The 57,017-nt window shown below is 66.1% G+C and carries 47 protein-coding genes, 1 tRNA gene and 1 other annotated feature; of the genes, 20 read left to right on the top strand and 28 right to left on the bottom strand.

Annotation, left to right across the window (positions count from 1 at the left end):
• Positions 1-155: 155 nt before the first annotated feature.
• Positions 156-464 (top strand): hypothetical protein, encoded by a 309-nt coding sequence (locus QFZ42_RS02085; protein ID WP_307699357.1) that lies wholly within the window; start codon positions 156-158, stop codon positions 462-464.
• A 36-nt stretch (positions 465-500) separates the two neighbouring features.
• Here QFZ42_RS02085 and QFZ42_RS02080 read toward each other — a convergent pair whose 3' ends face one another.
• The 3 genes from QFZ42_RS02080 to QFZ42_RS02070 form a co-directional block, all read right to left on the bottom strand.
• A complete protein-coding gene (locus tag QFZ42_RS02080) occupies positions 501-1,208 on the bottom strand; it encodes a hypothetical protein (RefSeq protein WP_307699356.1) in 708 nt (235 codons plus the stop codon).
• A gap of 103 nt (positions 1,209-1,311) precedes the next feature.
• Positions 1,312-2,316, bottom strand: a complete 1,005-nt coding sequence (locus tag QFZ42_RS02075) for a response regulator transcription factor (protein ID WP_307699355.1) — start codon at positions 2,314-2,316, stop codon at positions 1,312-1,314.
• Positions 2,317-2,329: 13 nt separating this feature from the next.
• Positions 2,330-5,965 (bottom strand): hybrid sensor histidine kinase/response regulator, encoded by a 3,636-nt coding sequence (locus tag QFZ42_RS02070; RefSeq protein WP_307699354.1) that lies wholly within the window; start codon positions 5,963-5,965, stop codon positions 2,330-2,332.
• Between the two features lie 105 nt (positions 5,966-6,070).
• Here QFZ42_RS02070 and QFZ42_RS02065 point away from each other — a divergent pair, with 105 nt between their 5' ends.
• The 4 genes from QFZ42_RS02065 to ureC are packed head-to-tail and all read left to right on the top strand — an operon-like array spanning position 6,071 to position 9,073.
• On the top strand, positions 6,071-6,373 hold the full coding sequence (locus QFZ42_RS02065; protein WP_015867014.1) for an urease subunit gamma: 303 nt from the start codon (positions 6,071-6,073) through the stop codon (positions 6,371-6,373).
• Positions 6,374-6,401: 28 nt separating this feature from the next.
• A complete protein-coding gene (locus QFZ42_RS02060) occupies positions 6,402-7,004 on the top strand; it encodes a HupE/UreJ family protein (protein WP_307699353.1) in 603 nt (200 codons plus the stop codon).
• 17 nt (positions 7,005-7,021) lie between these two features.
• On the top strand, positions 7,022-7,327 hold the full coding sequence (locus tag QFZ42_RS02055; RefSeq protein WP_126746995.1) for an urease subunit beta: 306 nt from the start codon (positions 7,022-7,024) through the stop codon (positions 7,325-7,327).
• 3 nt (positions 7,328-7,330) lie between these two features.
• Positions 7,331-9,073 carry an urease subunit alpha gene (gene ureC / locus QFZ42_RS02050; protein ID WP_307699352.1) on the top strand — a complete coding sequence of 581 codons (1,743 nt, stop codon included), beginning with the start codon at positions 7,331-7,333 and terminating at the stop codon, positions 9,071-9,073.
• A 3-nt stretch (positions 9,074-9,076) separates the two neighbouring features.
• Here the strand turns inward: ureC and QFZ42_RS02045 are convergent, their stop codons facing one another.
• Both QFZ42_RS02045 and QFZ42_RS02040 read right to left on the bottom strand, forming a co-directional pair.
• Positions 9,077-9,481: a type II toxin-antitoxin system death-on-curing family toxin gene (locus QFZ42_RS02045; protein ID WP_307699351.1), complete on the bottom strand. Its 405-nt coding sequence runs from the start codon at positions 9,479-9,481 to the stop codon at positions 9,077-9,079.
• Positions 9,478-9,705: an AbrB/MazE/SpoVT family DNA-binding domain-containing protein gene (locus QFZ42_RS02040; protein ID WP_307699350.1), complete on the bottom strand. Its 228-nt coding sequence runs from the start codon at positions 9,703-9,705 to the stop codon at positions 9,478-9,480. Before QFZ42_RS02040 ends, QFZ42_RS02045 begins: the two co-directional genes overlap by 4 nt.
• Before the next feature lie 69 nt (positions 9,706-9,774).
• On the opposite strand from QFZ42_RS02040, the gene ureE reads away from it, so the two are divergent.
• The 3 genes from ureE to ureG all read left to right on the top strand — a co-directional run bounded on the left by ureE (position 9,775) and on the right by ureG (position 12,008).
• A complete protein-coding gene (ureE, locus tag QFZ42_RS02035) occupies positions 9,775-10,341 on the top strand; it encodes an urease accessory protein UreE (RefSeq protein ID WP_307699349.1) in 567 nt (188 codons plus the stop codon).
• 326 nt (positions 10,342-10,667) lie between these two features.
• On the top strand, positions 10,668-11,339 hold the full coding sequence (locus tag QFZ42_RS02030) for an urease accessory protein UreF (RefSeq protein ID WP_307699348.1): 672 nt from the start codon (positions 10,668-10,670) through the stop codon (positions 11,337-11,339).
• 18 nt (positions 11,340-11,357) lie between these two features.
• Positions 11,358-12,008: an urease accessory protein UreG gene (gene ureG, locus QFZ42_RS02025; protein WP_307699347.1), complete on the top strand. Its 651-nt coding sequence runs from the start codon at positions 11,358-11,360 to the stop codon at positions 12,006-12,008.
• Between the two features lie 43 nt (positions 12,009-12,051).
• Here ureG and QFZ42_RS02020 read toward each other — a convergent pair whose 3' ends face one another.
• Together QFZ42_RS02020 and QFZ42_RS02015 are read right to left on the bottom strand one after the other, a co-directional pair.
• Positions 12,052-12,675 (bottom strand): ATP-binding protein, encoded by a 624-nt coding sequence (locus QFZ42_RS02020; protein WP_307699346.1) that lies wholly within the window; start codon positions 12,673-12,675, stop codon positions 12,052-12,054.
• Positions 12,676-13,065: 390 nt separating this feature from the next.
• Positions 13,066-14,223: a porin gene (locus QFZ42_RS02015; RefSeq protein WP_307699345.1), complete on the bottom strand. Its 1,158-nt coding sequence runs from the start codon at positions 14,221-14,223 to the stop codon at positions 13,066-13,068.
• A 202-nt stretch (positions 14,224-14,425) separates the two neighbouring features.
• Between QFZ42_RS02015 and QFZ42_RS02010 the strand changes: the two genes are divergently transcribed.
• The 3 genes from QFZ42_RS02010 (at position 14,426) to QFZ42_RS02000 (ending at position 18,299) form a co-directional block, all read left to right on the top strand.
• Positions 14,426-15,103 carry a nuclease-related domain-containing protein gene (locus tag QFZ42_RS02010; protein ID WP_307699344.1) on the top strand — a complete coding sequence of 226 codons (678 nt, stop codon included), beginning with the start codon at positions 14,426-14,428 and terminating at the stop codon, positions 15,101-15,103.
• Between the two features lie 78 nt (positions 15,104-15,181).
• Positions 15,182-17,596 carry an outer membrane protein assembly factor BamA gene (bamA, locus tag QFZ42_RS02005; RefSeq protein WP_307699343.1) on the top strand — a complete coding sequence of 805 codons (2,415 nt, stop codon included), beginning with the start codon at positions 15,182-15,184 and terminating at the stop codon, positions 17,594-17,596.
• 16 nt (positions 17,597-17,612) lie between these two features.
• Entirely contained in the window at positions 17,613-18,299 is a 687-nt protein-coding gene (locus tag QFZ42_RS02000; protein ID WP_307699342.1) for a response regulator, read from the top strand.
• Here QFZ42_RS02000 and QFZ42_RS01995 read toward each other — a convergent pair.
• Positions 18,260-18,541 (bottom strand): hypothetical protein, encoded by a 282-nt coding sequence (locus QFZ42_RS01995; RefSeq protein ID WP_307699341.1) that lies wholly within the window; start codon positions 18,539-18,541, stop codon positions 18,260-18,262. The two genes, QFZ42_RS02000 and QFZ42_RS01995, sit on opposite strands and share 40 nt — an antisense overlap.
• A gap of 228 nt (positions 18,542-18,769) precedes the next feature.
• Between QFZ42_RS01995 and QFZ42_RS01990 the strand changes: the two genes are divergently transcribed.
• The 5 genes from QFZ42_RS01990 to QFZ42_RS01970 all read left to right on the top strand — a co-directional run bounded on the left by QFZ42_RS01990 (position 18,770) and on the right by QFZ42_RS01970 (position 24,157).
• On the top strand, positions 18,770-20,341 hold the full coding sequence (locus tag QFZ42_RS01990) for an ATP-binding protein (RefSeq protein ID WP_307699340.1): 1,572 nt from the start codon (positions 18,770-18,772) through the stop codon (positions 20,339-20,341).
• Entirely contained in the window at positions 20,338-21,030 is a 693-nt protein-coding gene (locus tag QFZ42_RS01985; protein ID WP_307699339.1) for a response regulator, read from the top strand. The genes QFZ42_RS01990 and QFZ42_RS01985 overlap by 4 nt, the downstream gene beginning before the upstream one ends.
• 139 nt (positions 21,031-21,169) lie before the next feature.
• Complete coding sequence (locus QFZ42_RS01980) at positions 21,170-21,616, top strand: universal stress protein (RefSeq protein WP_307699338.1); 447 nt, start codon at positions 21,170-21,172, stop codon at positions 21,614-21,616.
• A gap of 184 nt (positions 21,617-21,800) precedes the next feature.
• The gene (locus QFZ42_RS01975) at positions 21,801-22,046 is read left to right on the top strand and encodes a GlsB/YeaQ/YmgE family stress response membrane protein (RefSeq protein ID WP_307699337.1); all 246 of its coding nucleotides are present in this window, start codon (positions 21,801-21,803) and stop codon (positions 22,044-22,046) included.
• A 113-nt stretch (positions 22,047-22,159) separates the two neighbouring features.
• On the top strand, positions 22,160-24,157 hold the full coding sequence (locus QFZ42_RS01970; protein ID WP_307699336.1) for an AsmA family protein: 1,998 nt from the start codon (positions 22,160-22,162) through the stop codon (positions 24,155-24,157).
• Positions 24,158-24,207: 50 nt separating this feature from the next.
• Here QFZ42_RS01970 and QFZ42_RS01965 read toward each other — a convergent pair whose 3' ends face one another.
• Complete coding sequence (locus QFZ42_RS01965; RefSeq protein ID WP_307699335.1) at positions 24,208-24,411, bottom strand: hypothetical protein; 204 nt, start codon at positions 24,409-24,411, stop codon at positions 24,208-24,210.
• A gap of 124 nt (positions 24,412-24,535) precedes the next feature.
• Positions 24,536-24,688 (bottom strand): hypothetical protein, encoded by a 153-nt coding sequence (locus tag QFZ42_RS01960; protein WP_307699334.1) that lies wholly within the window; start codon positions 24,686-24,688, stop codon positions 24,536-24,538.
• 290 nt (positions 24,689-24,978) lie between these two features.
• Here QFZ42_RS01960 and QFZ42_RS01955 point away from each other — a divergent pair, with 290 nt between their 5' ends.
• A complete protein-coding gene (locus QFZ42_RS01955) occupies positions 24,979-25,260 on the top strand; it encodes an HU family DNA-binding protein (RefSeq protein ID WP_307699333.1) in 282 nt (93 codons plus the stop codon).
• 107 nt (positions 25,261-25,367) lie between these two features.
• On the opposite strand, the gene QFZ42_RS01950 is transcribed toward QFZ42_RS01955, so the two are convergent.
• The 6 genes from QFZ42_RS01950 to QFZ42_RS01925 all read right to left on the bottom strand — a co-directional run bounded on the left by QFZ42_RS01950 (position 25,368) and on the right by QFZ42_RS01925 (position 33,246).
• Positions 25,368-26,006 carry a L,D-transpeptidase gene (locus QFZ42_RS01950; protein ID WP_307699332.1) on the bottom strand — a complete coding sequence of 213 codons (639 nt, stop codon included), beginning with the start codon at positions 26,004-26,006 and terminating at the stop codon, positions 25,368-25,370.
• A gap of 91 nt (positions 26,007-26,097) precedes the next feature.
• Positions 26,098-26,466, bottom strand: coding sequence for a hypothetical protein (locus tag QFZ42_RS01945; protein WP_307699331.1), 369 nt, complete (start codon positions 26,464-26,466; stop codon positions 26,098-26,100).
• Positions 26,467-26,682: 216 nt separating this feature from the next.
• A complete protein-coding gene (locus QFZ42_RS01940) occupies positions 26,683-30,081 on the bottom strand; it encodes an efflux transporter outer membrane subunit (RefSeq protein WP_307699330.1) in 3,399 nt (1,132 codons plus the stop codon).
• Complete coding sequence (locus QFZ42_RS01935; RefSeq protein WP_307699329.1) at positions 30,069-31,391, bottom strand: hypothetical protein; 1,323 nt, start codon at positions 31,389-31,391, stop codon at positions 30,069-30,071. Before QFZ42_RS01935 ends, QFZ42_RS01940 begins: the two co-directional genes overlap by 13 nt.
• A gap of 41 nt (positions 31,392-31,432) precedes the next feature.
• Positions 31,433-32,704, bottom strand: coding sequence for an HlyD family efflux transporter periplasmic adaptor subunit (locus tag QFZ42_RS01930; RefSeq protein WP_307699328.1), 1,272 nt, complete (start codon positions 32,702-32,704; stop codon positions 31,433-31,435).
• Between the two features lie 296 nt (positions 32,705-33,000).
• On the bottom strand, positions 33,001-33,246 hold the full coding sequence (locus QFZ42_RS01925) for a hypothetical protein (RefSeq protein ID WP_307699327.1): 246 nt from the start codon (positions 33,244-33,246) through the stop codon (positions 33,001-33,003).
• Between the two features lie 433 nt (positions 33,247-33,679).
• Here QFZ42_RS01925 and QFZ42_RS01920 point away from each other — a divergent pair, with 433 nt between their 5' ends.
• On the top strand, positions 33,680-34,075 hold the full coding sequence (locus tag QFZ42_RS01920) for a hypothetical protein (RefSeq protein ID WP_307699326.1): 396 nt from the start codon (positions 33,680-33,682) through the stop codon (positions 34,073-34,075).
• A 77-nt stretch (positions 34,076-34,152) separates the two neighbouring features.
• On the opposite strand, the gene QFZ42_RS01915 is transcribed toward QFZ42_RS01920, so the two are convergent.
• From QFZ42_RS01915 to QFZ42_RS01905, 3 genes are read right to left on the bottom strand one after another with little or no spacing between them, the layout of a single operon-like run.
• Complete coding sequence (locus tag QFZ42_RS01915; protein ID WP_307699325.1) at positions 34,153-35,490, bottom strand: HlyD family type I secretion periplasmic adaptor subunit; 1,338 nt, start codon at positions 35,488-35,490, stop codon at positions 34,153-34,155.
• Positions 35,487-37,199, bottom strand: a complete 1,713-nt coding sequence (locus QFZ42_RS01910) for a type I secretion system permease/ATPase (protein WP_307699324.1) — start codon at positions 37,197-37,199, stop codon at positions 35,487-35,489. The genes QFZ42_RS01915 and QFZ42_RS01910 overlap by 4 nt, the downstream gene beginning before the upstream one ends.
• Before the next feature lie 52 nt (positions 37,200-37,251).
• Positions 37,252-45,909, bottom strand: coding sequence for a VCBS domain-containing protein (locus tag QFZ42_RS01905; RefSeq protein WP_307699323.1), 8,658 nt, complete (start codon positions 45,907-45,909; stop codon positions 37,252-37,254).
• A gap of 340 nt (positions 45,910-46,249) precedes the next feature.
• On the opposite strand from QFZ42_RS01905, the gene QFZ42_RS01900 reads away from it, so the two are divergent.
• Complete coding sequence (locus tag QFZ42_RS01900; protein ID WP_307699322.1) at positions 46,250-48,037, top strand: alkaline phosphatase D family protein; 1,788 nt, start codon at positions 46,250-46,252, stop codon at positions 48,035-48,037.
• Between the two features lie 184 nt (positions 48,038-48,221).
• Here QFZ42_RS01900 and QFZ42_RS01895 read toward each other — a convergent pair whose 3' ends face one another.
• From QFZ42_RS01895 to QFZ42_RS01875, 5 genes are all read right to left on the bottom strand, one after another.
• On the bottom strand, positions 48,222-48,980 hold the full coding sequence (locus tag QFZ42_RS01895) for an enoyl-CoA hydratase (RefSeq protein ID WP_307699321.1): 759 nt from the start codon (positions 48,978-48,980) through the stop codon (positions 48,222-48,224).
• Positions 48,977-50,158, bottom strand: coding sequence for a CaiB/BaiF CoA transferase family protein (locus QFZ42_RS01890; RefSeq protein ID WP_307699320.1), 1,182 nt, complete (start codon positions 50,156-50,158; stop codon positions 48,977-48,979). Before QFZ42_RS01890 ends, QFZ42_RS01895 begins: the two co-directional genes overlap by 4 nt.
• A 4-nt stretch (positions 50,159-50,162) precedes the next feature.
• Positions 50,163-51,137: a Bug family tripartite tricarboxylate transporter substrate binding protein gene (locus QFZ42_RS01885; protein WP_307704147.1), complete on the bottom strand. Its 975-nt coding sequence runs from the start codon at positions 51,135-51,137 to the stop codon at positions 50,163-50,165.
• Positions 51,138-51,272: 135 nt separating this feature from the next.
• Positions 51,273-52,166 (bottom strand): LysR family transcriptional regulator, encoded by an 894-nt coding sequence (locus QFZ42_RS01880; protein WP_307699319.1) that lies wholly within the window; start codon positions 52,164-52,166, stop codon positions 51,273-51,275.
• Positions 52,167-52,311: 145 nt separating this feature from the next.
• Entirely contained in the window at positions 52,312-52,659 is a 348-nt protein-coding gene (locus QFZ42_RS01875; protein ID WP_307699318.1) for a DUF2958 domain-containing protein, read from the bottom strand.
• A 79-nt stretch (positions 52,660-52,738) separates the two neighbouring features.
• Here QFZ42_RS01875 and QFZ42_RS01870 point away from each other — a divergent pair, with 79 nt between their 5' ends.
• Positions 52,739-53,167, top strand: coding sequence for a helix-turn-helix domain-containing protein (locus QFZ42_RS01870; RefSeq protein ID WP_307699317.1), 429 nt, complete (start codon positions 52,739-52,741; stop codon positions 53,165-53,167).
• A 110-nt stretch (positions 53,168-53,277) separates the two neighbouring features.
• Here the strand turns inward: QFZ42_RS01870 and QFZ42_RS01865 are convergent.
• From QFZ42_RS01865 to QFZ42_RS01850, 4 genes are all read right to left on the bottom strand, one after another.
• Positions 53,278-54,509, bottom strand: a protein-coding gene (locus QFZ42_RS01865; protein WP_307699316.1) for an IS3 family transposase whose coding sequence is annotated in 2 segments (ribosomal slippage) — positions 53,278-54,221 and positions 54,221-54,509 — 1,233 coding nt in all. Because the reading frame shifts where the segments join, the coding sequence is not laid out codon by codon here.
• Positions 54,115-54,231: a sequence feature (AL1L pseudoknot), on the bottom strand. It overlaps the preceding gene by 117 nt.
• Before the next feature lie 492 nt (positions 54,510-55,001).
• A tRNA-Ser gene (locus QFZ42_RS01860) sits at positions 55,002-55,089 on the bottom strand.
• A 32-nt stretch (positions 55,090-55,121) separates the two neighbouring features.
• On the bottom strand, positions 55,122-56,381 hold the full coding sequence (gene hemW / locus QFZ42_RS01855; RefSeq protein WP_307699315.1) for a radical SAM family heme chaperone HemW: 1,260 nt from the start codon (positions 56,379-56,381) through the stop codon (positions 55,122-55,124).
• Between the two features lie 14 nt (positions 56,382-56,395).
• Positions 56,396-56,995, bottom strand: a complete 600-nt coding sequence (locus QFZ42_RS01850; RefSeq protein ID WP_307699314.1) for a non-canonical purine NTP pyrophosphatase — start codon at positions 56,993-56,995, stop codon at positions 56,396-56,398.
• Positions 56,996-57,017: the final 22 nt, after the last annotated feature.

Genomic DNA, 57,017 nt, shown 5'->3' with positions numbered 1-57,017 from the left:
CTGCGACCGGATTCCCTAAGATATGGTGAAAGCAGTTGGGCGCGCCTTCTTCGAATGCAAGCCTCGAAAGCAAAGCGGCTCAGACCGGATCTGCCGGCGCAAGCGTCGGCAAACCGGGCATTTTAGCTGCCCTTGTTCCACCCTCCGGATTACCCATGAATCGCCGCTCCGTCCCGCCCTTCACGTTGCAGCAGGCCGCCGAGGGCTCGCCCACCCTGGCGAGCCTGATTGCCCGTGCGCGCGACGCGGGCGAACGGCTGCGGGCAGTCGAAGGATTGATTCCGCCGGCCATGCGTCCCGCCGTCCAGGCCGGACCGGCCGAGGGGGATGTGTGGTGCCTGCTGGTCAACGGCAGCGCCGCGGCCGCCAAGTTGCGCCAGCTGTCGCCGATGCTGGTCACCCGGCTGCAGAACAGGGGCTGGGATGTGAAGACGATCCGGATCAAGGTGCAATCGGGACGCTGACCGGGGCCGGCGAGCCCTCGCCCGTCCTGCCGTCAGTCACCTCCGCCCGAACTCGTGGTTCAAGCCCACGACGAAGCCGCGCACGCCCTGCGGCCCCGTCCTGGAGGCGCTGACATCGACGCTGAGGAGCGGCGTCAGGCTGAAACGCCCGCCGATGCGCGAGGTCCAGACCCCCGATGCACGGTGGCGCTCTGCGATCAGCGAGACCTTGTCATCGAGCGCCCACTCCGCCGCCAGGCCGCCCCGCGACGTGCGCGCGCCGGTTCCGGTGGCCCAGTCGGCGCCCAGGTTGGCGTGGATCTGCAGGCTGCCGTTCGGACGCCAGGTCACAGGCAGCACGAACTGGCCGCCCGCATGGCCGCCGCGCGTCAGGTCGAACATGGCGCCGGCCGAAAGCGCCGCGCTCAGCGGCGCGTCGGCCGCCGGTCCGAAGAAGTTCCATTTGAGCTGCGGGCCCGCGACGACCGTATGCACGCCCTGCGCCGAAAACCGATCCAGGTTCAGCCCCAACTCGACCGGCCCCACGCGGCAGGACGGACCGATGTGCAATCCGGTCACCGGCTCGGGACCCGCACGGCCCCACCAGGCTTCGTACTGGCACTGGCCCACATCGAGCATGCCGGCGTCGTCGACGTCGAAATGCCCGGCCGCCCGCGCGCCCGAACTCGCCAGAAGGCAGGCACCCGCGAGCAGCCACAGGGGTTCCGGCCGTCGAATTGTTGTTTTGCGTCTGTTTTTCTTCATCGCCAGCCTCACCGAGGACCCGCGCATTCTAGGGATGACGAAAGTCGCCGCCATGACCCGGCGGCGCTGCCCGCACGCGCTTGGCCCTCGCTGCGCCCAGCCTTCAGATCTCGAACTGCGGCTGCAGCTCGCGGATGCGCTTGATGGCCACGCCTGCTGCCGCGGTGCGGGTTTCGACGCCGAGCTTCACGTACACCCGCTCCAGGTGCTTCTTGGCCGTGGCGGGGCTGCTGCCGAGAATTTCGCCGATGTCCTTGTTGGTCTTGCCTTTGACCACCCAGTAGAGCACCTCGGCCTCGCGCGCCGTGAGCTTGAGGCTCAGGCTCATGGCCTCGATCACCGCCGTGTCCGAGACCTCGCGCATGACGATCATCCATTCGTCGCCATCGTCGTCCTGGCCTGTTTGCCGATGCAGGCGCAAACTCAGGCTGCTTGCGCCTTGCACGATGGAAAGCGCCGGCGGTTCGACACCGCTCTGCCTGGCATCGGGCGCATGGCGCCGCAGCCATTCGAGCACCGCGGGCGGCGTTTCGGGCGCACGGGTATCGCAGTAGCGCGCCAGCAGGTCGCGCGCGAGCGCCGTCTGCCAGATCAGCTTGCCTTCGGGGAGGCGCACGGTGATGCTGGCATAGCCGAAGGCATCGAGCGCGTTGCGCGCCTGGCCGGCTTGGCGCGCGTCCTGCCGGGCGCGGCGGGCGCCCTGCAGGTGCACGTTCATACGGGCCAGCACTTCCTTGGGCTTGATCGGCTTGGTGACGTAGTCGACGCCGCCCGCTTCCAGCGCCGCCACCAGGTGCTCGGTCTCGGTGAGGCCGGTCATGAACACGATGGGAATGTGCGCGGTCGCGGCATCGGCCTTGAGCCGGCGCGCCACTTCGAAGCCGTCGATGCCCGGCATCATCGCGTCGAGCAGCACGATGTCGGGGCGCGCCTGCGCGGCGCGCTGCAGCGCCTGCTCGCCGTTGGTGGCAATGAGCACGGTATAGCCCGACTCGTCGAGCGCGTCGTGCAGCACCGCGAGGTTGTCGGGCACGTCGTCGACGATCAGCACCAGGTCGCTGTTGGCGCCTTGTTCGCGCAACGTTTTCGCAAGCGATGTGGTTTCCATGGGGACTTGTTCTTCAGGCCGCGCTCACCGCGGCGGCAAGCGCCCGGCTCATGGCTTCGAACTGGAACTGGCGTGCGAGCACGCGCTGCGTTTCGGTCCATGCCGTGCATTCGGGCTGTTCGGCGTCGATTTCGTCGAGCTGGTTCATGATGCCGCGAAAGTAGCCCAGGCTCACGGCTTCGTCGAGTGCGCGCAGCCTCGAAAGCGAAGGCGCCTGCACGGCCCGCGGCGTGGCCGGCGGCGGCACCGGCCTGGCGGGGGCGTCGGTCCACTGCAGTCCGAGCCGGCGCTCGAGCCAGTCGAGCAGCTCCGTGTGCCGCACCGGCTTGACGAAAAAATCTTCGGGCGCAATGCCCACGTCGTTGTCGAGCCCCTTGTCGAAGGCATTGGCCGAGACGATGGCCACCTGCGCGTCGACCAGTCCCAGCTTGCGCGCACGGCGAATCGTCTCCCACCCGTCGATGCCGGGCATGGCCAGGTCGACGAACATCGCGTCGGGCCGCAGGCCGGCCGCGATGAGGTCGAGCGCGTCGTGTCCGCTGGCGGCGGTGCGCAGGTCGAACCCGAGCGGCGCCAGCACGTGGCCGAGCAGATCGCGGTCGGCTTCTTCGTTGTCGACCACCAGGAGCCGCCGGCGCGGGCCTTCGTAGCCGCGCCGTGCGCGCTGCTCCACCGGAGCCGGCCGGCCCGAGGCGCCCACCGCCTCATGCACCCGCGGCAGGAAAAGCCGCACGCGGAAAAGCGAGCCTTCCCCGGGCGTGCTGCGCACCTTCATCTCCCCGCCCATCAGGTCGGTCAGCATCTTGGCGATGGTGAGGCCCAGCCCGGCGCCGGGGGTCGAAGAGGCGGCCGCATCGCCGCGCGCGAAGGGCTCGAAGATGCGTTCGATGTCTTCGGCCGTCATGCCCGGCCCGGTGTCTTCGATTTCGACCGAGGCGAATTCGCGCGCATAAGAAAGCCGCAGCGTGACTTCGCCCGCGGCCGTGAACTTGATGGCGTTGCCCAGCAGGTTGATGAGGATCTGGCACACCCGCTTCTCGTCGGCCCGCACCACCTCGGGCAAGGTGCCTGCGGTCTCGAAGCGGAACCGCAGCCCCTTCTCGGCCGCCTGCAGCTCGAACATGTCGGCCAGTTCGCGCACCGTGTCGGCAAAGCGCATCGGCCTGGCGTGCAGCGTGAGCTTGCCGGCCTCGATGTGCGCAATGGCCAGCGTGCCCTCGATGAGCGACAGCAGATGCTCGCCGCCGCGCTTGATCACCGCCACCGCCTGTTGGCGGTGCGGCGGCACGGACTGGTCTTCGCCCATCAGCTGCGCGTAGCCCAGGATGCTGTTGAGCGGCGTGCGCAGCTCGTGGCTGATGGCGCTGATGTAGCGGCTCTTGGCCTGGTTGGCCTGGTCGGCGGCGCGCCGCGCCTGCTCGGCCGCGAGCTTGGCCTGCTCGGCCACCTCGCGCGCTTCTTCCGCCGTCTGCTTGGCCGACTGCAATGCGCGGTCGGTCGCACGGTGCAGCTCGATCTCGCGCATCAGCAGATGGGTCTGGCGGTTCGATTCTTCCTGCGCAACCTTGCGGCTCTGGTGCGCCAGTACCAGCCACCAGGCCACGACGCCCGCAATCACCAGCAGCGCCATGTACGCCTTGAGAAAGCCCGAGCGCAGCGACGTCCGCTGCACGCCCGCCAGCGCTTCGGCCAGCTCCGAGCGCGACGCGAGCTGCAGCGCGCTTTCGCCGAGCGCACGCAGCTCCTGCTGGTAGAGCACCCCGAACACCACGGCCAGCACCGGCACGATGATCAGCATCAGCAGCAGGAAGTGCCCGAGCCCCGTGTCCAGATAACGCCAGCTGAGGCGCGGCAGCAGCCAGCGCAGCGCCGACGACCACTGCGCCGAGAGGCTCGCATGCGGCTTGCACAGGTCGCCGCAGCGCGCATCGAGCGTGCAGCACAGCGAACAGATCGCGCCCTGGTAGGCCGGGCAATGGGCCATGTCGGGCCCTTCGTATTCACGCTCGCAGATCACGCAGTGCTGCACCTTGAGGCGCTGGTAGCTGCCATCGGCGCCGCGCTCGTCCACGTCGTTCTCGACGCGCGCCCACCGGACGGCACGCGGACCCTCGGCCGGCGCGAAAGCCACCGCGCCCTGGGCCACCGAACCCCGCGCCAGGTAGTACTTGCCGCCGGTGGCCCAGGCAATCAGCGGCGAAACCACCAGCGCCGTGCCGAGCGCGATGAGCGCCGAAAACGCCTGCGCCAGCGGCCCGAAAACGCCGAGGTGGGCGGTAATGGAAAGCAGCGAAGCCAGCGCCATCGCGCCGACCCCCACCGGGTTGATATCCCACAGATGGGCCCGCTTGAACTCGATGCCCGGCGGCGAAAGGCCCAGCGGCTTGTTGATGACGAGGTCGGCCACCACCGCCATCATCCAGGCGATGGCGATGTTGGCGAACAGGCCGAGCACATCGCCCAGCGCCTCGAACACGTTCATCTCCATCAGCATGAAGGCGATGAGCGCGTTGAACACCACCCAGACCACGCGCCCCGGGTGGCTGTGCGCCACGCGCGAGAAGAAGTTGCTCCAGGCCAGCGAGCCGGCGTAGGCGTTCGTGACGTTGATCTTGAGTTGCGAAATCACCACGAACAGCGCGGTCGCGGCCACGGCCCAGCCGTAGTTCGGAAACACGTACTCATAGGCCGCCAGGTACATCTGGTTGGGATCGACCGCGCGCTCGACCGGCACCATGTGCGTGATGGCCAGGTACGCGAGCAGCGCTCCGCCCAACATCTTGAGCACGCCCAACACCACCCATCCCGGCCCGCCGGCCAGCACACCCGCCCACCAGCGCCGGGCGCTCACGGCCGTGCGCGCGGGCATGAAGCGCAGGTAATCGGCCTGCTCCCCCATTTGGGTGATCAACGCGATGCCGACCGTCAATGCCGCGCCAAACAGGTGCAGATCGAAACCTTTGGCACCCGTCTTGACACCGTTGTAATGCACGATGCCGGCAAACGCACCAGGATCGCGCACCAGCACGAAGACGAAAGGCACCACCAGCATCACGAGCCAGAGCGGCTGTGTCCACAGCTGCAGCCGGCTGATGGCCGACACGCCATGGGTCACCAGCGGAATCACCACCATCGCGCACACCAAGTAGCCCCAGACCGGCGGCACGCCGAGCGCGAGTTCGAGCGCGTAGGCCATCACCGCCGCCTCGAGCGCGAAGAAGATGAAGGTGAACGACGCGTAGATGAGCGAGGTGAGCGTCGAGCCGATGTAGCCGAAGCCCGCGCCGCGCGTGAGCAGGTCCATGTCGACGCCGTAGCGGGCGGCATACACGCTGATCGGCAGGCCCGCCAGAAAGATGATGAGCCCCGTGGCCACGATGGCCCAGAACGCATTGGCGAAGCCGTACTGCACCAGCAGCGTGGCGCCCACCGCCTCCAATATAAGGAACGACGCCGCGCCGAATGCCGTGTTGGCCACCCGCCATTCGGACCATTTTCGAAAGCGCTGCGGCGTATAGCGCAGCGCGTAATCCTCGAGCGTTTCGCTCGCCACCCAGCTGTTGTAGTCGCGCCGCACCTTGACGATGCGCTGCGGCGCGTCGTCGGGGGTGGTGGAAGTCTCGGCAGGGTTCACACCGTTTCGGTGCATCTTTCGTGCCATCCATACGTCTTTTGGCGAACAGCGGCATGACTGTTGCAAAGCCGAAGCCTGCCCAATAATGGCCGACCTCCACGCACCCGACGCCGCCCTCCCATGGAACTGACCCCGCGCGAAAAAGACAAGCTGCTGATTTTCACCGCAGCGCTGCTGGCCGAACGCCGCAAGGCGCGGGGGCTGAAGCTCAACTACCCCGAAGCCGTCGCGCTGATCTCCGCCGCCGTCATGGAAGGTGCTCGCGACGGAAAGAGCGTTGCGGCGCTCATGAGCGAAGGCCGCACCGTGCTCACGCGCGCCGACGTGATGGACGGCATCGCCGAGATGATTCCGGACATCCAGGTGGAAGCCACTTTCCCGGACGGCACCAAGCTGGTCACCGTCCACCAACCCATCGTCTGACTCTTCTCCAGAACAAGAAAGCCCTGTCATGCGCCACAACGCTTCCAAGACTCTTGCCCTCCTTGCCATGCTGCTGCTGCCGCTCGCGGCCAGCGCCCACACCGGCGCCGACGGCGGCGTGCACCACGGCTTCACCACCGGCTTTTTGCACCCGCTCACGGGTGCGGACCACCTCGCTGCGATGGTCGCAGTCGGCCTCTGGAGCGCGCTGGCCGCGCGCCGCGCCTGGCCCGATCTGCTGTGGGCGCCATTGGCGTTCGCGGCCATGCTGCTCGCGGGCGCGCTGATGGGGCTGGCGGGCGTGCAACTGCTGGCGGTCGAACCGATGATCGCGGCCTCGCTGCTGGTGCTGGGCCTGCTGGTCGCCACGCGCATCCACCTGCCGGCCGCGGCAGCCATGGCGGTGGTCGGCGTGTTCGCCGTCTTTCACGGCGTGGCGCACGGCCACGAGCTTGCGGGCGAACAGGGCGCGGCGTTGACGCTGGCCGGCATGGTCGGCGCCACGGTGCTGCTGCACCTCGCGGGCATCGGCCTCGGATGGGCGCTGCGCCATGCCAATGCCTGGCTGCCGCGCGTGGCGGGCGCCGCTGTGGTGGCGCTGGGTGCGACGCTGCTCTCGCAGGCCGTCTGAAAAGGCGCCGCGACACCATGATTCCCGGCGAACTTTTTACCGACGACGGCGAGCACACGCTCAACCCCGGCCGCCGCACGCTCACGCTGGTGGTGCAGAACACCGCCGACCGGCCGATCCAGGTCGGTTCGCACTATCACTTCGCCGAGACCAACGGCGCGCTCGGCTTCGACCGCGAGGCCGCGCGCGGCATGCGGCTGAACATCGCCTCGGGCGCCGCGGTGCGCTTCGAACCGGGCCAGCAGCGCACGGTCGAGCTGGTCGATTTTTCGGGCGACCGCGTCGTCTACGGCTTTCGCGGCCTGGTTCAAGGAAAGCTCTAAAACATGGCCACCATCGGGCGACGCGCCTATGCAGAAATCTTCGGCCCCACGGTGGGCGACCGCGTGCGGCTGGCAGACACCGATCTGCTGATCGAGGTCGAGGCCGACTACACGCTGCGCGCGGGCGGCTACGGCGAAGAAGTGAAATTCGGCGGCGGCAAGACCATTCGCGACGGCATGGCGCAGTCGCAGCGCACACGCGACGGCAAGGGCAGCGGCCCCACGGCCGGCGGCGCTGTCGACACCGTGCTGACCAATGCGCTGATCCTCGACCACTGGGGCATCGTGAAAGCCGACATCGGCCTGAAGGGCGGCCGAATCGCCGCCATCGGCAAGGCCGGCAACCCCGACGTGCAGCCGGGCGTGGACATCGTCATCGGCCCGGGCACCGAGATCATCAGCTGCGAAGGCCACATCGTCACGGCCGGCGGCATCGACAGCCACATCCACTTCATCTGCCCGCAGCAGATCGAGGAAGCGCTCGCTGCCGGCGTCACCACCATGCTCGGCGGCGGCACCGGACCGGCCACCGGCACCTTCGCGACCACCGCCACGCCAGGGCCGTGGCACATCGAACGCATGCTGCAGGCGGCCGACGCGTTCCCGATGAACCTGGGCTTCCTGGGCAAGGGCAACGCCAGCCTGCCCGATGCGCTGCACGAGCAGATCGAGGCCGGCGTCATGGGCCTCAAGCTGCACGAAGACTGGGGCACCACTCCCTCGGCCATCAGCAACTGCCTGGACGTGGCCGACGCCACCGACACGCAGGTGGCGATCCACAGCGACACGCTCAATGAGTCGGGCTTTGTCGAGAACACCATTGCCGCCGTGGGCGGCCGCTCGATCTGCGCGTTTCACACCGAAGGCGCGGGCGGCGGCCACGCGCCCGACATCCTGCGCGTGGTGGGTGAGGAGAACTTTCTCCCCTCTTCCACCAACCCCACCATGCCCTACACCGTGAACACGCTCGACGAACATGTCGACATGCTCATGGTGTGCCATCACCTCGACGCCGGCATCGCCGAGGACCTGGCCTTTGCCGAGTCGCGCATCCGCAAGGAAACCATCGCGGCGGAAGACGTGCTGCACGACCTCGGCGCGATCAGCATGTTCAGCTCCGACAGCCAGGCCATGGGCCGCGTCGGCGAAGTGGTGCTGCGCTGCTGGCAGACCGCGCACAAGATGAAGCTGCAGCGCGGCAAGCTGCCCGAAGACAACGAGCGCAACGACAACTTCCGCGCCAAGCGCTATGTGGCCAAGTACACGATCAACCCCGCCATTGCGCACGGCATTGCCCATGAGGTCGGTTCGCTCGAGGTGGGCAAGTGGGCCGACATCGTGATCTGGAAACCTGCCTTCTTCGGCGTGAAGCCCTTCACCCTCATCAAGGGCGGCACCATCGCCATGGCCGCCATGGGCGATCCCAACGCGTCGATCCCGACGCCGCAGCCGGTGCACTACCGGCCGATGTTCGGCAGCTACGGCGGCTCGCTCGCCAAAAGCTCGCTGACCTTCGTGTCGCAGGCCGGTCTGGCCGCGGGCATCAAGGAGCGCTACGGCCTGGCCAAGCACCTCAGCGCGGTGAAGGACATCCGCAACGTGCGCAAGAAAGACCTGATCCACAACGGCTACACGCCCAAGATGGAGATCGATGCGCAGACCTATGCGGTGCGCGCGGACGGGCACCTGCTGACCTGCGATCCGGCGGTGCAGTTGCCGCTGACGCAGCGGTATTTCCTCTTTTGAATGTCAGACGCCGCGCTGCGCCATGTGATCGCGAATCCATTGGGCGAGCGCCTCTTCGTCGAGTTGGCCTTCGGCCAGCTTGAGCATGGTGAACACGCAATCCTCGTCAGACGCACGAAGCTCGAAACCATTGAGGTCGAGGAACACTTCCATGGCAACGAAGGCTGTTCTCTTGTTGCCATCAGTGAAAGGGTGATTCCGAGCGATGCCGAATGCGTAGCCAGCAGCCAGCGCCGCCGCATCGGGCGACTCGTAAAGCGCCCTGTTCTGAGGCCGCCCCATCGCCGAAGCAAGCAGGCTCTGATCGCGCACCCCGGCGGGTCCGCCGTGCTCCGCCAGCTGCTCCTCGTGGATGGCGTGGATCAGCTGGATGCCGAGCCAGACCCAAGACTCGTTTGCGGCGCTCATTTGGCAAGCTCACGCAGCACGTTGCGCCGCTTTTTCATGATGCGGCGAGCGGCTTCCATCTGGCGCTCGAATTCGTCGTTGTATGGCGTCAGAGTAAATCCACCTCCAGCGGCTTGGGTCAGGTACACCGTGTCGCCTTTGCCAACGTTCATGCTCGCCAGCACTTCCTTGGGCAGGATGACACCCACCGAGTTGCCGATCTGAGTCAATTTGAGGGCGGACATGGGACGCTCCGTTCGATTAAGTTATAACAAGCGTTATATTATTCGCTCTCTTCCGGAGTCGCAAGCACCATGCTCACCGCCAACAAACTCATGCCCCAGGGCCGCGGGCTTGCGCCCGTGCTGCTCAAGCGCGCCGCCACCATCGAACTCGACTGGGACGTGCGCCAGAAAAGCCGCTTCGACGTCACCGATTCGCAAGGCCGGCAGATCGGCATCTTCCTGCCGCGCGGTACCGCCGTGCGCGGCGGCGACGTGCTGGTGGCCGAAGACGGCTCGCTGGTCCGCGTCATCGCGGCGCCGCAGCCGGTGCTGCGCATCACGCATTGCACGACGCATGGCACGCCGTTCGATCTGGCGCGCGCGGCTTATCACCTGGGCAACCGGCATGTGCCGATCGAACTCAAGCCCGACCACCTGAAGATCGAGCCCGACCATGTGCTGGCCGACATGCTGCGCTCGATGCACCTGATCGTCGTCGCGGTCGAGGAAGCCTTCGAACCCGAGGGCGGCGCCTATGGGTCGCACGAGCATTCGCACGGCGGCGGCCACCGCCATGACCATTCGCATGGCGATAGCAAGGGGCCGAAGCCGCTTGTGCTTGCGCCGGAACTGCTCGACGACCATGATCATGCGTAGGTCAGGGCGCGCTCGCGCCGACGGGGTACCTTGCTCCGCGAATGTCCCCCGCCCTTCGGGCTCCTCCTTGATTTCGCTGCGCAAGGCACCCCATCGACGGGAGCGTTGTACAAAGCGGCCGTTGATCGCACCGAACAAGCGCGGCGCCCGGTGTGCACAGGGCATCGGATGCTCCCCGCAGCGAAATCAAGGAGGAGGCGAAGCCGGGGGACATTCGCGGAGGGGAGTACCCGGTGGCCTGTGCACGCGCCCTGGACAACAGCGCCCTGAACAAGAGCGCCTCAAACACAAGCTCCCCGCAACACAAGACGCGGTGCAAAGCTGACATGCCCGACGCCCAAAGCCTCCTGCAACTCATCTGGCTCGCCTCCCCGGCCTTGCCGGTGGGGGGGTTTTCCTATTCGGAAGGCGTCGAAGCGGCAGTCGAATGGGCCGGCGTCGATTCGGAAGCCAAGGCCATCGAGTGGCTCTCGGACCAGCTGTACCTGAGCTTCGCGCGTGGCGACCTCGCGCTCATGGCGCAAGCCATTCCGGCCTGGCGCGCCGGCGACGCCCCGCGTATCCGCGAACTCAACCGCTGGGTCATGACCACGCGCGAATCGGCCGAATTCTTCCTGCAGACCGAGCAGATGGGCCGCTCCTTCGTCGAGTGGCTCAAGCTGCACCACGCAGACACCGCCGAGGTCTTCGCGGACCTGCCCGCGAGCTACCCCATCGCCTTTGCCTTTGCCGCGAGCCGCACCGGCGCCTCTGTGCGCGACGGCTGCCTGGCCTTTGCCTTCGGCTGGGCCGAGAACATGGTGGCCGCTGCCGTCAAGGCCGTGCCGCTGGGCCAGAGCGCGGGGCAACGCATCCTCGCCCGGCTGGCGAACGAAATTCCCACCGCCGTCGAGCGTGCGATGCACCTCGGAGACGACGAGCGCCAAGCCTTCGCGCCCCTGCTGGCCGTGTTGTCGGCACGCCATGAAACACAATACTCACGCCTCTTCAGAAGCTGACCGAAACGGACAACGCCCATGACCTCCGCCCTGCACCACATTCCCCATCGCACCAAGAAGCTGCCGCCCCTGCGCGTGGGCATCGGCGGTCCTGTCGGCTCGGGCAAGACCACGCTGCTCGAAATGCTCTGCAAGGCGATGCGCGACAAGTACGACCTGATCGCGATCACCAACGACATCTACACCAAGGAAGACCAGCGCCTGCTTACCGTGTCCGGCGCCCTGCCTGCCGAACGCATCATGGGCGTGGAGACCGGTGGATGCCCGCACACCGCCATCCGGGAAGACGCCTCGATCAACCTCGAGGCCATCGACCGCATGCTCGAGGACTTCCCCGATGCCGACGTGGTGTTCGTCGAATCGGGCGGCGACAACCTCGCGGCCACCTTCAGCCCCGAGCTGTCGGACCTGACGATCTACGTGATCGACGTGGCGGCCGGCGAAAAGATTCCGCGCAAGGGCGGTCCCGGCATCACCAAAAGCGACTTGTTCATCATCAACAAGACCGACCTCGCGCCCTACGTCGGCGCGAACCTCGATGTGATGGAACAGGACACGCAGCGCATGCGCAAACAGCGGCCCTATGTCATGACGAACCTCAAGACTCTCACCGGCGTCGCCGATGTGGTGGCTTTCATCGAGAAGCGCGGGATGCTCGCCGCCGCCTGATCCTGCCGCGTACGCGCGCAACTCGCGAGCCGCACCCGAGCGCTCAGGCCGCGGCCGGCTTTCCTTGCCCGAGCAGCGGCAGCCGCAGCGTCAGGCCCAAGGCGCCACCCGCGTGCGGCGCCGCATAGAGTCGCCCGCCGTGACGGCTCGCAATGCGCTCACACATCCGCGCGCTGGCATGCACGGCCGCTTGCGTCGCGTCGAGAAAACGTGCCAGCGGCGGACTCGCATCGGCCGCATCGAGGTCCCGCCAATGAACGACCGCCTGGCCGCTCTCCACGCGCGCCGAGACCTGCAGCGTGGCGCCCGGCGACATTACTTGGGCCGCATACCGAGCGACCTTGGAGAGCAGCTCTTCCAACTCGGCCTCGATGCCGAACACAGGCACCACGTCTTCGGGAACCCGGATGTCGAAGCGAATGCACCGATCGGAAAAGCCGTCGGCATCCTTGAAATTCTGCGATGAAGCGACAAGCGGCCGCAAGTCCTGCACGCGGCTCTCGCGCATTTTCTGCTGCGCTTCGCGCTTTGCCAGCACCGCCATTTCACGCGCTCGCGCGCCGGCCTTCAGGTTGGAAATCACCAGGGTGGCGATGAAGCCGAGGACTGCCATCAGCCCCAGTGCGACAGCACTCGCGATGACCAGGCCGAGATTGCTGGAATACATGGGATCGTGCGCCTTCAACGACCCGGGGAAGGCAGGAACTCCAGCCCCCCGCCGGCGCCTCGTTCGCAAGTGCCCGACAAGGCATCCGCATGCCGGCCAGGAACGACCGGGCGCGCACCTTCGGATTGCCCTTCACACATATTCCATGCGGCCATGGGCGAGCCGTACGGCGCTTCTCCGCGAAAGCCCGCGTGCGGACCCCTGCCCGGCGGCGGCCCATCGTAGGGCGGAGGCGGCGGAAGCATGATGCAGCCCGAGAGGCCGGCAACGGCGAGCACGCCCGCCAAGTGATGGATTCTGATCATTTGAAACTCATGAACGGATCGTTGAAACGCGTGCGGCGGGGCTGCACACTGCAGTCCCGCCGCACACGGCTTTGAGGCCTTCGCGTCAGAAGGCGTGGCGGATGCCGAAGTCGTAGCCGGTCGACGAGCGCGGCAGGCCCGTGTAGCTGACGCCGGCACTGCCGTAACCCGTGGTGCTCGCGGAACTCAGGCTTCCGGTATAGGCCGCGTCGTTGCGGTTGTTCACGCGCGCAACGGTCGCGTACAGGGCCGTGCGCTTCGAGAGGTTGTGCACATAGCCGATGGCCAGCTTCTGCGCGCGCGGATCTTCGCCGGTGATGCCGGCAGCGCCTTCGTCGTAGCGCACCATGGAGTAAGACGCGCGGATGACGCCCGCGCCCACCGGCATGCTCGCGCCGATCAGGTAGCCGTTGTAGCTGTCGCGGCTGCTGCTGGCCGCGAGCTCGAACTTGTTCTTCACGTTCGAGAGTTCGCCGAACAGCTTGACGGGGCCGAAGTCGTACGACGCACCGAGGTTGATGGTCTGCACCTTGCGGGTCAGCGCGGTGGTGTCGGAGGCGATGTTCTGGCCCACTGCAAGCGCCACGTCCAGCGGACCGTTGGCGTAGCCGAAACGGCCTCCCACGTAGCGGCCTGCGCTGCTGCTGGATGCGGCGGTGAGGTCGGTGGCGCTGGTCTTGGTGTTCTCGTTCAGGCTGTACTGCACCTGCCCATAGAAACCGCCAAGATTCGGCGGCAGGAAATAGCCCACCATGTTGCTCGCGCGCACGTAGTTGGCGTTGTTCAGGCCGGTGCTGCCGCTCACGGTGTTGATCACGCTGGAGCCCGAACCGTTGGTGCCGAACGGATCGAAGACCGTGTCGTTCCAGAAGGTGGCCGTGTAGTCGCGGCCCAGCCGCACTTCACCGAAACCGCCGGAGAGGCTCACGGTGGAACGGCGGTTGAAGGTGGAAACGCCGGTGGCGCCGTCGTCGTTGGTGATCGGCGCTTCGAGCCAGAAGCTCGCAGCCAGGCCGCCGCCCAGGTCTTCGGTGCCGCGGAAGCCGAGGCGGCTGGAGTTGTAGCCGGAGTTGGCGAGACTCCACTTGCTCTGCTTGGAGGCAAGGCCCGTGGTCGCGTCGCGCGAGGTGACCGACTGGTAGGTCACGCCGGCATCGACGACGCCGAACAACGTGACGGACGATTGGGCAGAGGCCAGGCCGGCAACGGCCAGCGCGGCGACTGCCGTGAGGGTTTTCTTCATTCAGGTTTCTCCGGTTTTCAGCAGCTCTTCATCGAGCGGCTGGACGGATGGTCCCGTTCAAATTTGGAGGAATCTGGTCGATGCGGTGTGCCCGGCACCCGACTGTTGTTTGTGCGCACGCCCAAGCCCTTTCCATGGGCAAGGCCTCGTACCAGAAATCTCCCAAATGGCACGCGATGCTCGGCACCCGAAGGAGCCCGACATGACCATTGCATTGCAGAACACCATCGCAGCCTCGCTGGGTGTGCAGCAGCTCGCCAGCGCATTCAGCCCGGCCTTTTCCCACCTGCGCATTCTTCGCAACCTGATCATTCCCATGCCCGAGGGAAGCGTGGTTCGCACCGCGAAGATCGACGCGGTGCTGGTGTGCGAAACCGGCGTCTACCTGTTCGAGATCAAGGCCTGGCGCAATGCCTTTGTCTACCGCAAGAAATCGGATGAAGCGCCGCCGCGATGGTTTCTGCGCCTTCAGGGCTGCACCCGCGCGCGGGAAGTGAAAGACCCCGCATGGCAGGGCGGCCGCAAGACCACGCAGCTGCGAAGCCTCTTGAGCGACGACCTGCGGCTGCAGTACTTCGTGCTGCTGCCCTGCGAAGGCGTCGAGCTCGAAGGCGTGATGCCGGCCGCCGTGATCACGCAGCAAGACCTGCCCTACATCGCGCGCCTCGTGCGCAACAACGGCCGTACCGCGCGCACCTACCCCCTGCTGGACGCGGGCGCCATCGACCGCACCGCGCAGCGGCTGCTCGACATCCAGGGCAGCCTCTCGATCGAAGACCACATGCAGAACTGCCGCGAGAGAAGCGAGCAGATTTCCATGCGCTGGAGCGCGGGCCACTCCCCCACCGCGATCCTCCCGGGCGGCATCGGGCTGCAGTAGCGCCGCGCAGCGCGGCCACGCCCCTGCGAGCCGGAGGGCGTCCCAGATTTCTCCGACTTTGGCGAAGACCATGCGGCGATGAATCCATTCAAGTCCGTCGCGGCCCCCGCTGCGCTGTTCACCGCACTGTTCACCTCGATGGCATGCGCCCCGGCCTGGGCCGCCGATCCGTTCACCGTCAAGGACATCCGGCTCGAAGGCTTGCAGCGCGTCGAGCCCGGAACGATTTTTTCAACCCTCGGCATCCGGGCCGGCGACACCTACAGCGACGACCGCGGCAGCGCGGCCATCCGCTCGCTGTTCGAACTCGGCCTTTTCAAGGACGTGCGCATCGACGTGAACGGCAACGTGCTGGTGGTGATCGTCGAAGAACGCCCCTCCATTGCCGACGTGGACTTCGTCGGTACCAAGGAGTTCGAGAAGGCCGCACTCCAGAAGGCGCTGCGCGAGGTCGGCCTGGCCGAAGGGCGGCCCTACGACAAGGCGCTGGCCGACCGCGCGGAGCAGGAGCTCAAGCGGCAGTACATCAGCCGCAGCCTCTACAGCGCGCAGGTCATCACCACCGTGACGCCGCTCGAGGGCAACCGCGTCAACCTGACTTTCACGGTGACGGAGGGCGAGGCCGCGCGCATCAAGGAAGTGCACGTGGTCGGCAACCAGGCCTTCAGCGAAAGCACTCTGCTCGACCTGTTCGACCAGGACAACGGCGGCTGGTTGAGCTGGTACACCAAGTCGAACCAGTATTCGCGCAGCAAGCTCAACGGCGACCTGGAAACGCTGCGCGCCTACTACATCACGCGCGGCTATCTCGAGTTTCGCATCGACTCCACGCAGGTCGCCATTTCACCGGACCGCGAAGTGCTCACGCTCACGGTCAACATCACCGAAGGCCAGAAGTTCGCGGTCGCCGGCGTCAAGCTCGAAGGCAACTACCTGGGCCGCCAAGACGAGTTCAAGTCGCTGGTGACGATTCGCCCGGGCCGGCCCTACAACGGCGAAGACGTGGCCGCGACCACCAAGGCCTTCACCGACTACTTCGGCACCTTCGGCTATGCCTTCGCGCGCGTGAAGGCGGAACCGGAGATCGACCGCGACAGCAACCGCGTCGTGATGGTGCTTCGCGCCGAGCCTTCGCGGCGCGCCTATGTACGGCGCCTGAACATCGGGGGCAATGCGAGAACGCGCGATGAAGTCATCCGGCGCGAGTTCCGGCAGTACGAAGGCGCCTGGTATGACGGCAACAAGATCAAGCTCTCGCGCGACCGCGTGGACCGCCTCGGCTTTTTTACCGAAGTGAATGTCGAAACCACCGAGGTGCCGGGCTCGCCCGACCTGGTTGATCTGGACGTGAACGTGACCGAGAAACCGACCGGTTCGCTGCAGCTGGGCGCGGGCTATTCGTCGACCGACAAGGTGTCGCTGAGCTTCGGCATCACGCAGGAGAACGTGTTCGGCTCGGGCAACTACCTGGGCCTGCAGGTCAACACGAGCTCGTACAACCGCACCATTTCCCTGACCGCCACCGACCCCTACTTCACGGCGAGCGGTATCTCGCGCACCTTCAATGTGTTTCACAACACCACCCGCCCTTACTACCAAGCGGACGGCAACTACAAGCTCGCGAGCGATGGCGGCTCGGTGCGCTTCGGGCTGCCGCTCGGGGAACTGGACACGGTGTACCTCGGCATCGGCGTGGAGCGCTACAGCTTCACGCCGGGCTCCAACGGCTCTTACACGCTGGTCGACGGCTCCTACGTCTACACCGGCACACCGCAGGCCTACCTCGACTACTTTCAATGCACAGGCACCGCGCCGAGCGTGGTGTGCGCGTCGAAGAACATGGTGGGCATTCCGGCGACCATCGGCTGGGCGCGCGACGACCGCGACAGTGCACTGGTTCCGTCGAAGGGCCGCCTGCAAAGCGCCAACCTCGAGGTGGGCGTGGGCAGCGAGTTGCGCTACCTCAAGAGCACCTACCAGTACCAGCAGTATTTCCCGCTCTCGAAGCAGTACACGCTCGCCATCAACGGCCAGCTCGGCTATGCCAAGGCGCTGGGCGGCACCGCCTATCCCATCTTCAAGAACTTCTATGCGGGCGGGCTCGGCTCGATCCGCGGCTTCGAGCAGAACTCGCTGGGCCCGACCGATGCGGTCACGGGTGGCGCGCTCGGCGGCACGCGCAAGGCCATCTTCAACATGGAGTTCAGCACGCCCTTTCCAGGCGCGGGCAACGACAAGTCGCTGCGGCTCTATACCTTCCTGGATGCCGGCAACGTGTTCGCGGAACGCACGGCGAGCATGACCGACGCGCAGTGGAAGGCCCAGAATCGCCTTCGTGCCTCGGCCGGCCTGGGCATCAGCTGGATATCTCCGCTCGGCCCGCTGCGCCTCGCCTATGCGGTGCCGCTCAAGTACCAGAAGCTCGACGAAGCCAATGGCATTGCCGCGGACCGGACCCAGCGCTTTCAATTCCAGATCGGCACCTCCTTCTGAAGCGGAGCGCCACTTCATGAGCCGAATCCTGCTGGTGGAAAAAGGCCGCGACATGGCGGCGATGCTGCTCGAAGGCCTGCATCGCGCCGGCCATCAGGTCGAACACATCGACGACGGTGCCGCGGCGGTAGACCGCATCCTCACCTCGCCGCCCGCGCTCACGCTGCTCGACACCGCACTGCCGCGGCTGGACGGACTGCGGGTGCTCGAAAAGGTGCGATCGCACAGCGACCATCCGATCATCGTGCTCACAGCCCTCACGCGCGAAGCCGACCGGCTGCGCGGCCTCGACCTGGGCGCCGACGACTATGTCTGCAAGCCCTTTTCGCCGCGGGAAGTGGTGGCGCGCGTGAACACGGTCCTGCGCCGGCATGCGCAGCGCCAGCGCCAGCGCATTGCGATGCCGTCGCCTTCGGTGGCGTTCGGGGACACGTCCGGCGGCGTGAAGATCGAGGGCCGGCCGCTGGCGCTCACCGGCCGCGAACGGCGCCTGTTGCGGGCGCTCTCCCGCGAGCCCGGTCGCGTGTTCACGCGTTCGGAGCTGCTCGAGGCCGCGTTCCCGGAGGCGCTCGACGTGAACGAACGCGCGGTCGACGGACACATCAAGAATCTACGGAAGAAGCTCGCCGCCGTGCCGCCCTCGCACGACTGGATCCGCTCGATCTACGGCGTCGGCTTTGCCTTCGAGGAGCGGCCGGCCTGAGAGGCGGCGCACTTCGGGCGTGGCGGCCGGGCGGTGCGGCTGTCGGTGGCCATGATCGGTGCGAGGGTGGAATGACCGGAATTTCCGGCGCCCTCGTCGACCGCCGCGCATCCGCCGCTCGCCGCCAGCAATGCGCCGGCCATCAGGCCGAAGAAGAGCAGAAAGCCCATGAGCCGTTGCGCCAACAGCATGAGCATGTCGTTTTCCGGTGCTTCGGCGGGAGCGTGCCAGACGGCGCTCATATGCGCCGGGGCACGGTGGCCCGAGGCTTCTCATCATGTTTCATGGTTTCTCCTTCTTGTCCCGGCGTCGCTTCAAGGCATGCATCGTGCGTTTCGATTCGGGAGAAATGTGGGAGAGGCGCTTCTCCCAATTTCCTCCTCGATTCGCGGCCACGATCAACGGCTTGCCTATGCCACCCCTTGCTTCCGAACGCATGCCGGAGAATGCGCCATGCACCCCATGAGCCCATGCCGCGCTTGACACTCTCCAGAAAGATCTTCCTGGCGCTGGCTGCGTTGCTGATCGTGCTGCTGCTCAGCTTTGCAGGTCTTTCCATCGTCGCGCTGCAGCGCGGCCTGGGCTCCTACGTCGCCGAGATCGAGATACGGCGGATGGATTGGCTCGCGCAGCTGCTGCTGAAGCACTACGCGGCCAACGGCGACTGGAAGAAGCTGCGCGACAACGACGATGCCTGGCATCGCCTGCAGATGGGCCGGCTCGCCGCCGTGCTCGACGGTGCCAACAACGCCGAGGAAAGAAAGCTCCCGCCCTGGTACGAAAACCGCGAACCGGGTGGGAACGGGCCCGAGAACGGATCTCGCCCGCCGCCTTCGCTACCCTCGGCCCAGCTCGACCTGCTGCCCAGGCGATTCGGACCGCCACCGCCGCCGTGGTTCTTTCCCGACTCGCGCGAAGCCGCCGACTCGATCTACCAGCGCCTGGGAGTGATCGACGCGCAAGGTGCGCATGTGGTGGGCGCGCAGGTCGACGACGAAGACGCCGCCCGCCTGCCGCTGCGGCACGGAAGATCGGTGGTCGGCTACCTCGTGCTCGCACCGGTGCAGGGCCTCGAGAGCGAGGCCGATCGCGCCTTTCTCGCGCGCCAGTCCGGCGTGATCGCCCTCACCGGACTGTGCGGGCTGGTGTTCGCCTTGCTGCTGTCGTGGCTGCTCGCGCGCCGCTGGTTCCGGCCCATCGACGAGCTCACGCAGGCGGCAGAAGACGTGGCGCGCGGTCGGCTCTCCACGCGCGTGGCCGTGCAGGGCTCGGACGAGCTCGCGCTGCTCGGCAAGACCTTCAACGACATGGCGCAACGCCTCGACACCGTGGAGGCTTCGCGCCGCGCCTGGCTGGCCGATGCGGCGCACGAACTGCGCACGCCGCTGGCCGCGATGCGCGCGGAGATCGAGGCGCTGCAGGACGGCGTGCGCACCTTCGACGAGCGCACTGCGCTGCGGCTTCATCGGCAGGTGATCCGGCTCGGCCAGCTGGTGGACGACCTGCGCAGCAGCATGCGCGAGCCGCAGAGCGACCTGCTCTCCACAACCCTGTTCCCGCTCTCGCTGCTCAAGGAAGCGCTCGACCACACGCGCGACCGGTTCGCCACGCGCGGAATCACCGTCGACCGCAGCGCGATCGACCTGGTTTCGGCGGGAGCCCAGCCGATGATCGACGGCGACGCGCACCGGCTGCACCAGGTCTTCATGAATCTGCTGGAGAACACGCTCGCCTACACCGACCCCGGTGGCCAGTTGCGCATCGGCGTCATCATCGATGGCGCCTGGTCGGGCAATTCCCTCACGCTGCATTTCGACGACAGCGCGCCGGGCGTTCCCGAAACGGAGATGCCGCGCTTGTTCGACCGCCTGTTCCGCGGAGAATCGTCGCGCAGCCGCGAACTCGGCGGCTCCGGGCTCGGCCTGTCGATCTGCCGCGCAACGATCGAGGCCCACGGCGGCAGCATCGACGCCGAGGCTTCCGAACTGGGGGGGCTGCGCCTGACCATCAAGCTGCCGCTGTCGAAAGGGATGTCGCCATGACCCGCATCGTCATCGTCGAGGACGAGCTCGACATCGCATCGGTCGTTCAGGACTACCTTCGCCATGCGGGCTACGAGACCCTGCACTTCGCCGATGGGCACAGCGCGCTCGAGCACATCGTTGCGTCGCCGCCCGGCCTGACGCTGCTTGACATCATGCTGCCGCGGCTCGACGGCATCGAGGTGCTGCGCCGCGCGCGTGAGCGCACCAGCCATCCGATCATCATGCTTACCGCGCGCATCGAAGAGGTCGACCGCCTGCTGGGCCTGGAGCTTGGCGCCGACGACTACGTGTGCAAGCCCTTCTCGCCGCGCGAGCTGGTCGCGCGCGTGCGCGCCGTGCTACGGCGCACCGCACCGCCCGACGAGCGCAACCAGGCCCGCCAAGGCGCGCCCGGCCTGGTGCTCGACGACGTGCACTGGCGCGCCTCGCTCGAAGGAACGCCGCTCAATCTCACGCGGCGCGAGTTCGGGCTGCTTCAGGTGCTGTCGCGGCATCCGGGCCGCATCTTCTCGCGCGCGCGCCTGCTCGAACTGGCCTACGACGACACCATGGACGTGACGGAGCGCGCCATCGACAGCCATGTGAAGAACCTGCGCCGCAAGCTTGGCGCCGCGACGCCGTCGCACGACTGGATCCGCTCGGTCTATGGCGTCGGGTTTGCGTGGGAGGCGCCGGCGCAGGGCTGAGCCGACGGCCCGGCGCCACGCAGTTTCCCGAGCTCGCGATTAGGCGCCGCAGCCCAGCTTCTTTGCTTGTATGGGCCATCCCCGAGAACTAGACTGAACTGCGAAGGCACCCGCAGTGCCGGGGGCCAAGGAGTCGGTCATGTACAAGCGCATCCTCGTTGCCACCGATGGCTCTTCGCTCTCCGAAAAAGCGGTTGCCACCGCCATCGACCTGGCCCTCCTGACGCGCGCCGAGCTGGTCAGCGTCACTGTCGCGCATCTCCTTTCGCACGGCTACTTCGAGGGCTCGATGGTGCTGAATCAGCGCGAGATCGAACTCTCGCAAGAGCAGGCAGACACGGCGGCCCAGCGCCTGGTCGATGCGGTCAGGACCACCGCGGCGGCCAAGGGCGTACGCAGCGCGCAGGCCATCGTGATGAAGTCGAACCAGGTGGCCGAGGCCATCATCGCCACGGCCAAGAACCAGCAATGCGATCTGATCGTGATGGCCTCGCACGGCCGGCGCAGTTTGGCGCGCCTGCTGATGGGTAGTGAAACGCTGCATGTGCTGACTCACTCGCACATTCCGGTGCTGGTGCTGCGCTAAGGATTGCGGGGCGCAAGTCCCCTCTCCCCTTGAGCCGTTGGCCGGAACGGCGGGAAGGCGCTGGCGATTTCCTCGCAAGAAAGCACAAGTTCACAGTTCGTGTTGATCCTTTCCTGTTCGTTGTCTGCACCGCTGATACTCTTGCCGCTCCAAGGCCATCCTGGCCTGTCAAGGGAGTAGGTTCATGAGTTTTCTGTGGTTCCTCGTTGTGGGTCTTGTGGCTGGCTGGTTGGCCGGCATTCTTGTCAAGGGTGGCGGCTTCGGCCTCATCGGCGATCTCATCGTCGGCGTGATCGGCGCCTTCCTCGGCGGCTTCCTGTTCCGCACGGTCGGCGTGTCCATGGGCGGTGGCCTGGTGGGCAGCCTTGTGGTCGCCACCGTGGGCGCCGTGGTGCTGCTGTTCATCGTTCGCCTGGTCAAGCGCGCGTAGCGGTTCGATACGTTGAAGGCGCGAAGTGCGGCGCGAATCCAGGCCACACTTCGTGCACCGCTCTCTCGGGCGCACACTGCACGCGCCATCTCAAGGGAGTCAGAATGAAATCGATGTTGCCCCGCCTCGCCGGCTGGACCCTGCTTCTCCTGTCGAGCCTGGTCGCCATCGGGCTTGCGGCGGTCCTGAGCTTCGACTGGAACCGCGCAAGGCCATGGATCAATGAGCGTGTCAGCGAAGCGACGGGACGCCCGTTCGCCATTCGGGGCGATCTGGTCCTTCAATGGAACAACCCCGAGACCGAAACAGGCTGGCGCCGCTGGGTGCCCTGGCCGAGACTGAGTGCGCAGGACATCACCCTGGGCAATGCCGATTGGAGCAAGACCGGCCCGCACCTGGCAGAAATCAAGCAGCTGACTTTCTCGCTGAACCCGTTGTCCCTGCTGAATCACACGATCGAGATTCCGACACTGGAACTCGTCGGCCCCGTGCTGTCGCTCGAGCGCACCGCGGACGGCAAGAACAACTGGACGCTGGCTTCCGACAACACGGCACCATCGGCCTGGAAACTCGATCTGCAGCGGCTGGTGCTGAACCACGGCACGGTGAAGCTCGCCGACGCCGCGGCAAAGGTCAACCTCAAGGTCGACATCGAAAGCCTGCCGAAGGAAAGCGCCGAGGGCTACGGCATCGGCTGGAAGCTCGGCGGCACGTTCCGCCAGACGCCGCTGCACGGAAGCGGCCGGGCCGGCGCGGTGCTTTCGCTGCAGCAGGACAAGAAGCCCTACCCGTTGCAGGCGGGCGTGCAGATCGGCGCCACGCACATCGACGTGGCGGGCACCCTGACCAAGCCCGATGCGCTGGCTGCGCTGGACCTGCGGCTCAAGCTGTCGGGCGCGAGCATGGCGCACCTGTACCCGATCACGGGCATCACGCTGCCCAAGACGCCTCCGTTCAGCACCGAAGGCCATCTGGTCGGCAAGCTCGACAAGGCCGGGGGCCGCTGGCTGTACGAAGACTTCAAGGGCAGCGTGGGCGCGAGCGACATCGGCGGCACGCTCGAATACATCTCGCAGCAGCCGCGGCCGCTGCTGCGCGGGCAGGTGCAATCCAACCAGTTGCGCCTCGAAGACCTGGCGCCGTTGATCGGCGCGGACTCCAATGCCAACAAGGCCAAGCGGGAGGCCGCGGCCGTCCAGCCGGCGAACAAGGTGCTGCCGGTGGAGAAGTTCGACACCGCGAGTTGGGGCAGCATCGACGCCGACGTGAAGTTTGCCGGCCGCAAGATCATCCATGCGAAAGACCTGCCGATCGACAGCCTGGTTGCGGATCTGCACCTCAAGGACAGCGTGCTGTCGCTCACGCCGTTGAGCTTCGGCGTGGCCGGCGGCAACCTGGCCGCGACGGTGAAGCTCGACGGCAGGCAGAACCCGATCCGCGCGAACCTGCAGCTTTCGGCACGGCGGCTGAAGATCAAGGAGCTTTTTCCGACGCTGAACACGATGCAGGCCAGCCTCGGCGAAGTCGGCGGCGACGCGGCGTTGTCCGCAACGGGCAACTCCGTTGCGGGCCTGCTGGGAACCTCGAATGGCGAGGTGAAGGCCCTGGTGAGCAAGGGCACCATGAGCAAGTTCCTGCTCGAGGCCATGGGGCTCAACATCGGCAACGTCGTGGTGACCCAGCTCTTCGGCGACAAGCAGGTTCAGCTGAACTGCCTTGCAAGCGACTTCAAGGTCACCCAGGGCGTGATGCAGACGCGCTCGTTCGTTCTGGACACCGATGAATCGGTCATCAACGTCACCGGGCAAATTGATTTGTCCAGCGAGCAATTGGCGCTGGAGATTCAACCGCGCAACAAGGCGCTGCGCGTGCTTTCGCTGCGCTCGCCGCTCTACGTGAAGGGCACCTTCAAGAACCCCGACGTGGGTGTCGACAAGGGCGCCGTCGCACTCAAGCTGGGTGCCGCGGTTGCGCTCGGCGCGATAGCGCCCGTCGCTGCGCTGCTGCCGCTGCTCAACGTGGGCTCGCAGGAGTTTGCCGGGTGTGCGCCACTGGAGGCTGCTGCGAGCACGAAAGCGCGGGCGCCTGCGGTTCAATCCAAGGCGCGCTGACAACGCAGCACAATGCGTTGCCGGCAGCGTTGCCGAGGCAACGCCGTGCGCTATTTCGCCGGATTGCCGCGTGCCGCATGCGCCGCCCGGCATGCCTGCGTGGCGCGCTGCGACGCGAGCGCGAAGCAGCGCGCCTCGGCTTCGCGGGCCAACGCCTCGAGCGAGCGGCGCTCCTGGGCCGCGTCGACCTGGAATTCGACGAGCCATTTCATGGCCATGGCCAAGACGATCAGGAGCCCGATCAAAGCAGCCATTAGGGTCCCTCGCCAGTTCCGGATGCGAAGGACCGAAGTGTCGGACTTGTTCATTGTGTTGTGAAGGCTGCGGCGATCAGCGCGGAAGCTCCGGTCCGGCACGGCCCCGCACCAGCCGGGAGGATCAGCAGTTGCCCTTCTTGGCTTGTCCCGGAGGGCAGAAGTCTCCCTTTTGTCCACGTCCTTGCCCCGGTCCGGGATCGGCGTGGTACACGCAGGCGCTCATGAGCAAAGACATCGCGAATGCGAACATCATGGTGGCGGCGGTTTTTTTCATACAGACTCCTTGAGGAAAATTGTCGGGCGCCGATTTCAGATGGCGCCGTGGCCGTCAGCAAGCCACGAAGGCAAATGGCGCGCTAACATTCCCATAAGAATGCGTCACGCCCGGGGCGGGTTTACGTGAAAACCGTAACTGGAATGCAACTCTGCCCAGTACTTCACACCCTGTGCCGAAGTTCTCGCGCGGATGTGCGTGCCAACCGGGAATCCGGCGTGCGCATTCAGTCAAACTCGGGTGCTACACCCATCGTTTCCACAACTGTTCTATTGAAAGGAACTCCTGTTTTGAACAAGACCGACCTCATCGCCGCAATCGCAGAAGACACCAACCTCAGCAAGGCCGACGCGGGCCGCGCTTTCGACTCGGCGCTCGAGCATCTGTCGGGCGCCCTGGTGCGTGGAGAGACAGTTCAGCTGATCGGCTTTGGCACCTTCACCGTTGCGAGCCGTGCCGAGCGCCAGGGGCGCAATCCGTCCACCGGCGAAGCAATCACGATCAAGGCCAGCAAGAGCCCCAAGTTCGCCGCCGGAAAGGCGCTGAAAGACGCCATCAACAAGGCGGGCTGATTCCGGCCATCAGCGCCTGATGCAATCGGCGAGCCGCTGATTCGAACCCGCTTCGAATCAGCGCGCCGTCTGCATCATTCACTGCTTCTCCTCACGTCATTTGCCGCTCATCCGCCGTCTTCCGGCAGGAACTTGAAGTACGCGCGCGCATGCTGCGTCTCGGGCAAGACGTAGACCACTCCAGGTGCATTGCCGAACACCGGCTTCACGTGCGTGTCGTAGAACGCCGCGGGCACATTGATGCAGCCGTAGGAAATGCGGTGATCTTCCGCATTGGCCGACGCAAGCCGCTCCAGCCGCCGATCGGCCTTGTTGCCGGTGCGAACGCGATGCATGGACACGGCGGCACCGTAATCGACCCAGACCACGTCTTCGCCTTGCAGGTTGATACCGGGCTCCGAAACGAAGCGTCCGGCGGGCGTGGTGCGCTCCTCAGGGCGTATGTCGGACATCTTTCGCTCGCCAATACCCGGCACTGACTCGTCTCCTCGCGCGAGCCCCAGCAACACGGGCGAAGCGCCTTGCAAGGTTCCGTCGGCACCGAAGATGAACACGCGCGCGTTCTTCTTGTCGACGATTGCGAAAGGAAGGCCCTGGCTGTCGTTCGTGCCGGCAGCCGATTGCGCCAGTTGCCGCACTTCGGCGGATGCGCCGCTGCTTTCGACAAGCTCGGCGGCACCTGCTGCGGGCTGGACGAGCATCGCCGCGCAAGCCAGGGCGATGGACAAGAGCAGAGGGGTTTTCATGAATCAAAAAGCACTTTGCGAAGCTCCAATGCAAAACGCGGCCGCCGACCCCAAGGTGGCGACCGCGTTCGAGCGCCGAAGGCGCGGGTGATCAGCCCCGGTCGGCGCGGGCGCGGCGCACCGGTGCGGGGGCCGGCTCGGGTGCGGGCATTGGAGCCGCCACAGGTGCCGGTGCCGGTACCGGCGCTGCCACCATACGCACTGGCTCGGGGGCCGGCGCCGGGGCAACGACGCGCACCGGCGCGGGCGCCGCGGGCATGACGGTTTGCAGCGTGGTGCCGGTTTCGCCCATGGGGCCGCCGGTCTGGTTTTGCTGGCCGGCCGGCATGTACACATTGCCGGAAATGGCGGGCATGTCGGTCTTTGCCAATTGCGCAGTGCCCTGCGCCATGGCCGGCGCGATGGCAAAGGCCATGGCCGTGGTCACGAGCAGGCCAGCCATCGAGTGTTGAATCTTCATTTGTAAATCTCCCTAGAGTCTTGATTCCGACTGCAACCCGGGAGCGGATGCCCAGCGCGAGCGCAGTCTGCAATCAAGAACGCGGGGAGCCGCGCGAGGACGACAACGCGCATCCGACGAACCGCGCAAGTCGTGAAATTTGCCGCGCTTCTCGCCGCGGCATCGGTCAACACAGACCGGCGCGGCATGACTCCTTCGGCCGCAGCGCCCAGGGCGCTACGCGCGCCAGCCTCCCCCAAGCGCCTTGTAGAGGTTGACCCTGTTCACGGCCTCCTTGAGCTGCAGTTCGATCAGCTGCTGTTGCTCGGCATAGAGTTCGCGCTGCGCATCCTGGCTGGAGAAATAATCTTCCAGGCCGCTGCGAAAACGCGTGCGCGAAATGCTGGCCACTTTTTCGAGCGCCTGCACGCGAGACTGCTGTGCCTCGAGTTGCGGGCGCAGGTGGTCGTCGGCGATCAGCGCATTGGCCGTCTCGCGAAAAGCCACTTGCGCCGCGTACTCGTAGGAAGCCATGGCCGCCGCCAGCCGCTCTTCGTTGCCGGTGATGTTGGCCGACCGCCGGCCCCAATCGAATATCGGCAGCGACACGCCGAGCACGCCGGCCCAGCTTCTGTTGCCGCTGCTCAGCAACGTCGACAAGTCGCCGCTGATGCCGCCCGCCAGGGCGGTCAGCGAAATGGTCGGCAGCATGGCGGCCTTGGCCGCGCCCACGCCCGCGTTGGCGGCCTCGACGCGTGAATAGGCGGCCAGAAGATCGGGGCGGCGCTGCAGCAGGCTGGACGGCAAGCCCGCCGCGACCGGCGCCGTGGAACGCTCGGGCCAGGGCCGGGCGCTGCCCGTGTCGGGCGACACCGGTTGGCCCACGAGCACGTTCAGCCATTGAAGATCCTGGCCCACGCGCATGCGGAATTCTTCCTGCCGCACCCGCGCGTTCTGCAGCAGCGACTGCGCGCGATAGACGTCGAGCTGCGCCGCGCCGCCCGCCGCCTTGGCACGGCCGATCATGTCGGCATTGGAAGCCAGGCCAGACTCGTTGGCGGTCGCCAGGGCGAGCAATGCGCGGTCGGCCCTCAGCGTGAGGTAGGCATTCGACACTTCGCCGACCAGGTTCATGCGCGCCGCCGCGAAATCCTTGTCGCCTGCTTCCGCCAAGGCCCCGCTTTGCTGGACCGTGCTCTGCTGACGGCCGAAGAAGTCGAGCTCGTACGAGGTCACGCCGGCCTGGATATCGAAGCTGTTGGAAACGCGTCCGTCCGACGGCACATTGCCGACCGGGCTGAGCGAGCCCTGCGGCGTGGTCTGCGCCCGCTGCGCATGGCCCGACACGCCGATCTGCGGGAACAGCGAGGCGCGGCTTCCGGCATACACGGCCCGCGCTTCGCGTGCCCGCGCGGCATAGGCGCGCAAGTCGCGGTTCTGCGCCAGCGCTGTGGCGATCAGCCCGCGCAGCTCTTCGTCCTGAACGAAGCTGCGCCAGTCCACGGGTTCCGCTGTCGGCACTGTGGTGCCGGCCGGCCATTGCGAAGGCACCGCCAAATCGGGCTGCCTCATCGGCGGCGTGAGGTTGCAGCCGCTCACCACGAGCACCACGCACACCGCCAGCACCAGAAAGGTGAGCCGCAGAAACAGGCGCACGAACCCCGCTCCGGGCGATCCGAACCCTGCGCTCGCGAGCAAGGCCGAAGCGGCGCGCCACGGCCGCACCTGAACCGCGACATGGCTTGGAGGCACGTTGAACACATGGCTCACCAGATGTTCACGCTGGGCCTCGGTGCTCGCAAAGCGCAGCTCGGCGCCGGCGGAACTTCTGCCGGCAAGGCGCGCCTGCAGCCATCCCACGGGCTCCACATAGACCTCGAGCGGCTGCCCCACGCGCAAACGCTTCAGCGGAGCGCCGCCTTCCAGCAGTGCGCCGTCGGTCGCGATGTTGACGAAGCGCGAGTCGCTCTCGCCGGCCGCGGTTCGCACCCGGGTGCGCGCGCGCCAGGGAAAGCGCTCCTCCTGCTCCGGCCGCGGCAAGTCGATGCAGGCCATGAGCGCGGCCAGGCAGAGAACGAGCGCAATGCCGGTCCACACCAGGTTGAGCTGGTCGCCGGGCGTGAGCGCTTCACCGCTCAGGGCGACCGATGCACCGCCGAGCTGCAATGCGACGAGCAACCCGCCGAACACGGCCACGAGCTTCCAGTGCACGACCGTCTTCGTGCGGTCGAGGCCCTTGTTCGTCACCTTGAAAGGCCGGCCGAAGGGCCGCAGCATGGCGCTCGCCAGCGTGCCGGTCACGGCCATGGCGGCCACGAGCTGGCTCACCTCGCTGAACACGGGCAGGCAACGCCGCTGGCTGATCCAGTAGCTGTAGGCCCAGAACATCATGAGCGGCGGCAGTCCGAAGGACGCGAAGGCCTGCGGCGAGGCGTGGAACACCGAAACGCCCGCATACCAGTACAGCGCGGGCGCCAGCATGATCAGCGCCATGAAGGGCTTGCCGAGCCAATGCAGCAGGCCGTGCAGGAAGTGCATCCGTGCCGAGAAGCTGTAGCCCTTGCCGCGCAGCGGACCGTCGGGCAGCAGCGCGAGCTGCACCGTGCCGAGGCACCAGCGGCTGCGCTGGTTGATGTAGTCGATGATGCTCTCGGCCGACAAACCGTTCGACAGCCGCTCGCCGAGCCAGCGCGTGATATGGCCGCGCCGCAGCAGCAGATAGGTGGTGTGGATGTCTTCGCACACGCTGCCGACCGGGAAACCGCCGGCGGCGGTGATCAGGTCGCGCCGCACGATGAAGGAAGTGCCCACGCAAAAGGCCGAGTCCGCGGCGTCCTTCGCGGGCTGCAGCACGTCGAAGAACACCCGCTGCTCGTCGACCCAGCTGTCGGTGGCGCGCAGGTTGTGCTGGATGGGGTCGGCGTTGTAATAGAACTGCGGCGTTTGCACCAGCCCGACCTTGCGGTCCGCGAACAGGCCCAGCATGCGATAGACGATTTGCCGCTGCGGCGCAAAGTCGGCATCGAGCACCAGGATGTAGGGCGCGTTGGTCACACCCGCCGACAGCCGCAGGCCGTTGTTGAGATTGCCCGCCTTGGCGTGGCTGTTGTCGGGCCGCCGCGCATAGTGCACGCCCTTGCGCTCGCAGTAGTCGCGCAGCCAGTCGCGCCGCGTGTCGTCGAGCACCCAGACCTTCAGTTGCGGATAGTCGATGGCCTGGGCGGCGATGATGGTCTTTTCCAGCACGGCCAGGTCTTCGTTGTAGGTGCAGATGAAGACATCCACCGCCGGAACCTTCGCGCCGTGGCGGCGCAGTTCGGCCTCGCCAAGGTCGGCCAGCGGCCGGTTGTCGCGGCGGCCGACCAGCATGCGGATCGACATCAGCGTGTAGACGATGGCCGTGAGTTCGAAGGCCAGGAACACCCAGGCAAACAGCGTTTCAAAGCCCAGGTCCGAAGGCGGCATGGTGGCGACCACGCGCCAGACCGCGTACCGCATCAGCAGCAGCGCCGTGAGCGCGCCGAACAGCACGCGATGGCTGGTGCGATCGACCCGCCCCAATGACATGAGGAGAAGCGCGAGCCCCGCAACAAGGGCGTTGAGCTGGAACTCCGGTGTGGCGATCAGGTGGGACATGATGGGATAGCTCCTGCGGCAGTGGTCTTGCCGGTGAAGGGGTTGAAGCCCGTCGCGGCCAGCGCGATCCAGGCGGTGGCACCCAAGTGGGGCCAGCGGTAGTAGTAAAAGTCGGCCCCGGCCGAGTCCGGCCCGATGGCCAGGCCGGTGGAAATGCGGGCGCTAGGGGTTGCGTAGTACAGGCCGTTGTCGGCGCGCTGCGAGGCCAGCAGCTGCCACAGCGCCTCGGGCGCGGCGCCCTTGCGCGCCACCAGGGTGGCGGCGGCTTGCGCGCTGCCTTCGGTCCAGATGCCGTCGGGGTTGCGCGAGAAACCGTAGCCTTCGCCGAAGCGGTGGTTCTTCTCCACCCATTCCAGCCCTCGCGTCCAGGCGCACGACCCTTCAGGCGCCGCCAGCAAGGGCCACAGCTGCGCATCCAGGCCCGAGCCCTCGGTGGAGATGGTGGCGCCATCTTCCTTGGTGCCGATGTTGAAGCGCTGCTCCGAGGCGTTCCACATGCGGTTCACGAAGTCGAGCGCGGTGCGGGCCTGCTGGCGCTCGGCGTCGTTCGATCCGCCCGCGCGCGCCGCCCATGCGGCCGCCATGGCGATGTCGATGTTGTGCTCGGTGGACTTCCAGGTCTGCGCGCGCTGCGCGTTGTCCCAGCCGTACCAGCCGCCGTTGTAGCCGTCGGGTGCGTTCGTGGCCCGCGTGCGCTGCTCGGTCCAGCCGAGCAGCTTGCGTGCGCTCGCCAGGTAAGCCTGCGAACGTTCGGCTTCCGAGAGATTCAGCAGCAGCAAGGCCGCCCATGCCACGTTGCCGGTGGCCGTGCTCACCTGGTAGGCGTCGGCAATCCATTGCTTCTTGCCCGCATCCCAGCGGCCCGGCAGCGCCGCCTTGTCTTCGGTCATCGGCCCCGCGCGGTAGGCGTTGCGCACGCGGCCGTCGGGCATGCCCGGGTCGCGCTCCATCGCGCGCACGACCGCATCGCCGATGCGCTTGGCCGAAGCGGTGTCGCCGCAGGCCAGCAGCGCGATGCCGGCCAGCGCGTTGTCATAGGTAAAGGCGGCGCCGGCCAGCGCCGGTTCCAGCGGCGGCGAGCCTTGCTTGTTGTCCGCAAGCCGGTAGCTGGCCAGAAACAGCGGACCGGAAGCTGCGCCCTTCTGGTCCTCGGCAACCGCGCGGCGCAGCCCTTCACAGCTTTGGCGCGCGAGCTGTTGCTGCGTGGCTCCAGGCTTTTGCGCATGGGCCGCGGGCATCAGCAACATGGACACCATCGATGCGACAGCGCAATGCGCCAAGGTGCGCGGAATGGAGAGAAGAACCTGCATGGGCTTGTTCCAGGTGCGGAGCGGTGCATTGCTGCCTGCGCTCAAGACGATTGAAGGCTGGCCGTCACCACCTTGCCGGGCGCACACATGTTGCTGCCCCCGGCCGCCGAGGCCTCTTGCGGCTCCTTGGCCTCGATGCGTGCCACGGCGTAAATGGAGCCCTGCTCCGCATAGGGGAAGGGCACGCTGTAGGTACTCTGCAGTGCGTCCGATGCCACCGGCAGCAACTGCTCCACGCGCGCCGGCATCGCCTTGGAGTTTTCGCCGATCTTCACTTCGAGCACGGAGCCGATGCCCAGGCGCTTGGCCACCCGCGCGGGAAACACCGCCACCACGCCGAGGCGGCTGCAATCGGTGACGCGCACCAACGAAGCGCCCGCCGTGACATACGCGCCTTCGGGGGCGAGCACGGAGTGAACCTGCCCCGCCTGCGTTGCCTTGATTTCGTAGGAAGACAGCTTCTCCACCCGGCGGCGTTCCTCGTCTTCGAGCTGGATGACCTGCTTGAGCTGCTGAAGAATGGCGGCGCCGTCCTGCTGGGCGCGGCCTACGCTGTTGCGCAGTGCCTCGCGGCGGCTGGCCAACGTCTGGAAGAGGTTGTTGCCGCTGGTGCCCACAAAAGCGCCCTGCCCCGCACTTGCCACTGTCTGGGCCTGGCCGGCAAACGCCTGCTCCGCCACCGCGGCCGTGGCACGTGCCGTGTTCAGCTGCGCCACGGACGCGTTCATGACCTGCTCGCTGATGGCGCCTTCCGCCAGCAAGGCCTGGTTGGTCTTGACCTTGCTCTCCTGCTCTTCCACCATGCTGTGCGCCGCGTCGCGCTGCCGGCTCGCAACCTGCCAAGCCTCCCAGGCCTGGGCCACCGAAGCCTGCCTGTGAACGTTGGCCTCCTGCCCGACGGACCGCATCTCCTGGTTGTCGGCCTTGAACTGGTTGCCCAGTTGCGCCAGCTGACTCTGCAACGCCAGGCGCTGCGACCTCAGCGTGGTGAGTATTTCCTGGCTGACCGTCGGGTTGCGCACGGTGGCCACCACGGTGCCGGGCTCCACCATATCGCGCGAATGCACCACCATTTGCGCCACCACACCGTTGATCGGCGAGGTGATCAGCGCCACGGGCGCCTGCAACACCGCCCGCGTGGCCTGCGAAGACAACAGCGGCTGGACCAGCGTCGCGACCATCAGCCACAGCACGAAAGCCAGCAGCGCATAGGCCGCCAGCTTGGGAACGAAGGCGCCGGATTGCCGGGCTCGACCACCCGTGCGGCGCTGGCGACGCGGAAAAACAAATGAAGGCAGTTTCGACACACGCATACCCCACCTCTTGAGATGACGGCGTGCGCCGAACCGGCCGGCGCACATCCGGGAATGAAAGAGAACTTGCCTGCAGTCCACGCGGAACCCGGCGCCTCGAGGGCCGCCGCGTTCGCATGCTGCAGTGCAATACAAAGGTACGGCCAAAGGCGAATTACCACTGCTTCGGTGAGCAACAAGATGTGCAAGGTTCACATCTCGATCGGGCAGCCTGGTCGGGCTAAGGTCCTACACCGGCGTCGGATTTGGTGCGATTGACGACGAAAGGCCTCGTCCCGCTGGCGAAGCGTCGGGCCTCAGGCCTCCACTGGGGCGGACGAAGCACGCACCTTAATCGCCCATGCGGGGAAGTTCATCACGTGGAATGCCCCCGCCGGCTGGTGGCGCGCACCAACATATATCCGGTAACCATCCTGATCGGCATTGATGGTTTTCGACAACGCCGTGACGGCAACGCTGCCAGGCACCTTTTGCGGTGCGCCATTTACAACTGCGCTACGGCCGTCACAGCGCAATACATGCGCCGTGGAAGTTGCCTTCATAGTGCTCTTCCGCGGTCTGGAGCACCCCGCCAAGCCGCTCCAGCCCGCCACCCCACACCGCTCTTCGCCCCTGGCTGCCGAGCGGCCACCGGAGCACAGGTCGTGTCATCGAGGCAAGCAAGCACCGCCCTCGCCGAACCGTTCTCTGGAAGAAGCATGCCCTCTTCGCGCACACGGACCGCCTCCGACGCGTCAAGACGTAGCACTTTTTGGTTATTTTCTTGTAACGCCACTGAATACTATTGGCCGCATCACAATGCCCGCCGAACTCGGCTGCATGCCAGCCACCCACGCCCGAGGCAACCATTTAGCTGAGCAGACTTGTCGAAGCAGCCCCTTCGCCGCCGCGCATTCCCTCAGCGCGGCGGGCCGACGTTTGGTCGAGCTTGCCCTCATCCGAGTGACGTTTCCGGCAACGTCAGAAGGGCATGCCATGTTCACCCGCTACGCCATTCGCACGCTGATATGCGTTGCCGCCGTTCCCGCCATTTCAGACGAGCCCCTTCCACCGACTGGCCGCGTGTACCTGAGCAGGGCCGAGATCGAGAGCACCTTGATCGGCAAGCCCATCGTTTCAAGCAATCTTGCGACCGGCATGGTCTCGCGCTGGCAGTTCTACGCCGACGGCCGCGTCGACTTTGCCAACCGAAGCGGCCCCGGCCGCGCGTCGGGCAAGTGGTTTCTCAACCCCGACGGCTCCATGTGCGTGACCATGGTGGCCCGAACCGCCTGCCGCTACTGGTTCAGGAACGAAAAGGACGGCGCCATCGCCAACGCCAATACCAACGAGCCGAATGCGCCCACGGTGGCCGAGATACGGTTCGAATAGGCGCGCATGCGAACTCTCACCCCCTGCGTCTCGAAGGCATCAGGGTGTTCGCTGCACCAGCACGCTGGCCTGCTGGGTCAACGCTCGCGCGCGGCGCGGCGCAGCACCTGGGTGATCGGCTCCACCAGGTACTGGAGCGCGGTGCGCTCGTCCCCCTGCAGGTAGATCTCGGCGGGCATGCCGGCGAGCAGCTTCAGGTCTCCGGCTGTTGCGAGCGAAGCCGCGTCGGCTTCGACCAGCACCGAGTAGTACGGCGCGTTGGTGGCACGGTCGATCAGGCGGTCGCCCGACACATAGACCACCTTGCCACGCACCAGCTGCGTGGTGCGGTACTTGAATGCCGTGAAGCGGATGTCGGCCGCCTGCCCGCGGTGGATGCGGCCGATGTCCTCGGGACGCACGCGTGCATCGGTCATCAGGCGGCTGTCGTCGGGCACGACGTCGGCGATGGTCTCGCGGGGCGGAATCACTGCGCCGGGCGTCGAATACTTCAGGTCGATGATCTCGCCGCTGGCCGGCGCCGTGATCACCTGGCGCGCCGAGGCGTCGGCCGACTTGCGCCGCTCCTGCTCGATCTCGGACAGCCGGGCCGCCGTGACCTTGATCTGGTCGCTCGCCTGCTGGCGGTAGTCGCTTTCCAGCGAGCGGATGCGCAGATCGGCATCGACCGTGCGCTGCTCGGCGCGCGCGAGTTCCGCGCGCCGCTCCTCGAGCTTCACGCCGTAGTCGGCCACGGTGCCTTCGAGCTGCGCGATGCGCGTGGCAGAGATGAAGCCGTCCTTGAGCAGCTTGCGGTTGGTTTCCAGATCGCTTTTCTGGAACTTCATCGACTCGCCCGCCTGCGCGATCTGGGCGCGCAGCGCGACGATTTCCTCGGCCACCTTGTCGCGCTGCGAACGCAGCAGGCGCACCTGCCCCACCAGCGCGTCGCGCCGCGCATCGAACAGCGCGCGTTCCTTGTCCATCTGCTCGGCGAGGCGCGGATCGGTTACGGCGGTCTCGATCACATCGGGCGGAAAGATGATCGCGCGCGCCATGGTCTGCTCGGCATCGAGCCGCGCCACGCTGGCGCGCTCGGTCTTGACGCGATGGTCCAGCCGGTTCCTGTCGGCATCGACCGAGACGTCGCCCAGCACCAGCAACGGCTCCCCCTGTCGCACATGCTGGCCGTCGCGCACCAGCACCTCGCGCACGATGCCGCCTTCGGCATGCTGCACCGGTCGCCGGTTCAGATCCACCTTCACATGGGCCTGTGCCACCACGGCGGACGACAGCGGTGCGAAGCTCAGCCATGCGACGGCCGGCAGCAGTCCGCAGACCAGCACGGCGATGCCCCAGCGCATCAGGCGCCGCGCTTCGTGCACGTGGAGGGCCAACGGGTCGTTGGCCGCGACGGCATGCGCCATCTGATTCATGACACCTTCTCCGCAGGGCGCGGCGGCATCATCACCACCTGGGCGCCGCCCGTGTTCTGGGCCGAACGCCTGATCGTCTGCATCACCTCCGCCACCGGTCCGTACTGCTTGACGCGGCCGGCCTCCAGCACCAACAGCTTGTCCATGTGCTGCACCAGCGCGCTGCGATGCGTGACCACGATCACCGTGACTTGGCCGTGCATTGCCTTCAGGGCCTCGCCCAGCGCGAGTTCGCCCGCGCCGTCCAGATTGGAGTTGGGTTCGTCGAGCACCAGCAGCTTCGGGTCGCCATAGAGCGCGCGTGCCAGCGCAATGCGCTGGCGCTGGCCCGGCGACAGCATCACACCCATGTTGTCGACGACGGTGTCGTAGCCCTCGGGCAGCGACAGGATCAGCGCATGCACGCCGGCACGCTGCGCCGCCTGCGCGACCTTGTCCGCGTCGACCTCGCCCAGCCGCGCGATGTTGTCGGCGACAGTGCCGGCGAACAGTTCGACATCCTGCGGCACATAGCCGAGCCACGGGCCGAGTTCTTCGCGCGGCCACTGGGCGATGTCGACGTCGTCCAGCCGCACAACCCCCGCATGGGGCCTCCACAGGCCGGTGAGCAGGCGCACCAGGGTCGACTTGCCGGCGCCGCTGGAGCCGGTAATGGCCAGCGACTCGCCGGGCTCCAGGCTCAGCGAGACGCCGGAGAGAATCATCCGCTCGCTCTGCGCAGGCCGGAACATAAGGCCCTCCGCATGCAGGCGGCCCCTCGGTGCCGGCAGCGCCATGCGTTGCGGCTGGCGATCGGCGGTGCCCAGCACCTCGGACAGACGCGCGAAGGCCACGCGCCCCTCGGCCAGCACCCGCCAGCTCCCCACCACCTGTTCGACCGGCGCCAGCGCCCGGCCGAGCAGGATGGTGCAAGCCACCAGGATGCCTGGCGTGCCTTCGCCCGTGATGACGAGGTAGGCGCCCAGCGCCTGCAACAGCACCTGCACCGCCTGGCGCGTGGTGCGCGTGAGCGCGGCCATGGCCACCGACTTGCGCGCGGTCGGGCCTTGCAGCGCGGCCACGCCGGCGTTCAGGTCCCGCCAGCGCCCGATCACCGCGTCTCCCATTCCGAGCGACTGCGCCAGCTCTGCGTTCTGCATCGAGGATTCGAGATAGCGCGTGGCCCTGGCGGCTTCCTTCTGCAGGGCTTCGATGTCGCGGCGGGTGATGCGGTCGTTCACCACGGCAAGAACGAGCATCAGCGCCGACGCGGCGGCCGCAGCCATGCCCAGCATCGGATGCGCGAGCCAGATGACCGCGACATAGACGAACACCCATGGCACATCGAACAGGGCCAGCAGCCCCTGGGAAGAAAACAGGCTGCGCAGGGCCGCGACATCGCGCAAGCCTTCGGAGGGCGCGCGTTCGGCGCGCCGCGCCGTGCGGGCCAGCATGAGCTTGGCCACCACCGGAGACAGCTGATCGGAGATCAGATTGCCTGCCACACCCTGCAGCCGGCTGCGCAGGTAGTCCAGCATCAGCATCATGCCGAGCGCCACGGCGACGCCGAGCAACAGCACCAGCAGCGTCTCCTGGCTCTGGCTCGTCAGCACACGGTCGAAGACCTGCAGCATGAAGAGCGCGGGGGCGAGCAGCAGCAGGTTCACGAAGAACGAGAAGCCCGCGACAAAAAGGAGCGGTCGCTCGAGAAGCTGGAGAAGAGGCTTCATGTCGATTTCCCTCGTGTGCCGCCACCCGCATCCGCGGGCCGCAGGCGGAAGCTCACGCGCCGACCTTGATGTCGTTGCTGTCGAAGGTGTCGGCCGGGTTGCTCAGCGTCAGCGTCGCCACCAGCGTGCGGTTGGCGGCGCCCGAGCCGTCGGCGTCGTAGTACAGGTTGCCCGTTGCGCTGTCGTAGATCACATGCACGCCCGCGCCCACCACGTCTCCCGCACCGCCGCCGTCCGAGGACGCGAACTCGGCCGCCGACAGCGTGCTTCCGCTCGCTGTCGAGAGGGCGGTGAACGTGCCGCGCGACAGCTCGACCAGATCGCCGCTCCCCGCCGATCCCGAGGCATTGAAGTCGGTGACCGAATCCACCGCATTGGGTGCCGAGTCGAAGACGAAGGTGTCGTTGTCCGCGCCGCCGGTGAGTATGTCGGCGCCCGTCCCGCCGGCGATGCGGTCGTCGCCCGAAAGCCCGTTGATCACATCGTTGCCGCCGCCGCCGCGCAATTGGTCGTTCAACGCCGAACCGGTGATCGTGTCGGCGAAGGCCGTGCCGATGACGCCCTCGAAGTTCTTGTAGCCGTCGGTGCCGAGCCCCGCGGCGCTGGCATTGAAGCTTGTCGTGCTGCTGCTTTGCGTCAGCGTGAACGTGAGGCCGGCTGTGCCGTCGGAGAAGTCGAGCAGGTCGCCCGTGCCGCCCGCACCGTCGAGGGTGTCGTTGCCCTTGCCACCGCGGATGATGTCGTTCGAGGTGCTGCCGGTGATCGTGTCGGCCAGACCCGTTCCGATCACGCCTTCGATGTTCTGGTAGGTGTCGTTGTTGCCGAGCCCGGCGGTGCCGTTGGCGATGCTGGTCGATGCGGCACTCTGGACCAGCGTGAAATTGACCGCCAGGGTCCCATCAGAGAAGTCGAGCAGGTCCTCGCTGCCGGCGCCGCCGTCCATCGAATCGTTGCTGCCGATACCACCATTCAGCACGTCGTTGCCAGCGCCGCCCGACAGCGTGTCGTTGCCGTCGCCGCCGACCAGAAGGTCGTTGCCGGCAGAGCCTGTCAGCGTGTCGGCACTGTTGCCGGCCCCCCCGATAAAGACGTCACCGGCCGCACCACCCGTCAGCACGTCGGCACCGCCGCGGCCATCGATGTAGGAGGCCTGGTAGGTGCCGGCTGCGCTGAGATCGATCGTGTCGGCGCCGTTGCCGGTAGACACGGCCCTGACGTCGATCGTCGCCGTCGCCGTGGTGGTGCCCCCCGCGCCGTCCGACACGGTGTACTGGAAGCTGCCGGCCGTGGCTCCCGCCGTGCTGCCGCTGGTGAAGCTGATCGTGCCGTTCGCGGCGTCCAGGGTCAGGCCGGAAATTCCGACCGCGCTGCCGACGCTGGTGATCGTCAAGGCGAGACCGTCGATGTCGGTGTCGTTGCCGAGCAGCGAACTCACCGACAGCGTGACGAGCGTGCTGCTCGACACGATGATCCTGTCCGCCGCGGCGACCGGGTTGTCGTTCACGGCGCTGACTGTGAGGCTCGCGATGTCGGTGGCGCTCGAGAACGCAGAGCTGCCTCCATTCGTCACGGTGCTGGCCGTGGTGCCCGCCGTGCCGCTCGTCTGGTCCCAGGCGCGGAAGGTGACACCATCGCTGACTGTTCCGCTGAAATTCGAGTTCGCGTCGAAGTAGACACGCGTGTTCGCGTCCGCCGCCAACAGCAATGCGGACGCATCCGACACCGCACCCACCACCGCCCAGTTGGCACCGCCGTTGGTGGAATACCACCAGCTTCCGTTGTCGGCATTTACGCCCGTCAACGCGATGCCGGTGATAGCGCCGTTGTCCGCATCGGTCACGTTGTCTAGGCCACCGGCCGGCGGATTCAGATTCACCAGGCTGGAGACGAGCGTCCCGACGGCCCCGACCGGCGCGCCGGCATCCTCGTTGACCGCCACCAAAGCGGGTGTCGCGGCAGCACGCAGGACGGGTGCATCGTTGGTGCCGGCGATGGTCACCGTCACGAGCTGGCTGGCCGTGCCGTCGGAGGACACGGCGGTGAAGCTGTCGATGATCGATTGACCTGCGGCCAGTTGCTGGACTGCGGCCTGACTGTCGCTGGCCGTGTAGGTCCAGTTGCCGCCGGCTGCCAATGTGAAGCTGCCGTAGCCGTTGCTGCCAGTGGTGCCGGCCTGGGCTGTGAAGCTGGACTGTCCTGCATCCACATCGGCGATCGTCAGCGCGCCGCCTGTGCTCAGGTTTGGCGTCGAGGCATCCTCGCTCACCGCACCGCTGGCCACACCACCGATTACCGGCACGTCGTTGGTGCCGGTGATGGTCACGGTCACCACCTGATTGGCCGTGCCGTCGGAGGACACAGCGGTGAAACTGTCGCTGATCGATTGACCCGCGCCCAGCTGCTGGATCGCCGCTTGGCTGTTGTCGGCCGCGTAGCTCCAGCTGCCATCGACCGCGAGCGTGAAACTGCCGTGGCCGTGGCTGCCGGCGGTACTCACTTGTGGCGCGAAGTTCGACTGGCCTTGGTCGACATCGGCAATCGTCAGCGCACCGCTGGTGCTCAGATTCGGAGCCGAGGCATCCTCGCTGACCGCGCCGCTGGCCACACCAGCGATCACCGGCACGTCATTGGTGCCAGTGATCGTCACCGTCACGAGTTGGCTGGCCGTGCCATCCGAAGACACCGCGGTGAAGCTGTCGCTGATCGTTTGACCTGCGGCCAGCTGTTGGATTGCTGTTTGGCTATTGTTGGCCGTGTAGGTCCAGTTACCGTCGGCTGCTAGTGTGAAACTGCCGTAGCCGTTGCCGCCAGCGGTGCTCGCTTGTGGCGCGAAGTTCGATTGACCCGCGTCCACGTCGGCGATCGTCAGCGCACCGCTGGTGCTCAGATTCGGCGTCGAGGCATCCTCGCTGGCCGCACCGGTGGCTACGCCGCCGATCACCGGCACGTCGTTAGTGCCGGTGATGGTCACTGTCACGACTTGGCTTGCTGCGTCGTCCGATGAAACGGCGGTGAAGCTGTCGCTGATCGATTGACCCGCGCCCAATTGCTGGATCGCGCTCTGGCTGTTGTCAGCGTCGTAGCTCCAGCTTCCGTCGGCCGCCAGCGTGAAGTTGCCGTAGCCGTTGCCGCCGGCGGTGCCGGGCTGGACAATGAAGTTGGACTGTCCTGCATCGACATCGGCGATCGTCAGCGCACCATTGGTGCTCAGGTTCGGTGTCGAGTCATCCTCGCTCACCGCGCCGCTGGCGACGCCACCTATGACCGGCACGTCGTTGGTGCCGGTGATGGTCACCGTCACGAGTTGACTAGCCGTGCCATCCGAGGACACCGCGGTGAAGCTGTCGCTGAGCGACTGGCCGGCGCCCAGCTGCTGAATCGCCGCCTGGCTGTTGTTGGCCGTGTAGGTCCAGTTGCCATTGGCCGCCAGCGCGAAGCTGCCGTAGCCGTTGCTGCCAGCGGTGCCGGCCTGGGCTGTGAAGCTGGACTGTCCTGCATCGACATCGGCGATAGTCAGCGCACCGCTGGTGCTCAGGTTCGGTGTCGAGGCATCCTCGTTCAGCGCACCGGTGGCGACGCCGCCGATCACCGGCACGTCGTTGGTTCCGGTGATGGTCACCGTCACCAACTGGCTGGCGGTCCCATCGGACGACACCGCGGTGAAGCTGTCACTAAGCGACTCCCCGGCACCCAGCTGCTGGATCGCGCTTTGATTGTTGTCTGCGGTGTAGCTCCAGCTGCCGTCGGCCGCCAGCGTGAAGTTGCCGTAACCGTTGCCGCCGGCGGTGCTCGCCTGCGGGGCGAAGTTCGACTGGCCCGCATCCACATCGGCGATTGTCAGCGCGCCACTGGTGCTCAAGCTCGGGGTCGAGGCATCTTCGCTCACAGCACCGCTGGCAACGCCACCAATCACCGGCACGTCGTTAGTGCCGGTGATGGTCACGGTCACGAGCTCGCTGGCTGTGCCATCCGACGACACCGCGGTGAAACTGTCGCTGACCGATTGACCTGCGGCCAGCTGTTGAATTGCTGTTTGGCTGTTGTCTGCGGAGTAACTCCAACCGCCATCGGCCGCGAGCGTGAAGCTGCCATAGCCGTTGCTTCCGGCAGTGCTCGCCTGTGGTGCGAAGTTCGACTGGCCTTGGTCGACATCGGCAATCGTCAGTGCGCCACCGGTACTCAAGTTCGGCGTCGCACCATCCTCGCTCACAGCACCGCTGGCAACGCCACCAATCACCGGCACGTCGTTGGTGCCGGTGATGGTCACCGTCACGAGCTGGCTGGCCGTCCCGTCGGACGACACAGCGGTGAAGCTATCACTGATCGATTGACCCGCACCAAGCTGCTGGATCGCGCTCTGGCTGTTGTCGGCCGTGTAGGTCCAACTGCCGTCAGCCAGCAAGTTGAAGCTGCCATAGCCATTGCTACCTGCAGTGCTCGCCTGTGGGGCGAAGTTCGACTGACCTGCATCGACATCGACGATCGTCACCGCACCATTGGTGCTCAGGTTCGGTGTCGAGGCATCCTCGCTCACCGCACCGATGGCGACGCCGCCGATCACTGGAACGTCGTTGGTGCCGGTGATGGTTACGGTCACCAGCTGGCTGGCCGTTCCATCGGACGACACAGCGGTAAAGCTGTCGCTAAGCGACTCCCCGGCACCCAGCTGCTGGATCGCGCTTTGATTGTTGTCGGCCGTGTAGCTCCAGTTGCCATCAGCCGCCAATGTGAAACTGCCATAGCCATTGCTGCCGCCAGTGCTCGCTTGAGGCCCGAAGTTCGATTGGCCTTGGTCGACATCGGCAATCGTCAGTGCACCGCCGGTGCTCAGGCTCGGAGCCGAGTCATCCTCGTTCACCGTACCGCTTGCCACACCAGCAATCACCGGCACGTCATTGGTGCCAGTGATGGTCACCGTCACCACCTGGCTGACTGTCCCGTCGGACGACACTGCCGTGAAACTGTCGCTGATCGACTCGCCGGCGCCCAATTGCTGGATCGCGCTCTGGCTGTTGTCTGCGGTGTAGCTCCAGCTGCCATCAGCCAGCAAGCTGAAGCTGCCGTAGCCGTTGCCGCCGGTGGTGCCGGTCTGGGGCGTGAAGTTGGACTGACCCTGGTCGACATCGGCAATCGTCAGTGCACCGCCGGTGCCCAGGTTCGGCGTCGAGGCATCCTCGCTCGCTGCCCCGCTGGCGACGCCACCGATCACCGGCACGTCGTTGGTGCCGGTGATGGTTACGGTCACCAGCTGGCTGGCCGTTCCATCGGACGACACAGCGGTAAAGCTGTCGCTAAGCGACTCCCCGGCACCCAGCTGCTGGATCGCGCTTTGATTGTTGTCGGCCGTGTAGCTCCAGTTGCCATCAGCCGCCAATGTGAAACTGCCATAGCCATTGCTGCCGCCAGTGCTCGCTTGAGGCCCGAAGTTCGATTGGCCTTGGTCGACATCGGCAATCGTCAGTGCACCGCCGGTGCTCAGGCTCGGAGCCGAGTCATCCTCGTTCACCGTACCGCTTGCCACACCAGCAATCACCGGCACGTCATTGGTGCCAGTGATGGTCACCGTCACCACCTGGCTGACTGTCCCGTCGGACGACACTGCCGTGAAACTGTCGCTGATCGACTCGCCGGCGCCCAATTGCTGGATCGCGCTCTGGCTGTTGTCTGCGGTGTAGCTCCAGCTGCCATCAGCCAGCAAGCTGAAGCTGCCGTAGCCGTTGCCGCCGGTGGTGCCGGTCTGGGGCGTGAAGTTGGACTGACCCTGGTCGACGTCGGCAATCGTCAGTGCACCGCCGGTGCTCAGGTTCGACGTCGAGGCATCCTCGCTCGCTGCCCCGCTGGCGACGCCACCGATCACCGGCACGTCGTTGGTGCCGGTGATGGTCACAGTCACGACTTGGCTGGCGGTCCCGTCGGACGACACTGCCGTGAAACTGTCGCTGATCGACTCGCCGGCACCCAGTTGCTGGATCGCCGCCTGGCTGTTGTCGGCCGTGTAGCTCCAGTTGCCATCGGCTGCCAGAGTGAAACTGCCGTAGCCGCCGCTGCCAGCAGTGCTCGCCTGAGGCGCGAAGTTCGACTGGCCTTGGTCGACATCGGCAATCGTCAGTGCACCCTCGGCGCTCAGGCTCGGAGCCGAGTCATCCTCGTTCACCGCACTGCTTGCCACACCAGCAATCACCGGCACGTCATTGGTGCCAGTGATCGTCGCCGTTACCAGTTGGCTGGCCGTTCCATCGGACGAGACTGCAGTAAAGCTGTCGCTGAGCGACTGGCCGGCCCCCAGTTGCTGGATCGCCGCTTGGCTGTTGTCAGCCGTGTAGCTCCAGTTGCCATCGGCCGCCAGGGTGAAACTGCCGTAGCCGCCGCTGCCAGCAGTGCTCACCTGAGGCGCGAAGTTCGACTGGCCCGCATCCACGTCGGTGATGGTCAGCACACCGCCGGTGCTCAGGCTCGGAGCCGAGTCATCCTCGTTCACCGTACCGCTTGCCACACCGCCGATCACCGGCACATCGTTGGTCCCGGTGATCGTCACCGTCACCACCTGACTGGCTGTCCCATCGGACGACACCGCGGTGAAGCTGTCACTGAGCGACTGGCCTGCAGCTAACTGCTGGATCGCCGCCTGACTGTTGTCGGCCGTGTAGCTCCAGTTGCCATCGGCTGCCAATGTGAAACTGCCGTAGCCGTTGTTGCCGCCGGTGCTCGCCTGAGGCGCGAAGTTCGACTGGCCTTGGTCGACATCGGCAATCGTCAGCGCACCGCCAGCGCTGAGGTTCGGCACCGACGCATCCTCGCTCACCGCACCGGTGGCGACGCCACCGATCACCGGCACGTCATTGGTGCCGGTGATGGTCACCGTCACAAGTTGACTGGCCGTTCCGTCGGACGACACCGCGGTGAAGCTCTCGCTGATCGACTGCCCGGCACCGAGTTGCTGGATCGCACTTTGATTGTTGTCGGCCGCATAAGTCCAAGTGCCATTCGCCGCCAGCGTGAAACTGCCGTAGCCATTGCTCCCGGAGGTGCTTGCCTGCGGCGCGAAGTTCGACTGTCCTTGATCGACATCGGCAATCGTCAAGGCACCGCTGGTGCTCAGGTTCGGCGCCGCACCATCCTCGCTCACCGCCCCGCTGGCCACACCACCAATCACCGGCACGTCGTTGGTCCCGGTCACCGTCACAGTGATCTGCTGATTGACCGTGCCGCCGTGGCCGTCGGAGATGCTGACGGTGAAGATTTCTGTCGCCGTCTGGCCCTGGGCCAGATACTGCGTGGCCGCGTTGGCGACGCTGTAGTTCCAGCTCACCGTGCCGTCGCCCGCGCCCGTGGCCGCGTCGCTGACGGTGGCCGTCAAGACCCCGCCCAGCGTGTTGCCTGGAGCGACCGCCACGCTGACGCCGTGCGCATCGCTCAGGTCCACGTCGTCGAAGGTGATCGTGCCGCTGTCGCTCAAGGTCGGCGCCGAGGCATCCTCGGTCACCGCCGCGGCGGCATCGCCCGCGCCGATGGTCGGCGCGTCGTTGGTGCCGGTGATGGTTACGTCGATCTGCCGGGTGACGATGCCGCCGTGCTGGTCGTTCACGGTGATGGTGAAGCTCTCGACCCGGGTCTCACCCGCGGCCAGGTATTCGACGGCCGCGGCGTCCACGGTGTAGGTCCAGGTGAGCTGGCCGCCCGTGCCGGTGCCCGTGGTGTCGCCGTTCTTGACCGCCGTCAGGCTGCCGAGCACGCTGCCGATCGGCGTGCCCGTGGCGCTGACCAGGTGCACATCGCTCAGATCCAGGTCGCTGAAGCCGATGACGCCGCTGTCGCTCAGTTGGCCCGACGGCGCAACCTGCTCGCTCACCGCACCCGCCAGGTCCTGGGCTGTGATCACCGGACCATCGTTGGTGCCGGTGATGGTGACGGTTACCGTGGCCACACCGGTTCCGCCATCGGCGTCGGTCACCTGGTAGGTGAAGGTGTCGGTGGCGGTCTCGCCGGCTGCCAGGTGCTGAAAACCGGCTGCATGCGGCTGGTACTGGAAGTACCAGGTCGAGGGATCGCCCATTGCCGGCTGAACGAGCGTCGCCGTTCCGTGGGCCGGCGCCGAGGCCAGCGCCAGGCTCTTGACCAGGTCGGGAACCGCGTCGTTCTGCAGCACATGGATCTGGATCGCCGGGCCGTCTTCGGTTGCCGCGCCCACGTCGCCCAGCGCCTGCACCGCCTCGTTGGCCGGATTCACCTCCAACCCGTCCACCAGAATTCTCAGGGTCTCGGTCATCTGGACGGTCAGCGTGGACGACCCGAAGCTGAAAACGAAATCGCTGGCCGAGCCGTTGGAAACCTCGCCGGTCCTGGCATTGGTGACTGCCGCAAGGTGGGCCAGATAGGCGGCGATCTGCGTCTGGTTGGCAGAGTCCAGCCACTGCGCGCGCGTGAACTGGAGCTGAAGCGTATCGAGACCCGCCCCGCCGGTGTACACGTCCTTGGTGCCGGCCGCGACGTTTTCGCTCACGTTGTAGACAAGCGTGTCGTTCCCCGATCCGCCGTTGAGCTGGTCGCTGCCGCTGCCGCCGTCGAGCACGTCGTTGCCCGCGCCGCCGTTCAATGAATCGTTCCCCGCTCCACCGTAGACGCTGTCGTCCCCGTTGCCGCTGTTGATGGTGTCGCTGCCGGCCGTGCCGGTGAGAAGGTCATTGCCGTTGGAGCCGGTCATCGTGGTCATGTGGTGCTTCCTTGGTGAGCGAACGCCGGAAAGCCGGCGCGTGCCGATCTCGACCCTGTATTTCTTTTGTCCACAAATTACATAGCGCCGGCCGTGCGAGCACATGGAGGGAATGTCCTTCCTTCCCTATCGATATGCCCTGAGGCGAGCGCGAGAGGCCTGGTACTTTTGTCCTGCCCAGGGGCTTCCGGCGCCGCGAGCACGCCGTGCGCTGCTGGCTGACAGGCGCATCGGCGGCGGCCTACGCTAGAAACCAAAGTCTTCACCTTCAATGGCGCCCGACGTCGAATGGGACATGAGGCGTACCGTGCGTCTCGCCGTCGGCGGACAAGGATCAGCCATGCGCAACCAAGATGAGAAGAAGAATGAAGAGACAAGCCATCGCCCTTCCGATGGCAGCGCCGATCCCCAACAAGCCCTGACCGGCACCACCCGACGTTCGCTCATACGCAATGCCGTGCTGTTCGCGATGTTCTCGGGCGGCGGCATCAGCCTGTCCGGCTGCGGGGGTGGAGGCGGTGGTGGTGGTGGGGGCGGCGGCGGTGGAGGCGGCGGTATTGGTGGCGGCACTCCGCCCGAGAGCACTGGCCCGGTGTTCAAGCACGGCATCGCCAGCGGCGACCCGTTGTCGGACCGCGTGGTGATCTGGACCCGGGTCACAGCACCCGCACCGGGCACCATCAACCTGCGGTGGGAGCTGGCCAGCGACGAGCGTTTTGGCGTGATCGTCGCGCGCGGCACCATCAGCACCGGCCCCGAGCGCGACTACACGGTGAAGGTGGATGCCACCGGGCTCCAGCCGGCCAGCACCTATTTCTATCGCTTCATCATGGGCAACGAAATCTCGCCCATCGGCCGTACCAAGACGCTGCCGGTGGGCGGCGTGTCGCAGGCCAAGCTGGCGGTGGTCTCTTGCTCCAACTTCCCGAGCGGCTACTTCAATGTGTACGCCGACATTGCCAAGCGCACCGACATCGACGTGGTGCTGCATCTTGGTGACTACATCTACGAGTTTGGCCGGGTGGGCTATGCGTCGCAGCTGGCCATTGCCATCGACCGCGTGTCGTCACCCGACCACGAGATCTTGACGCTGCAGGACTACCGCGAACGCCATGCGCAATACCGCACCGACATCGACCTGCTCGCCCTGAATGCGCGGCTGCCCATGATCGCCGTGTGGGACGACCACGACCTGGCCGACAACGCATGGGCAGGCGGTGCCGCCAACCACGACGAATCGACCGAGGGCAGCTTTGCCGCACGGCGCGCGGCTGCCGTGCAGGCTTTTCACGAGTGGCTGCCGACACGGCTGCCCGACCCGTCCAACCCGTTGCAGATCTATCGCTCGTTCGACATTGGCACGCTGGCGTCGATGCACATGCTCGACACCCGGCTGATCGGCCGCGACAAGCAGGTCAACCTCGACCAGTATCTGGCCGGCGAGGCAGCCGCCCCCACGCGCCAGCTGCTGGGCCAGCCGCAGGTGGACTGGCTCTCTGCGCGCATGGCCGCGTCGGCCGGCACCTGGCAGGTGCTGGGCCAGCAGGTGCTCATGATGCGCATGACCATTCCCCTGAGCGTTGCGACCGACTTCAGCCTCGAGAAACTGGGCGCCTACCTGGCGGCGCTGGCGCTTCCGGATTCCGCGCGCAGCGACAACCAGAGGGCCCTGGTCACGCAGCAGAAGGTGCCCTACAACCTCGACGCCTGGGACGGCTACCCGGCCGCCCGCGACACCGTGCTGGCCATGGCGCGCAACCAGGGCAAGAACCTGATCTCGCTGGCCGGCGACACCCACAACGCCTGGGCCGGGAACCTCACCGACACCTCCGGGCAGCGGGTGGGGGTCGAGTTCGGAACCTCGTCGGTGTCTTCCCCCGGCTTCGAGCGGGCGCTGCCGCTGATTGCCAACAACGTGCTGGCGGACGGCTTCTTGCGCATGGTCGACGACCTGCGCTACGCGGAGACCAGCAAGCGCGGTTATGCCGTGCTGACCCTGATGCCGGCCGAAGCGCGCTGCGAATACGTCGAGATCAGCACAGTGCTGAGCCGCAACTATTCGGTGAGGACCGCCGCCACGGTGCGCGTACTGCCGGGCACCGGCAATCTGCAAGTGCTCGCCGCCTGAGCGAACGACGGCCACCATCACGGCGGCGCGTTCGGGATGCCGCCAGCCGCCTGCTCGCTCGATGCGAACAACCTGCGCTCAGTCGACGATGCGCCCGGCGAGCCGCGATATGACGTAGTAGCCCAACTGGCATGCCTTCGCGCAACCTCGAGGTTTTGGGTGATGTCAGGCATCGATATCGCCGTCATCGGCCGATGAAAGCGGCCACGCCGTTGCGAAATGCCTGGCTGCCATACACCTCGTCGATCAGGTCATCGTCATCCAGCCGCTGTTCGACGACGATGCGGCGGATGCTCTCCTTCACGGCCTTGTGCGTGACCGGAGACAGCGCCATGAGCCGCTCTGCCAGCGCAAGGGCCGCGGCATCCAGTTCGCCTGCCGCGCAGGCGGCATGCACATAGCCGCAGGCCAGCGCTTCCTGTGCCGTCAGGTAGTCGGCGAGCAGCAGCATCCGCTTGACACGCGGCACGCCCAGGGCGGCCTGCAGCCGCGCGATGTTGCGCGAAGACAAGGTGTTGGACAGCGTCTTGGCAATCGGCGCGCCGAAGCGCGATGCGTCGCTGCAGACCCGGAAATCGCAGGCCGTGGCTAGCGCGAGGCCGCCACCCACGGCCCAGCCGTCGACCACGGCCACGGTGGGGACGGCAATGCGTTCGACCGCATCAATGACGCGCTCCACGAAAGCCTCGTAGGCAATGCCGTCGCGGCCGCCCTGGAAGTCCTTGAAATGGGCGATGTCCGTGCCCGAAATGAAAGACTTGCCGCCCGCCCCCTTGAACAGCACGCTGCGCACCGCCGGGTTGCGCACGCACGCGCCGATATGGTCCAGCAGCGCCTCGTACATCTGCAGCGTCATCGCGTTGTGGCGCTCGGGGCGATGGATCACGATCTCGGCCACGCCCGAGGCATGGACTCCCAGCCGCACGCATTCGGCTGAACTCACAAGGCCTCCGTCGCGCTGGCTGGCGTGTTGATCTCGGCCAGGATTTCTTCGTTGTGCTCGCCCAGCAATGGCGGGTGCCGGCGCACCTGCTGCGGCGTACCCAGCAGCTTGACGGGAAAGCCGATGTTCTTGACCTTGCCCTCGATCGGGTGGTCGATCTCCATGCACATGCGGCGGTGCGTGCCGTGCTCGCCTTCGAAGGCCTCCGGATACGACAGGATGGGGCCGGCGGGAATGCCGGCGGCCAGCATGGCGTCGATCCAGTCGGTGCTGTCCCGCTGGCCGAACTCCTGTTCGAGCGCCTCGATCAGCGCCTCGCGGTTCTTGAGGCGCAGCGACACGCTGGCGTAGTCCGCGTGCTCGACGAGGTCTGGCCGCTGCAGCAGTTCGCACAGCCGGGTCCAGAGCTTCTGGTTGGTCGCGCCCATTACGAAGTAGCCATCGCGCGCCTTCACCGCTTGGTAAGGCGCGCTCATCTTGTTGCTGGTGCCCAGCGGTGTCGGCCGCGTGCCCGTGCCCCAGTATTCGGACATGTCCCAGACCGAGAAGGCCATGGCCGCATCGAACAGCGAAGCGTCGATGTGCTGGCCCACGCCCGACTTCTGCGCGCCGATGTAGGCCGCGAGCAGCGCGTAGGTGGCAAACAGCGCGCAGCCAATATCGGCCACGGGCACGCCGGCCTTGACCGGCTTCTCGCCGGGGTAGCCGGTCACGCTCATCACGCCGGACATGGCCTGCGCCATCAGGTCGAAGCCCGGCCGCTCGGCCCACGGGCCGCTCTGGCCGAAGCCCGAGATGCTGACGTACACGATCTTCGGATGGATCTTTTTGATGGACTCGTAGTCGATGCCCAGGCGCTGCACCGCGCCGGGGCGGTAGTTTTCGACGATCACGTCGGCAGTCTGGGCCAGCTTGTAGAACGATGCGCGGTCGTCCTCGTTCTTGAGGTCCAGCGTCAGCGAGCGCTTGTTGCGGTTCATGTTCAGGAAGCCCATGCTGTCCGGGCCCTTCATCTTGAAACCCATGGCGCCGCGGGTCTGGTCGCCGCCCGGCGGCTCGACCTTGATCACATCGGCGCCCAGGTCGGCGAGCAGCATGCAGGCGAACGGCCCGGCCATGACCTGGCTCACGTCCAGCACCCGGATGCCCTGCAGCGGCAGTTGTTGCGCGTGGTTCATTTTTTCAGCCCTCCTCGGTGACCTTGGCGGTGCGCACCACGTCGCCCCATTTCTTGAACTCGGCAGCCATGAAAGCCGCGAACTTGTCGACGGAACCACCGCCGTCCTCCACGCCGTAACCGTCGAAGCGCGCAACCACATCCGGCAGCGCCAGCACCTTGTTGATGTCGGCGTTTATCTGCAGTGCCAGGTCTCTGGACATATCCTTGGGGCCGACCACGCCATACCAGCTGGATACGTCGAAGCCCTTGAAGCCCTGCTCGTCCATGGTCGGCATCTCCGGAAAGCCCCTGGCCCGCTGCAGACGCGTCTGGACGATGCCCGTCATGCGCTTGGCCTTGACCTGGGCCGTGGCCGCCGTCATGGTGTCGAAGCTGTAATCGATCTGCCCGCCGATCAGGTCCGTCTGCATCGGGCCCGAGCCCTTGTAGGGCACGTGGATGCTCTTGACGTCGGCGGCCATGTTGAACATCGCGGCTGCCAGGTGCTGCACCGATCCCGTGCCGGAGGAGCCGAAGCTGATCTTCCCCGGGCTCTTTCTGCACTGCTCGACCACTTCCTTGACCGAGCCGATGGAATTCTTCGCGCTGGTCACCAGGATGTGCGGTGTGGCGCCGACCATGGCAATGGGCGCGAAGTCCTTCAGCGGGTCGTAGGTGATGCTCTTGAAGATGTGCGGCGAGATGGCGTGCGTGTTGACATGGGCCATCAGCAGGTTCACGCCTTCGGTGAACCGGGTCCGCGCGAAGAAGTCGGCAGCCAATGCGCCGGTGGCGCCGGGCTTGTTCTCGACCACCACCGAGCGGCCCCACAGCTCCGAGAGCTTCTGCCCCACGATGCGGGCGAACACGTCGGTGCCGCCGCCGGGCGCCCAGCCCACGTAGATCTTGACGATGCCCTTGGGCAGCTCCGTGGCCGCGAGGGCCCAAGGCGCGGCCAGCGCGCCGGCGCTGGCCGCAATGAAGTCTCTGCGTTTCATCATGTCGTGCGTCCTTTGTCTCTGTCGTAGTAGTGCCGCTACTCTCCCGTAGCGCAGAGGACGTCGCAAGAATGTGGAAGGCATGCCTGGCTTCGCAATCCGCGAAGCCGAAGCTGCAGGAGCGCCGCTTTCTTCCTAGGCTTTGTTGCCAATCAGCTGGGCCACCACGTTGCGCAGCGTCTGCTCCTGCGCATGGCCTTCCACGCAGGACAGCACGTAGGCGCGTTGGTGCCAGTCGCCCTGGATTTCGACCGAGCCCAGATCGTCTTCGGGGTGGAAGCTGCGCAGCACCTCGGGCGGCATCAGGCCCACACCCAAGCCATGGCGCACCAGCGCCAGCATGGTGTCGAAACCGCTGGTCGAGAAGTTGTTCGGAAACGATCGGCCGCGGCTGCGGTAGGCCGCCTGCAAGGCGGACAAGATCGCCGAGCCCTTGCCGAGGCTCACGATCGGCAGATCCAGAAAGTCGTCGATGCCCACCGGGCCTTCCGCCGCAAACTGGAAATGCCGGCGGCTGTACACGAGCACCAGCCTGTCCTGCCGGTAGTCGAACTTCGGCAGATCCAGGAACCCGCTCTTCTTCTCATAGATGCCGACGTCGATCACCTTGTCGCGCAGCAACTGCTGCACGATCTTGCTGTTCTCTTCCATGATCTTCAGCGTGATCTGCGGGTAGGCGTCGCGAAGGCGGGCGATGTCCTTCGCAAGGAACTGGATGATGGCCGCCTTCGGCGCGCCGATGAGGATGCGCCCATCCTGACCGCGGCACAGCACCTGGGCATCGCCCTCGAGCCGGCCGATAAGATTGTCGATCTGCCGGATGTGTGCCATCAGCCGGCTGCCTGCCTCGGTGATCAACACGCCGTGGGGGACCCGCTTGAACAGCTTGGCACCCAATTGCGCCTCCAGGTCCGTCACGCGCTTGGACGCGGCGGCCACCGCTAGGCTCAGCTTGTCGGCGGCCCGCGAGATGCTGCCTTCTTCGGCGATGCAAAGGACGAGTTGGACGGTGGTGGAGTCGAGCTTCATGGGGGTGGGAGGTCCAGTGGCATGGGGGTATGCCAGGCATTGTGATGAGTCGCGGAGAAGACGGTGGAAGAGCCTGTGCGCATCAACGGTGGCGGAGATACGGTTTGAGCAGCCCTGCAGTGAAAGAAACGAAGAGAAAAAGAGCTCAGTCGACGATGCGCACGGCACGCCGTGCCAGCCGTACGTATTCGCTCAGGGGCTTGTTCGCCTTCCAGTGCAGGTCGCGCTCGATGCCCAGGGTGCCGCCCAACAGCCGGATCGACATCAGCGCGCGCGTGGACACATGGCCCGGCGCAGGCGCTCCCATGCCCAGGTCGCACAAGCCATAGGCCGTGTCTGCGTCGTCGGGGTTCAGTTCAGTGATGAGCCACCTGGCAGCACCCCGCGGGTTGAGCCACTTGACCACCGGATGCGGATCGAAGCGAGGGTTGCCGCGCGATGCTTTGCCGTTGGCGAGCAATAGCTGGCGCAACTCGGGGGTGATGAGTTCCAAGAAAGGCCTCCAAGTTCGCTGCCTGAACGAACTCGGACAGTGATCTTTCAAGCATGTCTTAAAGAGCACATTTTCGCGTATGTGTCGTTTAAGACGTTTCCCTGAGATGCACATTTATTCACGCTCGACGGCGATGAAAAATGCCAGCCGAAGAGCCACACCCCTGCCCGCCCCCATAGCCGGGACCTTGCCCAACGAGGTAACGCTGGCGCTAGGGAAGAACCTGAAGAAGCTGAGACTTGCCGCTGGCAAGACCCAAGCGGCCCTGGCCTATGACGCTGAGGTTGAACGGTCCCGGATCTCGAAGCTCGAAGGGGGCCACATCAATCCCTCAGTGATGACGCTGGCAACCCTCTGCTACAGCTTGGGGACAACGTTGCCTGTGCTTTTTGAGGGAATTGTTGCTACGAACGCTCCGACGTCTGAAGGGGGGTTTTTACGGAGAAAGAATCAGGCAGTTCTAAATAAGCCTGCGAGGCTTGCAGAAAGGCGCCCACACAGTACTTGAACTCTTCTACTGGGGTTAGCAAGTTATTGCGTTAGTACGACGTCCCTTTCGCCCTCTTGCTATGGCAGGTTTGAATCGCCCCGACTTTCATGGAGGCCGGTTGGTTTAAGTCATACCACCGCCGTGGCGGTCTGACTGGCGAGTTGCCGGTAATAGTTTGCCTCAGCTTCTGCAGGCGGGATGTAGCCGATCGGTTCGAGCGGGCGTTGGTGGTTGAACCAGGACACCCATTCGAGCGTTGCGAACTCCACCGCCTCCTTGGTCTTCCACGGTGCCCGGCGATGGATCAACTCGGCCTTGCAGAGCCCATTGATTGTCTCGGCCAGGGCGTTGTCATAGGAGTCGCCTTTGCTGCCTACTGACGGCTCGATGCCCGCCTCGCCCAGCCGTTCGGTGTACCGGATGCTGACGTATTGCGAGCCGCGATCCGAGTGGCAAATCAAGCTGCCGTCGCGCTCGGGCTGACGGTCGTACAGCGCTTGCTCCAAGGCACCGAGCACGAAGTCCGTGCGCATCGAGCTACTGACCCGCCAGCCCACAATGCGCCGGGCGAACACGTCGATCACGAAGGCCACGTAGAGCCAGCCCTGCCAGGTCGACACGTACGTGAAGTCCGAGACCCACAGCTGGTTCGGACGCTGCGCGCGGAACTGCCGGTTGACCCGGTCCAGCGGGCATGGCGCCCTGGCATCGCTGATCGTGGTCTTCACCACCTTGCCGCGCATCACGCCGCGCAGCCCCAGGCGCCGCATCAGCCGCTCGACCGTGCAGCGGGCCACCGCCGTGCCTTCGCGTATCAGCTGCCGCCAGACCTTGTCAGCGCCATAGACCTGCATGTTGGCCTGCCACACGCGCTGAATCGCTGGCATGAGGACATCGTCGCGGTGTGCCCTGGCACAGCGCTTGTGCGGCTCTCGCAGCAGTGCCGCATGCCGCCGATAGCCCGACGGGGCGACCTGCAAGACCTTGCAGATCGGCTCGACCCCGAAGGTGCCGCGATACTTGTCGATGAAATCCCTCAGGACTTCAGTCGGCGGTCGAGCTCCGCCTGGGCGAAAAACGCGCTGGCCAGCTTTAGGATCTCGTTGGCCCGGCGCAGCTCCTTGACCTCGCGCTCGAGCTCCTTCATCCGCTGGGCCTCGCTGGTCGTGACGCCTTCGCGCACGCCGTTGTCGACCTCGTCACGCTTGACCCATTCGTTCAGCGTCTGCGGCACGCAGCCGATCTTCGGTGCAATCGATTCGATCGCGGCCCACAACGACGGGTACTCCCCACGGTGCTCTTGCACCATCCTCACCGCGCGTTCACGCACCTCGGGTGAGAACTTGTTCGACTTCTTCATGGCTCAATCCTCTCAGAGTGTTGAGCCTCCACAAAATCCGGGGCGATTCAGCTCTTCGGCGATGCCGGCCTTCTGGTTGGTCTTCGAAACGAGTTAGTTCACTACCGCTCAGATTGGGACGGTCAAATGACGAGAAGAAATCTGTTGGGCGGGTTGAGAGCGAAACGGTTCGCGCCACCACCCTTCATGAGTCCCCATTCCAACGAGTTTCCTCATCTCCTACTGAGCGCTGCGTGCGCAACTTGGGCGTATCAAACTGCCGCCAATTTTCTCGACGATGCATATTCAAAGCTCGGTGTTCGAAGCGCGCTAGACGGATACCGGCAACCGGGCGGCAACCTACGCGAACTGTTGCCTTTGCAGAGCTAGCCGGATTGGTAATGGACGCTGCCTATCAAGTCCACGACATCTCATTAGGCCTCCCCCCAATCGCCGCCGGCGGATGGGTAAGGATATCGAACTGGCCGAGCGTCGATGAGAGACATCGATGACTGGCGGAGAGTGTGAGATTCGAACTCACGGACGCTTTCACGTCGGCAGTTTTCAAGACTGCTGGTTTAAACCACTCACCCAACTCTCCGGAACCGTCGATTTTATGCTGACGCGCGCCCGTCAATCCTCGGGCAGGAAAAGCGTCTGCAGGTCGCTCAGAAAATCCAGCCCGCGTTCGGTGGGCCACACGCGGTGCAGGTCGCGGGCGACGAGGCCCTTGCGCTCGGCTTCTTCCAAACCTTTTTGAATGCTGGTCATGGCCAGCCCGGTGCGCTCGCTGAACTGGGGCAGCGTAAAGCCTTCTTTCAGGCGCAGCGCGTTGAGCATGAACTCGAACGGCAGGTCGGCCAGCGCGACCTCGTCGCTTTGCGACACGGCCGTGCCGGCGCGGGCGTTGTCCATGTACAGGCGCGGTTCGCGAAAGCGCACCTGGCGCACGATGCGGTGCGCAAAGCTCAGCTTGCTGTGCGCGCCGGCGCCAATGCCCAGGTAGTCACCAAACTGCCAGTAGTTGAGGTTGTGCGCGCAGGTGTGGCCGCTGCGCGCATAGGCGGAAACCTCGTAGCGCGACATGCCGCTGGCGGCGGTTCGCTCGGTGATGCGGTCGAGCATGGCGTAGGCCAGGTCGTCTTCAGGCAAGGCGGGCGGAAACTTGGCGAACCAGGTGTTGGGCTCGATGGTGAGGTGGTACACCGAAATGTGCGGCGGCGCGAGCGCCAGCGCTTGCGACAAATCGGCGTCCAGGCCCTCGATGGTCTGGCCCGGCAGCGCGTACATCAGGTCGAGGTTGAAGGTGTCGAACGCGCTCGCGGCTTCTTCCACCGCGGCAATGGCCTGGGCGCGGTCGTGCACGCGACCGAGGGCCTTCAGGTGCTCGTCGTTGAAGCTCTGCACGCCGACCGAAAGGCGCGTGACGCCGGCGGTGCGGTAGGCGCGAAAGCGGTTGCGCTCGAAGGTGCCGGGGTTGGCTTCGAGCGAAATCTCGCAGTCGGGCGCGAGCTTGAGGCGGGCGCGCGCGTCGCCCAGCAAACGGTCGATGGACTCGGGCGAAAAAAGGCTTGGCGTTCCGCCGCCGATAAAAATGGTGTGAACGGTGCGGCCCCAGATAAGGGGCAGCGCCGCATCCAGGTCGGCAATGAGCGCGTCGAGGTAGGCCGCTTCGGGAATGCCGCCGGCCTCGGCCTCGCTGGTGGCGCGCCACTCGTGCGAGTTGAAGTCGCAGTAGGGGCACTTGCGCAAGCACCACGGCAGGTGGATGTAGAGCGACAACGGCGGCAGCGCGGCCAATTGCAGCGGGCCGGGGCGCATCCAGTGCAGCACGTCGTTGGCTTGCGGTGCGCCGGCGGCCTGCGCCGGCTGAATGGGAAATACGGTGGCCACGGGTCAGTCAGCCATCAGAACCAGCGTTCGCGCATCAGGGCCAGCATGGCTTTGGCCGCCCGGCCTCGGTGGCTGTTGGCGTTTTTTACTTCGGGCGGCAGTTGGGCAAAGGTTTTGCCGAAGCTCGGCAGGTACATGACCGGATCGAACCCGAAGCCGTTGTCGCCGATGGGCGCCTGGGTAATTTCGCCGACCACGCGGCCGACGGCAATGAGGGGCTCGGGGTCGTCGTGCCCGCGCAGCGCAACCAGCGTGCTGACGAGCGCGGCGCGCCGGTTGGCCACGCCGTCGAGCTGCTCGAGCAGCGCCTTGACGTTGTTGGCGTCGCCCTTGTCATAGCCGAACTGCGTGGCATAGAAGGCGGTGTCGACGCCCGGCAGGCCGCCGAAGGCATCGACGCAAAGGCCGGCGTCGTCGGCAATGGCGGGCAGGCCGGTGGCGGCGCTGGCATGGCGTGCCTTGGCCAGCGCGTTTTCGACGAAGGTGCGAAACGGCTCCTCGGCCTCGCCCACGCCCAGTGCCGATTGGGGCACAAGCGAAACGGCCAACTCCGCAAACAGCTGCTGCAGTTCGGCAAGCTTGCCGGCGTTGTTGGAGGCCAGAACCAGTTTCATCGCTGTCACGTCGCCATTGCCG

Origin of the sequence: Variovorax paradoxus, assembly GCF_030815855.1 — a bacterium.
In the GTDB taxonomy this organism is placed as follows: Bacteria; Pseudomonadota; Gammaproteobacteria; order Burkholderiales; family Burkholderiaceae_C; genus Variovorax; species Variovorax paradoxus_M.
The sequence above is the reverse complement of the archived record's forward strand: the minus strand, read 5'-3'. Positions and strand labels throughout refer to the sequence as shown.

Excerpts from the sequence above, each read along its gene's own strand:
- QFZ42_RS02085 (WP_307699357.1), top strand. The coding sequence starts at position 156 with ATGAATCGCCGCTCCGTCCCGCCCTTCACGTTGCAGCAGGCCGCCGAG.
- QFZ42_RS02080 (WP_307699356.1), bottom strand. The coding sequence starts at position 1,208 with ATGAAGAAAAACAGACGCAAAACAACAATTCGACGGCCGGAACCCCTG.
- QFZ42_RS02075 (WP_307699355.1), bottom strand. The coding sequence starts at position 2,316 with ATGGAAACCACATCGCTTGCGAAAACGTTGCGCGAACAAGGCGCCAAC.
- QFZ42_RS02070 (WP_307699354.1), bottom strand. The coding sequence starts at position 5,965 with ATGCACCGAAACGGTGTGAACCCTGCCGAGACTTCCACCACCCCCGAC.
- QFZ42_RS02065 (WP_015867014.1), top strand. The coding sequence starts at position 6,071 with ATGGAACTGACCCCGCGCGAAAAAGACAAGCTGCTGATTTTCACCGCA.
- QFZ42_RS02060 (WP_307699353.1), top strand. The coding sequence starts at position 6,402 with ATGCGCCACAACGCTTCCAAGACTCTTGCCCTCCTTGCCATGCTGCTG.
- QFZ42_RS02055 (WP_126746995.1), top strand. The coding sequence starts at position 7,022 with ATGATTCCCGGCGAACTTTTTACCGACGACGGCGAGCACACGCTCAAC.
- ureC (WP_307699352.1), top strand. The coding sequence starts at position 7,331 with ATGGCCACCATCGGGCGACGCGCCTATGCAGAAATCTTCGGCCCCACG.
- QFZ42_RS02045 (WP_307699351.1), bottom strand. The coding sequence starts at position 9,481 with ATGAGCGCCGCAAACGAGTCTTGGGTCTGGCTCGGCATCCAGCTGATC.
- QFZ42_RS02040 (WP_307699350.1), bottom strand. The coding sequence starts at position 9,705 with ATGTCCGCCCTCAAATTGACTCAGATCGGCAACTCGGTGGGTGTCATC.
- ureE (WP_307699349.1), top strand. The coding sequence starts at position 9,775 with ATGCTCACCGCCAACAAACTCATGCCCCAGGGCCGCGGGCTTGCGCCC.
- QFZ42_RS02030 (WP_307699348.1), top strand. The coding sequence starts at position 10,668 with ATGCCCGACGCCCAAAGCCTCCTGCAACTCATCTGGCTCGCCTCCCCG.
- ureG (WP_307699347.1), top strand. The coding sequence starts at position 11,358 with ATGACCTCCGCCCTGCACCACATTCCCCATCGCACCAAGAAGCTGCCG.
- QFZ42_RS02020 (WP_307699346.1), bottom strand. The coding sequence starts at position 12,675 with ATGTATTCCAGCAATCTCGGCCTGGTCATCGCGAGTGCTGTCGCACTG.
- QFZ42_RS02015 (WP_307699345.1), bottom strand. The coding sequence starts at position 14,223 with ATGAAGAAAACCCTCACGGCAGTCGCCGCGCTGGCCGTTGCCGGCCTG.
- QFZ42_RS02010 (WP_307699344.1), top strand. The coding sequence starts at position 14,426 with ATGACCATTGCATTGCAGAACACCATCGCAGCCTCGCTGGGTGTGCAG.
- bamA (WP_307699343.1), top strand. The coding sequence starts at position 15,182 with ATGAATCCATTCAAGTCCGTCGCGGCCCCCGCTGCGCTGTTCACCGCA.
- QFZ42_RS02000 (WP_307699342.1), top strand. The coding sequence starts at position 17,613 with ATGAGCCGAATCCTGCTGGTGGAAAAAGGCCGCGACATGGCGGCGATG.
- QFZ42_RS01995 (WP_307699341.1), bottom strand. The coding sequence starts at position 18,541 with ATGAGCGCCGTCTGGCACGCTCCCGCCGAAGCACCGGAAAACGACATG.
- QFZ42_RS01990 (WP_307699340.1), top strand. The coding sequence starts at position 18,770 with ATGCCGCGCTTGACACTCTCCAGAAAGATCTTCCTGGCGCTGGCTGCG.
- QFZ42_RS01985 (WP_307699339.1), top strand. The coding sequence starts at position 20,338 with ATGACCCGCATCGTCATCGTCGAGGACGAGCTCGACATCGCATCGGTC.
- QFZ42_RS01980 (WP_307699338.1), top strand. The coding sequence starts at position 21,170 with ATGTACAAGCGCATCCTCGTTGCCACCGATGGCTCTTCGCTCTCCGAA.
- QFZ42_RS01975 (WP_307699337.1), top strand. The coding sequence starts at position 21,801 with ATGAGTTTTCTGTGGTTCCTCGTTGTGGGTCTTGTGGCTGGCTGGTTG.
- QFZ42_RS01970 (WP_307699336.1), top strand. The coding sequence starts at position 22,160 with ATGTTGCCCCGCCTCGCCGGCTGGACCCTGCTTCTCCTGTCGAGCCTG.
- QFZ42_RS01965 (WP_307699335.1), bottom strand. The coding sequence starts at position 24,411 with ATGGCTGCTTTGATCGGGCTCCTGATCGTCTTGGCCATGGCCATGAAA.
- QFZ42_RS01960 (WP_307699334.1), bottom strand. The coding sequence starts at position 24,688 with ATGAAAAAAACCGCCGCCACCATGATGTTCGCATTCGCGATGTCTTTG.
- QFZ42_RS01950 (WP_307699332.1), bottom strand. The coding sequence starts at position 26,006 with ATGAAAACCCCTCTGCTCTTGTCCATCGCCCTGGCTTGCGCGGCGATG.
- QFZ42_RS01945 (WP_307699331.1), bottom strand. The coding sequence starts at position 26,466 with ATGAAGATTCAACACTCGATGGCTGGCCTGCTCGTGACCACGGCCATG.
- QFZ42_RS01940 (WP_307699330.1), bottom strand. The coding sequence starts at position 30,081 with ATGTCCCACCTGATCGCCACACCGGAGTTCCAGCTCAACGCCCTTGTT.
- QFZ42_RS01935 (WP_307699329.1), bottom strand. The coding sequence starts at position 31,391 with ATGCAGGTTCTTCTCTCCATTCCGCGCACCTTGGCGCATTGCGCTGTC.
- QFZ42_RS01930 (WP_307699328.1), bottom strand. The coding sequence starts at position 32,704 with ATGCGTGTGTCGAAACTGCCTTCATTTGTTTTTCCGCGTCGCCAGCGC.
- QFZ42_RS01925 (WP_307699327.1), bottom strand. The coding sequence starts at position 33,246 with ATGAAGGCAACTTCCACGGCGCATGTATTGCGCTGTGACGGCCGTAGC.
- QFZ42_RS01920 (WP_307699326.1), top strand. The coding sequence starts at position 33,680 with ATGTTCACCCGCTACGCCATTCGCACGCTGATATGCGTTGCCGCCGTT.
- QFZ42_RS01915 (WP_307699325.1), bottom strand. The coding sequence starts at position 35,490 with ATGAATCAGATGGCGCATGCCGTCGCGGCCAACGACCCGTTGGCCCTC.
- QFZ42_RS01910 (WP_307699324.1), bottom strand. The coding sequence starts at position 37,199 with ATGAAGCCTCTTCTCCAGCTTCTCGAGCGACCGCTCCTTTTTGTCGCG.
- QFZ42_RS01905 (WP_307699323.1), bottom strand. The coding sequence starts at position 45,909 with ATGACCACGATGACCGGCTCCAACGGCAATGACCTTCTCACCGGCACG.
- QFZ42_RS01900 (WP_307699322.1), top strand. The coding sequence starts at position 46,250 with ATGCGCAACCAAGATGAGAAGAAGAATGAAGAGACAAGCCATCGCCCT.
- QFZ42_RS01890 (WP_307699320.1), bottom strand. The coding sequence starts at position 50,158 with ATGAACCACGCGCAACAACTGCCGCTGCAGGGCATCCGGGTGCTGGAC.
- QFZ42_RS01885 (WP_307704147.1), bottom strand. The coding sequence starts at position 51,137 with ATGAAACGCAGAGACTTCATTGCGGCCAGCGCCGGCGCGCTGGCCGCG.
- QFZ42_RS01880 (WP_307699319.1), bottom strand. The coding sequence starts at position 52,166 with ATGAAGCTCGACTCCACCACCGTCCAACTCGTCCTTTGCATCGCCGAA.
- QFZ42_RS01870 (WP_307699317.1), top strand. The coding sequence starts at position 52,739 with ATGTGTCGTTTAAGACGTTTCCCTGAGATGCACATTTATTCACGCTCG.
- QFZ42_RS01850 (WP_307699314.1), bottom strand. The coding sequence starts at position 56,995 with ATGAAACTGGTTCTGGCCTCCAACAACGCCGGCAAGCTTGCCGAACTG.